A 56388-nucleotide genomic window follows, 5' to 3' on the forward strand; every position below is an offset into this window, starting at 1 on the left:
CGGTATGGAGTGATCAAGGCATGCAGCACTACCGACAGGATCGGCAAAGCGTGTTACGGGAAGACACACGCAGCGACGACTCCGCGATTCCACAATCCTGAACTGGACGGTATAGTCCACCGCGTGAATCCGGCCTACCTCCCCGTTGCCCTCGACGCGCGCGATGAGCGCGTGTTCGACGCCGTGCGCGAACTGCTGGCCCAACAGGGCATGCAGATGAGCATGGACGCGGTGGCCCAGCACGCCGGCTGCTCCAAGCAGACCCTGTATTCGCGCTACGGCAGCAAGCAGGAACTGCTGCGCCGGGTGATGCAGCGTCATGTCGGCCACGCCACCGGCGCCATGGTTCGTGCACTCCGCAGTGACGACCTGCGTGCCAGCCTGCTCCAGTTCGCCATCGACTTCCTGGAGCATTTCAACCAGCCGCACGTAGGACAGGCCTGTCGGCTGATCGCCGCCGACGCATCCCAGTTTCCCGAAGAGGCGCGTACGCTGTACCGGCATGGTGCCGGCGCGCTGACGCTTCATCTTGCTGAATGGATTGAAACCGTTTGCAGAAGTGGTCAGCTCCGGCATGACGACCCGCACTTCATGGCCGAACTGCTGCTGAGCATGATCGCCGGTCAGGATTTCGACAAACAGCGCTTCCATACCCCCCATCGTGATGACGCGCAGCTGCGTCGGCGCTGGGCAGAGTTCTCCGTCGACAGCTTCCTGCGCGCCTTTGCGCCACAGCCGTCGCCGGCCCCGTCTACAAACCAACCCCGGAGTTCCTCCTGATGACCGCCCCACTCCGCACCCTTGCCTTGACGTGCGCCGTTGCTGTCGCGCTGGCTGCCTGCAAGAAGCCGGAACAGCAGACGCCCCCGCCGCCGGAGGTGGGCGTGATCGACGCCAAGCCGCAGACCTTGCCGCTGCAACGTGAGCTGGTCGGCCGCCTGTCGCCGTTCCGCAGCGCCGACGTGCGCGCGCGCGTGCCGGGCGTGCTGCTCAAGCGCGTCTACCAGGAAGGCTCCCAGGTCAAGCAGGGCCAGACCCTGTTCCTGATCGACCCCGCCCCGTTGCGCGCCTCGCTCAATGCCTCCGAGGCGCAGCTGGCCTCGGCCCGCGCGACCTACGCGAACGCCAAGGTCGCCGCCGACCGCGCTCGCTCGCTGGCGCCGCAGCAGTTCGTGTCCAAGTCCGACCTGGACAACGCCGAATCGGCCGAACGCACCGCGCTGGCCGCGGTCAAGCAGGCCGAAGCCGCGGTGACCTCTTCGCGCATCAGCCTGGGCTACACCGAAGTGACCGCGCCGATCAGTGGCGTGGCCAACAAGCAGCAGGTGACCGAAGGTGCGCTGGTCGGCCAGGGCGATGTGACCCTGCTGACCACCGTCGACCAGCTCGACCCGCTGTATGTGAACTTCTCGCTGAGCGTGGATGAGCTGACCCAGCTGCGTGCGCAGCAGGCCAAGGGTGCGCTGGCGCTGTCCGGCGACGGCAAGGCCACGGTCAACGTCAAGCTGGCCGACGGCAGCACCTACAGCGAACCGGGCACGCTGGACTTCTCTTCGACCACGGTCGACCCGGCCACCGGCGCGGTGTCGCTGCGTGCGCTGCTGCCGAACCCGCAGCAGATCCTGCTGCCGGGTGCCTTCGTCAGCTTCCAGGCCAACCTGGGCGAGCGCAACAACGCCTACCTGGTGCCGCAGCAGGCCCTGCTGCGTGACACCACCGGCGGCTACGTGATGGTGGTCGGTGCCGACGGCAAGGTCGTGCGCAAGAACGTGAAGACCGATGGCGCGCAGAACGGCAACTGGCTGGTCAGCGACGGCCTGGCTGCCGGTGACAAGGTGATCGTGGCCGGCGTGCAGAAGGTCAAGGAAGGTGCACCGGCGGTGGCCAAGCCGTGGACCCCGGGGCAGGACGCCAACGGCAAGCCTGCCGCAGGCGGCGCCGCTCCGGCGGGCGCGGCGCCGGCCGCAGCCAAGGCACCGGCCGATGCGGCCAAGCCCGAGCAGGCCGATGCGGCCAAGCCGGCCGCCACCGATTCGAACAAGCAGTAACGGGAACCTTCCGTCATGCCTAAATTTTTCATCGAACATCCAGTCTTCGCCTGGGTGGTTGCGATCCTGATCTCGCTCAGCGGCGTGATCGCGATCCTCAACCTCGGCGTCGAGTCCTATCCCAACATCGCCCCGCCGCAGGTGACCGTCTCGGCCACTTACCCGGGCGCCAGCGCGGATACCACCGAAAAATCGGTCACCCAGGTGATCGAGCAGCAGCTGACCGGTATCGATCACCTGCTGTACTTCAGCTCCTCGTCCGCATCGAACGGCCGTGCCTCGATCACCCTCACCTTCGAGACCGGTACCGATCCGGACATCGCCCAGGTGCAGGTGCAGAACAAGGTGTCGCTGGCCACGCCACGCCTGCCTTCGGAAGTGACCCAGCAGGGCGTGGTGGTGGCCAAGGCCAACGCCGGCTTCCTGATGGTCATCGCACTGCAGTCCGATACGCCGACCATCAACCGTGATGCGCTGAACGACATCGTCGGTTCGCGCGTGCTCGACCAGGTCTCGCGTATTCCGGGCGTCGGCAGCACCCAGCAGTTCGGTTCCGAGTACGCCATGAACATCTGGCTCAACCCGGAAAAGATGCAGGGCTACGGCCTGTCGGCCAGCCAGGTGCTGGCTGCGGTGCGCGCGCAGAACGTGCAGTTCGCTGCCGGTGCGCTGGGTTCGGACCCGTCGCCGGAAGGCCAGCACTTCACCGCGACCGTCTCGGCCGAGGGCCGCTTCAGCTCGCCGCAGGAGTTCGAGGACATCATCCTGCGGGCCAATCCTGACGGCTCGCGCGTCCTGCTGAAGGACATCGCCCGCGTTGCCTTCGGCGCCAACAACTACGGCTTCGATACCCAGTACAACGGCAAGCCGACCGGTGCCTTCGCGATCCAGCTGCTGCCGGGCGCCAACGCCCTGAACGTGGCCGATGCGGTGCGCGCCAAGATGGACGAGCTGCAGCCCAGCTTCCCATCCGGCGTGACCTGGTTCTCGCCGTACGACAGCACCACCTTCGTCAAGATCTCGATCCAGGAAGTGGTCAAGACCCTGTTCGAAGCGGTGTTGCTGGTGTTCCTGGTGATGCTGATCTTCCTGCAGAACTTCCGCGCCACGCTGATCCCGACCCTGGTCATCCCGGTGGCCCTGCTCGGTACCTTCCTGGGCATGTGGATGATCGGTTTCACGATCAATCAGCTGACCCTGTTCGCGATGGTGCTGGCGATCGGCATCGTGGTCGATGACGCGATCGTGGTGATCGAGAACGTCGAGCGCATCATGACCGAGGAAGGCCTGGCGCCGAAGCCGGCCACGCAGAAGGCGATGACCCAGATCACCGGCGCGGTGGTGGCGATCACCGTCGTGCTGGCCGCGGTGTTCATCCCGTCCGCCCTGCAGGGCGGAGCCGCCGGCGAGATCTACAAGCAGTTCGCGCTGACCATCGCCATCTCGATGGCGTTCTCGGCGTTCCTGGCGCTGGGCTTCACCCCGGCGTTGTGCGCGACGTTCCTCAAGCCGACGCACAACGACAACCCGAACATCATCTACCGCACCTTCAACAAGTACTACGACAAGATCAGCCACACCTATGTGGGCCACATCACTTCGGCGGTGCGCCACGCGCCGCGCTGGATGATCCTGTTCGTGGTCCTGACCGCACTGTGCGGTTTCCTGTTCACCCGCATGCCGGGCAGCTTCCTGCCCGAAGAAGACCAGGGCTATGCACTGGCGATCGTGCAGCTGCCGCCGGGTTCGACCAAGGGCCAGACCAACGAAGTGTTCGCGCAGATGCGTGGCGTGCTGGAAAAGCAGGATGGCTATGAAGGCATGCTGCAGGTGGCCGGCTTCAGCTTCGTCGGTTCCGGCGAGAACGTGGGCATGGGCTTCATCCGCCTGAAGCCGTGGGAGGAACGCAAGTTCACCGCGCCGGAGTTCATCCAGAACATGAACGGCGCGTTCTACGGCATCAAGGAAGCGCAGATCTTCGTGGTCAACCTGCCCACCGTGCAGGGTCTGGGCCAGTTCGGCGGCTTCGACATGTGGCTCCAGGACCGCAGCGGTGCCGGCTACGAGCAGCTGACCCAGGCGCGCAACATCCTGCTCGGCCAGGCCGCGCAGAAGCCGGACCATCTGGTCGGCGTGCGCCCGAACGGCCTGGAAAACGCCCCGCAGCTGCAGCTGCATGTCGACCGCGTGCAGGCGCAGTCGATGGGCATGTCGGTGTCGGACGTGTACAGCACCATCCAGCTGATGCTGGCCCCGGTGTACGTCAACGACTTCTTCTACGAAGGCCGCATCAAGCGCGTGACCATGCAGGCCGATGGCCCGTACCGCACCGGCCAGGAGTCGCTGAAGAGCTTCTACAGCCCGTCCAGCCTGGTCAAGAACGCCGATGGCACCAACTCGATGATCCCGCTCAACACGGTGGTCAAGTCCGAGTGGGTCTCGGCACCGCCGTCGCTGAGCCGCTACAACGGCTACTCGGCGATCAACATCGTCGGCTCGCAGGCCCCGGGTACCAGCTCGGGTGAGGCAATGCAGACCATGGAGGCGATCGTCGCCGACGACCTGCCGGCCGGCTTCGGCTATGACTGGTCGGGCATGTCCTACCAGGAAATCCTGGCCGGCAATGCCGCAACCCTGCTGCTGGTGCTGTCCATCGTGGTGGTGTTCCTGTGCCTGGCCGCGCTGTATGAAAGCTGGTCGATTCCGGTGGCGGTGCTGCTGGTGGTTCCGCTTGGCGTGCTGGGTGCATTGGGCCTGTCGATGCTGCGTGGCCTGCCCAACGACCTGTTCTTCAAGATCGGCCTGATCACCGTGATCGGCCTGGCCGCGAAGAATGCGATCCTGATCGTCGAGTTCGCGGTGGAGCAACGTGCCGCAGGCAAGAACCTGCGCGATGCCACCATCGAGGCCGCTCGCCTGCGCTTCCGCCCGATCCTGATGACCTCGTTCGCGTTCATCATGGGCGTGATCCCGATGGCGATCTCCAGCGGTGCCGGCGCCAACTCCCGCCACGCCATCGGCACCGGCGTGATCGGCGGCATGCTGTTCGCCACCCTGCTCGGCCTGCTGATGATCCCGGTGTTCTTCGTGGTCGTGCGCCGCATGCTGGGCGACAAGCTGGATGAACCCTCCAAGGAGTTCATGGAACGCCAGCGCGATGCGGAAACCGCCCACCGTCCGGATCGTTGATCCGATGGTGAGCTGAAATGAAAAGGCCCCGGAGCGATCCGGGGCCTTTTTCTTTGCTGCTTTTGAATCCATGCCAACCAAGGTTGGCATCTACCAAAGCAGCGGCATGCCCGGTAGCCGCCAACCTTGGTTGGCGCTCTCCAAGGCGACGTGTCAGCGCAGCAGCGCGATCACGGCGCACACCGCCACGAGAACCAGCGCGGCCCATTGCATGGGCACGAAGAAGAAATGATGGGGTGCGGCCTCACCCTGATGCCGCGGCGCACGGTTGAGCCACAGGCCCAGCAGCACGTTCACTGCCGCACCGATGCCACCACCCAGCAGCACCTGCTGCAGCGGGATGTTGCCCTTGGGGCCGTCTTGCGGGAAGAAGTACGCCAGCAACAGGATGCCTGCGATCGGCGTCACCAGCGTCATGAAGCCCCAGCCGCGGTAGATCATGCGGTATCTCCAGAAAAACGATCCGCATTGGAGCAGCATGAATCCTGGCAGGCAAGAGGCGGGCACGCCATCTGGACACAACGCCATCCACGCATGGCGTGGATCTACTGCCGCGCCGCCATTGCAGCGGCGCGGCACGGGAAAATCAGCGCAGCCCGGTCTCGTTACGGGCGATCACCAGGCGCTGGATCTCCGAGGTGCCTTCGTAGATCTCGGTGATCTTGGCATCACGGAAGTAGCGCTCCAGCGGCATTTCCTTGGAGTAGCCCATGCCGCCGTGGATCTGCACGGCCTGGTGGGTGATCCACATCGCCGCTTCCGAAGCGGTCAGCTTGGCAATGGCCGCTTCATTGCTGAAGCGCTTGCCTTGCCCCTTCACCCACGCCGCGCGCAGGGTCAGCAGCAGCGCTGCGTCCAGCTTGCACTTCATGTCGGCGATCTTGGCCTGGGTCATCTGGAAGGTGCCGATTGCGGCGCCGAATGCCTTGCGCTCCTTCACATACTCGATCGTCGCTTCATAGGCGGCGCGGGCGATGCCGATGGCCTGCGAAGCAATGCCGATGCGGCCTGCGTCGAGCACGCCCATGGCGATCTTGAAGCCCTCGCCTTCCTGGCCCAGCACGTCTTCGGCCTGTGCCACGTAATCGTTGAACTCGATCTCGCAGGTGGCCGATGCGCGGATGCCCAGCTTCGGCTCGGTCTTGCCGCGGCCGAAGCCCGCCTTGTCAGTGTCGATCATGAACGCGGTGATGCCACGCGCGCCTTTGTCCGGCTCGCTCATCGCAAACAACACGATGTACTTGGCCACCGGGCCGGAGGTGATCCAGCTCTTCTTGCCGTTGATGACGAAGGAACCATCGGCCTGCTTGACCGCGCGGCAGCGCATGGCGGTGGCGTCAGACCCGGACTGCGGCTCGGTCAACGCGAATGCGCCAATGGCTTCACCCTCGGCGATGGCGCGTACGTACTTCTGCTTCTGCGCTTCATTGCCGTGGGTCAGGATGCCGTTGCAGAACAGCGAATTGTTGACCGACATGATGGTCGAATGCGCAGCATCACCGGCGGCGACCTCCACCATCGCCAGCACGTACGCAATCGGGTCCATGCCCGCGCCGCCATACTCGGCCGGCACTTCGATGCCCATCAGGCCGTTCTCGCCCAGCAGGCGGATGTTGTCCAACGGGAATTCGCCGGTGCGGTCATGGTACTCCGCGCTGGGGGCGATCTTCTCCTGCGCGATGCGCCGCGCCACGTCCTGCAGCATCAACTGCTCTTCAGTAAAGCTGAAATCCACAACACCCTCCCGGGTACATGATGTTATGGGCCGCACACGGCGCGCCCAGGTGGCCAGATTGTAACGGGGCCGAGGGCTTCCGTACGCCAGCGACTTGACCGCGACAGGCAACCTCAGCGAATATATCTCTATATCGCGATAGGTAGATATTTATGGATCTGGAAGACTGGTCGACACGCCTGAAGGTGTTCGCCGATGCCACCCGCGTGCGCCTGCTGGCGCTGCTGGAGCAGGAGGAGCTGACCGTGGCCGAACTGTCGGCGATCACCCGGCTGGCGCAGCCGCGCGTGTCCACCCACTTGGCGCGCCTGAAGGAAGCTGGCTTGGTCCGCGACCGCCGTGCCGGCGTGTCGGCCTACTACCGCTTCGATGAGGCCCAGCTGGACCCGGCGCAGCGCGCATTGTGGCATGCCTTGAGCAACGGAAGCGACGACCCGCTGCTGCGCCAGGATGCTGAACGGGTTGCCGCCGTGCTGGCCCACCGTGCTTCCGACCAGAACTGGGCCGACAGCGTGGCCGGCGACATGGAGCGCCACTACTCTCCGGGTCGTACCTGGGAAGCGCTTGCACGCACCGCGCTGCCGCTGCTGGAAACCGGTGACGTGCTCGATATCGCCTCCGGTGACGGCGTGCTGGCCGAACTGGTGGCCCCGCATGCCAAGCGCTACATCTGCATCGACACCAGTGCGCGTGTGGTTGCCGCCGCCAGCGAGCGCCTGCGCCGCCTGCCCAACGTGGAAGTGCGCGAAGGCGACATGCACGCCCTGCCGTTCAAGGACCGCAGTTTCGACCTGGTGGTGCTGATGCACGCGCTGACCTATGCCAGCAAGCCGGCGCAGGCGGTAACCGAAGCCGCGCGCGTGCTGCGCCCCGGTGGCCGCCTGCTGCTGTGCAGCCTGGCCCGGCACGAACACAAGGCCGCGGTGGAGGCCTACGGCCACGTCAACCTCGGTTTCAGCGACAAGGAACTGCGCAAGTTCGTCGACAAGGCCGGCCTGCAGGTGTCGAGCCTGGAGACCGTCACCCGCGAGAAGCGCCCGCCGCACTTCGAAGTGATTTCGCTGATCGCCAACAAGCCCTGAGCCCGAGACCGCCATGCCCGCCCTGCCCTGGTTGCATCCCGATCGTGCCAATGCCCTGCTCGATGCCCTGCGCGAGCGGATCCTGATCATCGACGGCGCGATGGGCACGATGATCCAGCGCCATGGGCTACAGGAGGACGACTATCGAGGCGAGCGCTTCGCCGGTGGCTTCGACCACGCCCATGGCCCCGGCTGCGACCACGCAGTGCCGGAAGGCCACGACCTGAAGGGCAACAACGATCTGCTGCTGCTGACCCGGCCGCAGATCATCGCCGACATCCACACCGCGTACCTGGACGCTGGCGCGGACCTGGTCGAAACCAACACCTTCAACGCCACCTCGGTCAGCCAGGCCGACTACCACCTCGAACACCTCGTGTACGAATTGAACAAAGCTGGGGCGGCAGTCGCACGCGCCTGCTGCGATGCCGTGGCCGCGACCACGCCGGGCAAGCCGCGCTTTGTCATCGGCGTGCTCGGCCCGACCAGCCGCACGGCCTCGATCAGCCCCGACGTGAATGATCCGGGCTTCCGCAACACCAGCTTCGACGAGCTCCGCGGCACCTACCGCGAGGCCATCGACGGCCTGATCGACGGTGGTGCAGATACCATCATGGTCGAGACCATCTTCGACACGCTCAATGCCAAGGCCGCCCTGTATGCCGTGGAGGAAGCTTTCGATGCACGTGGTGCGCGGCTGCCGGTGATGATCTCCGGCACCATCACCGATGCATCGGGACGCACCCTGTCCGGGCAGACCGCCGAGGCCTTCCATGCCTCATTGGCGCATGCGCGGCCGTTGTCGATCGGCCTGAACTGCGCGCTGGGCGCCGATGCGATGCGCCCGCATGTGGAAACCCTGTCGCAGGTGTCGGACTGCCATGTCAGTGCGCATCCCAATGCAGGCCTGCCCAACGCGTTCGGCGAGTACGACGAAACACCTGAAGAAATGGCCACGACCCTGCGCGGCTTCGCCGAGGATGGGCTGTTGAACCTGGTCGGCGGCTGCTGCGGCTCCACGCCCGATCACATCCGTGCCATCGCGCAGGCGGTAGCCGGGCTGCCGCCGCGCGTCCTGCCCGGCGCGCAGGAACAAGCTGCATGAACGTCGCCGCCACCGTCCCCCATTTTCCGCCCTATTGCTGTTGAGCCGCCGCCAACCATGACGCCTGTCCGCCCTACCCGCCTGTCCGGCCTGGAACCTCTGGTCATCACCCCGGACCTGCTGTTCATCAACGTCGGTGAGCGCACCAACGTCACCGGCAGTGCGCAGTTCCGCAAGCTGATCAAGGAAGGTCGCTACGAAGAGGCGGTGGACGTGGCCCGCCAGCAGGTGGCCAGCGGCGCGCAGATCCTCGACGTCAACATGGACGAGGGCCTGATCGATTCGGAAGCGGCGATGACCCGCTACCTCAACCTGATCATGTCCGAGCCGGACATCGCGCGCATTCCGGTGATGGTCGACTCGTCGAAGTGGAGCGTGATCGAGGCCGGCCTGAAGTGCCTGCAGGGCAAGAGCGTGGTCAACTCGATCTCGCTGAAGGAAGGCGAAGCGCTGTTCCGCGAGCATGCGCGCAAGGTGCTGCGCTATGGCGCGGCCGCAGTGGTGATGGCCTTCGACGAGGCCGGCCAGGCCGATACCTGCGCGCGCAAGGTCGAGATCTGCACCCGCGCCTACCGCCTGCTGGTCGACGAGATCGGTTTCCCGCCGCAGGACATCATCTTCGACCCGAACATCTTCGCTGTCGCCACCGGCATCGAAGAGCACGACAACTATGCGGTGGACTTCATCGAAGCTACCCGCATCATCAAACAGACCCTTCCGCACTGCCATGTATCCGGCGGCGTTTCCAACGTCTCGTTCTCGTTCCGTGGCAACGAGACCGTGCGCCAGGCGATCCACTCGGTGTTCCTGTACCACGCCATCGCTGCCGGCATGGACATGGGCATCGTCAACGCCGGCGCCATGCCGATCTACGACGAGCTGGAGCCGGAGCTGCGCGAACGCGTCGAGGATGTGATCCTCAATCGCCGCAGCGACGCCACCGAGCGACTGCTGGAGATTGCCGAGCGCTACAAGGGCAAGAAGGGTGCGGCGAAGACCGAGGACCTGGCCTGGCGCGAGAAGCCGGTCGCGCAGCGCCTGGCACATGCGCTGGTGCACGGCCTGGACGCCTGGGTCGAAGAAGACACCGAGCTGGCACGGCAGGCATCGAGCCGCCCGCTGGACGTGATCGAAGGTCCGTTGATGGATGGCATGAACGTAGTCGGCGATCTGTTCGGCGCCGGCAAGATGTTCCTGCCGCAGGTGGTCAAGTCCGCGCGGGTGATGAAGAAGGCGGTGGCCTACCTGCTGCCTTACATCGAAGCTGAAAAGGCGCGCAGCGGCGATACCGCCAAGAGCAACGGCCGCATCATCATGGCCACGGTGAAGGGCGATGTGCACGACATCGGCAAGAACATCGTGGGCGTGGTCCTGGCCTGCAACAACTTCGAGGTGGTGGATCTGGGGGTGATGGTGCCGGCGCAGAAGATCCTCGACGCCGCGCGCGAGCACAATGCCGATCTGATCGGCCTGTCCGGGCTGATCACTCCGTCGCTGGAGGAGATGAGCCACGTCGCCCGCGAGATGCAGCGCCAGGGCTTCGATCTGCCGCTGCTGATCGGCGGCGCCACCACGTCGCGCGCGCATACCGCGCTGAAGATCGACCCGCACTATCACGCGCCCACGGTATGGGTGAAGGACGCCTCACGAGCGGTTGGCGTTGCCCAGTCGTTGATCTCACGCGACCTGCGCGCGGCCTTCGTCGCGGCCAACGAAGCCGACTATGCCGAGATCCGCACACGTCACCGCAACCGTGGTGATGCCAAGCGACTGGTTTCGCTGGAACACGCTCGTGGGCAGAAGTTCCAGGGCGGCTGGGACAGCTATGTACCGCCGGCTCCGAACCAGCCCGGCCTGCATGTGTTCGACGATTACCCGCTGGCCGAACTGGTGCCCTACATCGACTGGACACCTTTCTTCCAGGCCTGGGAACTGGCCGGCAAGTATCCCGCCATCCTCACCGACGAAATCGTCGGCGCGCAGGCCAGCGATCTGTACAAGGATGCCCGAGTGATGCTCGACCGCATCGTGGGCGAGAAGTGGCTCACCGCCAAGGCCGTGTTCGGCCTGTGGCCGGCCAACAGCGTCGGCGACGACGTGCGCGTACAACACCCGCAAGGCGAGACCACCCTGCACTTCCTGCGCCAGCAGGTGGACAAGCCCGCCGAGCGCCCGGACTTCTGCCTCGCCGATTTCATCGCACCGGCCGACAGTGGCCGCCAGGACTGGATCGGTGCATTCGCTGTCACCGCCGGCATCGGCATCGATGCGCACGTGGCCCGGTTCGAGGCCGACCACGACGACTACAACGCGATCCTGCTGAAGGCCCTCGCCGATCGCTTCGCCGAAGCGCTGGCCGAGCGCCTGCACCAGCGCGTGCGTACCGATTTCTGGGGCTACGACCATGCCGAGACACTGGACAACGAGGCGCTGATCGACGAGCAGTACAGCGGCATCCGCCCGGCTCCCGGCTACCCGGCCTGCCCGGAGCACAGCGAGAAGCGCCGGCTGTTCGACCTGCTGCAGGCAGAAGCCAACGCCGGCATGGAGCTGACCGAAAGCTTCGCGATGCTGCCGACCGCGGCGGTGTCGGGCTATTACTTCAGCCATCCGCAGAGCCAGTACTTCGTGGTCGGGCGCCTCGGCCGCGAGCAGGTGGGCGATTACGCTCGGCGCAAGGGCGTGGATCGCGCCCAGGCCGAACGCTGGCTGGCCTCCAACCTCGACTACGATCCGGAATGATCCGGTAGCACCGGGCCATACCCGGCGTCATCTCCTGTCCCCCGGGCATGGCCCGGCGCTACCGTTCATTATTCTGCGATGACCGTTCCCGTTGCCCGCCTCTCCAGCTTCTACCTGTTCTACTACGCGGCGCTCGGTGCGTTCACTCCGTACTGGAGCCTGTTCCTGACGGCGCGCGGCATGAGCGTCACCGCCATCAGCGTGATGATGGGCCTGTGGTATGCCACCCGCGTGGTCGCCCCCAGCATGTGGACCACCCTGGCCGCAGCCTCACCACGACCGATCCGCCTGCTGCGGCTGGGGTGCGTGCTGGCGCTGATCAGTTTCACCGCCTTCCTGCTGCCGCTGCCACAGCCATGGATGTACCCGGCGATGGTCGTGTTCTGCTTCTTCTACAACGCGGTGATGCCGCAGTTTGAGTCGATCACCCTCACTCACCTCGGCAGCGACAGCCATCGCTACGGCCTGATCCGGGTCTGGGGCTCGCTCGGCTTCATCGCCATCGTGACCCTGTTCGGCTGGTTGATCGAGGGCGGTGGCAGCGGCAACCGCGCCGCGCTGCTGCCGTGGCTGATGCTGCCGTTGTTTGTGTTGATGGTGGCCTCGGCCTTCAGCAACCACTATGCACGTGACATCAGCAAGGCCGACGGCGATGCCACTGGCTTCTGGCAGATCGTGCGCCGGCCACCAGTGCTCGCGTTCTTCCTGGCCGCGTTCATGGAGCAGCTGTCGTTCGGCCCGTACTACACGTTCTTCTCGGTCTACATGGACCACCACGGCTATCGCACCTCCACCCTCGGCCTGCTGTGGACCATCGGCGTGGTGTTCGAGGTAGGCGTGTTCTTCACCATCGGCCGCTTCTTCCGCCGCTACGACGCCAGCTGGATGCTGCTGATCGCGCTGGTCAGCTCCTGCCTGCGCTGGGCGGCGACCGCGTTGTTCCCGCAGAACCTGCCGGTGATGCTGGTCGCGCAGAGCGCCCATGCGCTCGGCTTTGCTGCCTTCTTCGCGGCAGCGATGCAGATGCTGGCAACCTATTTCCCCGGCCGCCTCAATGGCCATGGCCAGGGCCTGCTGTACGGATTCTCGTCCGGTGTCGGCGGCGTGCTGGGCGCGCTCATCGCCGGCCAGCTGTGGAAGATCGACGATGGCCGCACTGCATTCCTGGCCGGCAGTGCTTTCGCCCTGATCGGTGCCCTGCTGTGCTTCTTCGCATTGAGCCTGCCGCTGATCCGCGCGAGACGGCGGCGTCGCGCGCACTGACCATGCGCCAGGTCAGCGCTGCTGCAGAGCCTGCTGCAACGAAGGCAGCAACACACGGTTGCCGTGAGCGCTGAGATGATCACCATCGAAGAACAACGGTCGACCATCGCGCTGTGCTGGACATAGCACGTCATCGCACAGCACCGGCATCGGGTCCCACAGCACTCCACCCGGCAGGCCATCGACCACTTGCCGCAGGCTGCCCAGCATCGGCGCACGCAGCGTTTCCATCGCCTCGCGCGTGCTGTCCAAGCCATTGCGGCAGATCTCGTTGCGCGCATTGAAACGATCCGAACAGCGATACGGCGGCGCCGGCAACACCGGCTTGGGCGCCTCCAGCACTATACGTACACCGCGCTCGGCCAGCGGCTTCCACTGGGTGATCGCCTCTGCCACTTCTGCCTCACGTCCTGCAGCGGCTTCCGGGGTCAGCTCGCCTGCCAGCTGCGCCTGCGCATCGAACAACACGAACTGATCGGACAAGCGCGGTATCCGCAGCGACACCAGCACCACGGCATCACCTGGCTGCGCTCGCTGCGTGACGTCAGCGAGCATCGCTGCGTCGAAATCACTGCAACCGGCACCCGCGCCGCGCCACTTCTGCAGGCTCACCTGCGGGCATCCACCTCGCCCATAGAGGACGACCTCCGAGCCGGCCTCAAGCGCCAGCCGCTGCAGCAGCTCGATGTAAGCCATCGCATGCGAATCACCGGCAACAAAGACCCGCTTTGGCGCGCCGGCCGACAGCGGCCGTTCGCAGGCGCCACGGGCATAGGTCCGCATGCTGCCACCTGCGAAGCGTTGCTTGTCCGTCACCAATGCACAATGAGGATAGTCGCCTGACACGCTCTTGCCGTTGGGATACCAGTCGGCCGGATGCCGGCTGACCGTGCTCAGTGATATCCGCGATGCCTGCAGGTAGAGCAGCGTCTGGGTGCCGGCCGCGACCATCAGAATGGCCGCGCCTGCCAGCACCCAACGACCTGGGCGCACGCGTTGCGCCAATGTGCCGCGGAACGGTTGTTCCACCCAGCGCCACGACAACCATGACAGCAGCAACACCAGCGCCATCGCCGTGGTCATCTGCAAGGGGGTCTGCAGGCCTACGGTCCAGCGCATCAGCACGAATACCGGCCAGTGCCACAGATACAGTGAGTACGACAGCAGGCCGATGTAGCGCATCGGCTTGCTGGCCAGCAGGCGTGCCACCCAGGACCGCGGATGATGATGCAGCGCCCACAGCAGGCCTGCAGCAGCGAAGGTCGGCAGCAGGCCGTCAGGCCACGGCGAACGTCCGGCCCGTGCGGTCCACAACGCCCAACACAGCAGGGCAAGCGCCACCATCGCAAGCAGCGAGAACACGGGGGCGGCGCGCTTCAGTGCAGCCGTCGTCACTGGATCCTGTGGCTGGCGAACATGCAGCACCTGGAACAACAGTACACCAACACCCAACTGCCACAGCCGCGTACTGGTGGCGTAGAACGCCCACGATGGAGGTGTCTCGCGCAGGCCCAGCACCGCCGCATGCAGCAGCGACGCCACGCTGACCACGGCAAACAAGCCCAGGCTCATCCAACGCCCGCGCGCGCCGCGTGCCCAGGCGAGGAACAGCAGCGGGAACAGCAGGTAGAACTGCTCTTCCACGCCCAGCGACCAGGTATGGGTGTAGGGATTGAATTCGGCCTTGGGCGCGAAATAATCGTTGCCGATCAGCGCCAGTACCCAGTTGCTGAAGCCGAAGAACGCCATCAGCCCGGTCTTGTCACTGGCCTCGCTGAGCCAGGACTCGGGAATGAACAGCACGCTGGCAACGGCGGTCAGCAGCAGGCAGCTGATCAGCGCAGGTGCGATGCGGCGGATACGGCGCGAATAGAAGCGCAGCATCGATTGCCACAGCGACAACGGTGGCAGCCGGTGCACCGACGCGCTGACCACGAAACCGGAGATGACGAAGAACACATCTACGCCAGTAAACCCGCCCGGCAACCAGGCCGGGTCCAGGTGGAACACGATGACGGCCAGCACGGCAATCGCGCGCAGACCGTCAATGTGCGGCACGTAGCCACGGCTTGGTTCAGCGGTCATCCCTTTCCCCACAACCGCGGAGGCAGCGCCAGCCGCGGTGGTTGCGTCCTTACCAGACCAGGTCGTCCGGCACCTGGAACTGCGGGTCGGCGTATGGATCTTCCTCGGCCGGCGCGTTCGGATCGACCTTCAGGGCCACCGACGCGGCAAACACTGCCTCGGACTGCGCCAGCACTTCGGCGGTGACCAGCAGGTAGCGGCCATTGAGCTGGACCACGCCCAGTTCACCCGCATTGAGCGCAGTCAGCTGTTCGGCGGTCACGTAGATGCGCTTGATCTTGCCGCCATACGGGAAGTGGCGGGCAATGTCGGCATCTTCGGCATTCAGGCCCTTGTCCTTCAGCAGCTCTTCCAGCTTGGCCTTCGCCTCGCGGCGCACGCGCGCTTCTTCCTGCTTCAGGCGCTCTGCCTGGATCCGTTCTTCCTTTTCCTTCTGCGCACGGATGGCGTAGGCCTTGGCCAGATCCATCTCTTCGGCACTGCGCGGCTTGCGCTGGCCCTGCTGCCCCTGGCCCTGGCCACGCGCCTGGCCGCCGGGCTTGCCGGCTCCAGCGTGGTGACCATGGCCACGGCGCTCGCCGGGCTTGTGCTCGCCCTTGACTGCGCCCTGCGGCTTTCCATTGCCATTGCCACCCTTGCCCTGCGGGCGGCCATCACGGCGGGGGCCATCATTCTTGCGCTCGGGCTTGGGCGCCGGCTTGAAGCCCAGGCCCATCAGCTGGTCGCGGAGGGTATCGCTCATAGAGTTCGGATCAGTAGTGCGGCGGCGGCGGTTCGCTCGCCGGATCGGAAGAATTCAGTGCGTTGCGGACCTTGCCCAGATCTTCCAGCAGCACGCGCAGCACGTCGGCGTTGCGCATGCCCTGCATGCTGGCATCAGCCAGCGCATCGCTCAGTTCGGCAAGCGCCTGTTCCTGGAAGGACACGCGCATTTCAAGCTCGACCAGGCGCGCTTCCAGCGCCTGCTCACGTTCGCTCGGCAGCTCAGACATGCAGCGAACGCCCCCGGCCGATACCGTAGTACGCCAGGCCTGCGGCTTCCACCTCGGCCGGCTCGTACAGATTGCGGCCATCGAACACCGCCGCGTCCTTCAGCTGCTCGCGCAGCTTCTGGAAATCGGGGCTGCGGAACTGCTTCCATTCGGTCACCACGACCAGTGCGTCGGCACCTTGCAGCGCTTCATCAGCGCTGTTGCAGAACACCAGGTCGTCGCGCTCGCCGAAGATGCGCTGCGATTCATGCATCGCTTCCGGGTCATATGCACGCACCGTCGCGCCACCTTCCCACAGCTGCGCCAGCAGGCGACGGCTGGAGGCTTCGCGCATGTCGTCGGTGTTCGGCTTGAAGGCCAGGCCCCACACGGCAAACGTCTTGCCGCGCACGCCTTCGTCCTCGCCCTTGTCATAGTGGCGCTGGATGAGGGCGAACAGATGGCCCTTCTGTGCATCGTTGACCGCTTCCACCGCGTTCAGCAGCTTCGGCTCGAGGCCGTACTGCTGCGCGGTGCGGGCCAGCGCCTGCACATCCTTGGGGAAGCACGAGCCGCCATAGCCGGCGCCCGGATAGATGAAATGCCAACCGATGCGCGGGTCCGAACCGATGCCCTGGCGGACCTGCTCGACATCTGCACCGACACGCTCGGCGATGTTGGCGATTTCGTTCATGAACGAAATCTTGGTCGCCAGCATCGCGTTGGCCGCGTACTTGGTCAGTTCGGCCGAACGTACGTCCATTTCCACCACGCGGTCGTGGTTGCGGTTGAACGGCGCATACAGACGGCGCATGACCGCCACCGATTCTTCGCTGGTCGCACCGATGATGATGCGGTCCGGGCGCATGCAGTCGGCAACCGCATCGCCTTCCTTCAGGAACTCCGGGTTGGACACCACGTCGAAGGCGATGTCCGCATTGCGCGCAGCCAACTCTTCGGCAATGGCCGCGCGCACCTTGTCGGCGGTGCCGACCGGCACCGTCGACTTGTTGACCACCACGGTCGGCACACTCATGTGCCGGCCGATGGTGCGGGCCACGGCCAGCACGTACTGCAGATCGGCGCTGCCATCCTCGTCCGGTGGCGTGCCTACGGCGATGAAAACGACCTGGCCATGGTCGATGGCGGCCGCGGCATCGGTGGTGAATGCCAGCCGCAAGGCGGCATGGTTGGCCTTCACCATGGGCTCCAGGCCCGGCTCGTAGATCGGGATGATGCCCTGGTTGAGGCCATCCACCTTGGCCTGGTCGATATCGACGCAGACCACCTGATGACCCACATCGGCCAGGCAGGTACCGGTTACCAGTCCAACGTAGCCGGTACCAAAAATCGCAACGCGCATATCCGTATTCGCTCCTGGATGACTTACGGCAGGACGCCCAGCAGCTCGACGTCGAAGGTCAGAGTTGCGTTCGGGCCGATCGGGCCACCCGGGGTGCCGTTTTCGCCATAGGCCAGGTTGCCCGGGATCCAGAAGCGGTACTTCGAGCCGACCGGCATCAGCGCGACGCCCTCGGTCCAGCCCTTGATCACCTGGTCCAGACCGAACTCGGCCGGCTGGCGGCCGTAGGAACTGTCGAACACGGTACCGTTGAGCAGCTTGCCTTCGTAGTTCACGCGCACCTTGCTGCTCGGCAGCGGGCGCTCGCCGCTACCCGGGCGGATCACCTGGTACTGCAGGCCCGAGGCGGTGGTCACCACGCCCGGCTGGGTCTTGTTCTTGGACATGAACGCATTGCCTTCCTCGCGGTTGGTCTGCGCGGCGGCGGCGGCCTTGGCCTGCATTTCGGCCTGCTTGGCACCCATGAACGACTGGATGGTGGCGGTCGCGTCAGCTTCCGTCATCTTCGGCTGGCCCTTGCTCAGGCCGGTGCTGATCGCGTCAAACAGCGAGGCGACGTCGATGTCGTCCTTCAGCTGCGCCAGCGACGGACCGACCGAATAGGAACCGATCATCTGCGACACCTTGACGCGGTCAACCTTCGCCGGCTGCGAGCCCGGCGCCATGCCCGGCACCTGCTGGCCGCTGCGGGCCATCACCACCTGGCGCAGTGCGGCATCGGTGGCCTTGGCCTGTTCCTGGGTGATCTGGGGCTGCAGGCCTTCGAAGGAGCGCTCCACGGCGGTGCGCAGGGCAGCTACGTCAATCTCATCGGCAATCGGAGTGAACGACTTGGCCACGTCCAGGCCGATGGCGTAGCCGAGCTTCTGCTTGGGGGAATTCAAGGTTGCGGTCTCCTTGGCGGCTGCGGGGGCAGCCGGTTGTTGCGACAGAGCGACACCCGAAGTGCCCATTGCCAGAATCAGAACCGACGCCGCGGCGCCGCGCATTCCCATCTTCATTCGCTGCATTCCTGAAAGTGTCCGGGCGCCGACGTCGGCGCGAAAAGAGTCATTGTCGCACGCATGCCGTCGATGTCGAGGCATACATGCCGGATATCAATGCGTGGCGGTAGCGGCCAGCGCCTTGTCGATGGCGGCGGTGAGCTGTACATCATCCGGCGTCACCTTGCTGGCGAACTGGGCGATGACCTTGCCATCGCGGCCGACCAGATATTTGTGGAAGTTCCAGGCCGGGGCTACGCCGGTGGCTGCGGCAAGGCGCTGATAAAGCGGCGTTGCCTGCTCCCCCACCACATGCACCTTCTCGAACATCGGGAACTTGACGCCGTAGGTCAGGGTGCAGAAATCCTGGATCTGCTTCTCGTCGCCCGGCTCCTGGCCCTTGAAATCATTGGACGGGAAGCCAAGCACCGCGAAGCCACGCCCCGCATAGCGCTTCTGCAGCGCTTCCAGCCCTTCGTACTGCGGGGTATAGCCGCACTTGCTGGCGGTGTTGACCACCAGCAGCACCTGTCCGTGGTAGCGCTGCTGCAGGTTGACCTGCTGCTTGCCGGCCAGCGGCCGGTAATCCAGGTCGAGCAGATCGCCGGCAAGGGCACTGCCGGAACCAGCAGCGCCGGCCACCATCAGGACCAGCAGGGACAGGCCGCGCAGGCGGCGCGGGGAAACAGTCGGCAGGGGCATCAGGAGCGGTCCGCGGTAGCCATTCAACAGGGGCCCGGCCAGCACCGGCCGGGAATCGGCCGAACTATAGCACCGGGCTCCGGCGCCCCTGATGGCACAGGCCCACCCGGGCTTTGCGCGGCGTGGCGAATGCGCTGCCCGGGCGCGATAGACGGCGCAGTGATGACATAGCATGGACATCACTGAATGGAAGGCGGATGTGGACTGCCCCCTGCGACAGTTTTATTTCTCTTTTAAATCAATTGAATAAAGGGATATTTCAGCAATCTGACCACCCCTGCCATCAGTTGGGGACGGTAGGGGGTTGCACGTAGGCGTGCCGGTGTTATAGTTGCATACAACACCAGTCACCTGAGACAGGGGGAAGCCATGAACGTCCGGATACGTCGCAACCTCACCGCACCCGCGGCCGCTGCCGTTTCGACCCTGATCGTGCTGGCCTGGCTGGCCGCGCCAACCTCCCCCGCCTCAACCGACAGTGCGCAGGACGCGACCGCTTCACCGGCAGGCAATGCTGCCCCCTCCCCCTCCCCCCCGCGTCGGCTGCACAGCTCCCTGTCCATGCCGTACTTCTCGTTCGCCCAGCCGCTGACCCCACGGAGCTGAATATGAGCGACATCCAGTGGAGCGACGGTGCTCCTATCTACCGTCAGTTGAAGGAGCGCGTGATCGCCATGATGCTCGACGGAATCCTCAAGCCGGGCGATGCCCTGCCTTCGGTGCGCCAGGTGGCCGCCGACTACCAGCTCAACCCCATCACCGTTTCGCGCGCTTACCAGGAACTGGCCGACGAAGGCTTGGTCGAAAAGCGCCGCGGGCTGGGCATGTTCATGACCGAACAGGCGGCCACGCAGCTGCGCAGCAGCGAACGCGAACGCTTTCTCAATGAAGAATGGCCAGCGGTCCTGGAGCGCATCCAGCGCCTGGGCCTGAGCCTCGACGAATTGCTGCCCCAGGGGAAATTCTGATGAATGCCAGTCCCACTACTGCTGCACCCGGCGATGCCGTCATCACCGCCAAAGGCCTGCGCAAGGCCTACAAGACCACCGTCGCCCTCGACAACGCCAGCTTCAGCATTCCGAGCGGGCGCATCATCGGCCTGATCGGTCCCAACGGCGCCGGCAAGACCACCGCCCTGAAGGCCATCCTCGGCCTGACCTCGGTGGAAGGCGAGCTGAGCGTGCTCGGCCGCGATCCGCGGCTGCACCGCGATGAACTGATGAACGACATCTGCTTCATCGCCGACGTGGCCGTGCTGCCGCGCTGGCTGAAGGTCCGCGAGGCGATCGATTTCGTCGCCGGCGTCCATCCGCGCTTTGACCGCGCCCGCTGTGAGCGCTTCCTGGCCAACACCAAGCTGCAGCCGAAGCAGCGCGTGCGCGAGCTGTCCAAGGGCATGATCGTGCAGCTGCACCTGGCGCTGGTGATGGCCATCGATGCCCGTATCCTGGTGCTGGACGAGCCCACCCTGGGCCTGGACATCCTGTACCGCAAGGAGTTCTACCAGCGCCTGCTGGAAGACTACTTCGACGAGCAGAAGACCATCATCGTCACCACCCACCAGGTGGAAGAGATCGAACACATCCTCAGCGACGTGATGTTCATCCGTGACGGCCGCATCGTGCTTGATGCGGAAATGGACGAAGTCGGGCGGCGCTACACCGAGCTGCTGGTCAACGCCGACCAGCTGGACACCGCGCGCGCCCTGAAGCCGATCGACGAACGCAGCCTGACGTTCGGCAAGACCGTGATGCTGTTCGATGGCGTGCCGCGCTCCCAGCTTTCCACCCTTGGCGAGACCCGCAGCCCGGGCCTGGCCGACCTGTTCGTCGCCATCATGAAGGGGACCTACGCATGAATGCCGTCAACCACCCCGTCAGCCCACTGGGTACGCTGCGCTGGCTGCTCAAGCGCGAGTACTGGGAAAACCGCGGCGGATTCCTGTATGCCCCGCTGATCGCCGGCCTGATTTCGCTGGTGATGAGTACAGTGGGCATCGCCTTCGGCCTGTTCGCGCTGAACCGTGCGGCGCGTAACGGCGCGCTGCATGTCGATGGCGAAAGCGTGAACGTCAACGGCCTGGACCTGGCACTGCTGACCCGCAACATCGACAGCAAGGACCTCACCGACCTCGGCAACGGCCTCGACCTGACCCTGGTGCTCAGCTCGGCATGGCCGTTCCTGGTGCTGGCCTTCGTGGTGTTCTTCTACTGCCTGGGCGCCCTGTACGACGACCGCCGCGACCGCAGCATCCTGTTCTGGAAGTCCTTGCCGCTGTCGGACACGCAGACCGTGTTGTCCAAGGTGATCAGTGCACTGGTGGTGGCACCGCTGATCGCGGTGATCGCCGGCATCATCACCATGTTCGGCTTCATGCTGATCATCAGCATCGTGGCCCTGATGCATGGTGGCAGCCCGATGACCCTGATCTGGGGTCCGGCCAGCCCGCTGACCCTGGCCGCCGGCCACCTGTCCTGGATTCCGGTCTATGCCCTGTGGGCATTGCCTACCGCCGGCTGGCTGCTGCTGTGCTCGGCCTGGGCCAAGAGCAAGCCGTTCCTGTGGGCGGTGATGCTGCCGCTGTTTGCCGGCGTCATCGTCAGCACCACCAAGATCATGCCGCTGTTCGGCCTGAGCACCGGCTGGTTCTGGCAGAACATCGTCGGCCGCCTGCTGCTGGGCGGCGTGCCGGGCATGGACCTGGTGTACCGCCTCAGCGCCGGTTCGCGCCGTGACCTGGATTCGGTGGTCAGCCTGATGTCCCCGGCTTCGCAGTTGAAGTCACTGGCGATGCCGGAACTGTGGATCGGGGCCGCCGTCGGTGCGTTCTTCATCTTCCTCGCCATCCGCCTGCGCAAGCGCGCCGGCGAGATCTGATTCCATCCACCCGGAGGCACCACCCATGCGTTCCCTGATCGCCTGTACCGCGTTGTTGCTGTTGCCGCTGTCGGCCCTTGCGACCGATGCACAGAACTGCAAGTTCACTGCTGCCCGCACATTGAAGCTGGACGTGGCCGGTGCCAAGGCGGTGGTGTTCGAGGTCAACCAGCACGACCTGAAGGTCGTTGCCAGCGCCGGTGGTGGCCAGCTCGACGGCCGCGCCTGTGCCTCCAACCAGGAATGGCTGGACCAGCTGGTGTTGGACCAGCGCAAGGTGGGCGACAAGTTGGTGGTCAGCCTGCGTCGCGAGGGCCGCATCAGCAGCATCAGCCTGGGCAACAGCTACGCCTGGCTGGATATCCGCGGCAGCGTGCCGGACAACCTGCCGCTGCAGGTCAAGGTCGGCTCGGGCGACGCCAGCGTTGAAAACGCGCAGTCGTTGAGCGTGGACGTTGGTTCCGGTGACGCCGCCGCCCGCGGCACCCGGGGCAGCATCCATGCCACGGTGGGTTCGGGCGACCTCGACATCGACGGTGGCAGCTCGCTGAACCTGCTGTCGCTTGGCTCGGGCGACGTTACGGCGCGCAACATCGGCGGCGATGCCATTACCGGCACGGTCGGCTCCGGTGACCTGAAGATCACCGACGTGCGTGGCAACGCGCGGCTGGACACCGTCGGCTCGGGCGACATCGAGTTCAAGCGCGTGCAGGGCAATGTCGAGGTGGGCGTGGTCGGCTCCGGCGGCGTCGACCTCACCGACATCGGCGGCAATGTGCACGTCCGCAGCCATGGCTCGGGCGACATCCAGGTCGATGGCGTGCGCGGCAGCCTGACCGTCGACCACAGCGGCAGCGGTGACGTCGGCCACCGCAATGTCAGCGGCAAGGTCACCCTGCCGCGCAACAAGTAACTTCCAGCCAACCGATCCCAGGGGAATACCATGAACCTGTTGCGCCTGCTGCCTGCCACCCTGTTGTGCCTGCCGCTGATCGCCTGTGGCGGCACATCTTCCTCGCCTGACAAGACCGTCGGCAAGAGTGTTGCCGAGGCCACCAGCGGCGTCGGCGAGACCGTCAAGGACGCCATGAACGATGCCCGCAAGGACATCGCCCAGGGCAACATCAAGATCTCCGCCGACAAGCAGCCGCGCGCGGAAATCACCCCGGACGGCCGCCTGCTGATCGCGGGCAAGGACGTCGCCGCCAATGACGCGCAGCGCCGCCAGTTGCTGGAGTACCGCGGCCACGTGGTCGCCATCGCGATGGACGGCATGGACGTCGGCCTGGCCGGTGCCAAGCTTGGTGCCAGTGCCGCCGGCGAGGCGCTGAAGGGCATTTTCAGCGGTGACAGCGAAGGCGTCGAGAAGCGCATCAACGCCGAAGCCGCCAAGATCGAGACCCAGGCCAAGCGCATCTGCGACCGCCTGCCCGCGATGCTGGCCAGCCAGCAGGCGCTGGCGCGCGAACTGCCGGCATTCAAGCCCTACGCGACGATGGACCAGAGCGACGTGGACGACTGCGGCAAGGACACCGGCAAGGGCCACACCGTCAATCTCTGACTGCGGCAAATGAGCGCACCCGGCCGGCAGCGCGCAAGCGTTGCCGGCCGACGCTGCCTGCGCGGGCTTACAATGGCGGCCCCGGATGCACCCGATCAAACCGCCATGAAGAAACTGTTCCTGCTGCTGGCCGCCCTGCTCTGCCTGGGCCTGGTTGGCTGTGACAAGGATTACCGCAACCACCGCGCCGAGCGCGGCAAGCCCAAGATTTCCGTGAGCGAAGGCATGGTCACCGTGCGTCGCCCACCCGCGCCGAACATCATCATCCTCGCCGATGGCACGATGAAGATGGACGAAATCCAGATTCCGCTGGACGACGCGCAGAAGCAGATGCTGCAGACCATGTTCGGCAAACTGCAGGTACTGCGCCAGAACACTCTGGTGGCGGCCCCGGCCGATCCCAACATGCAGCCAGTGAAGATCCAGCCGCCCGAAGGCATGGAAGTGATTCCGTCCGATCTGATCCAGCGTATCCCCGAGTTCAAGGACTACACCGACACCTTCGGCAACATCGTCGCCGACCGTCGCTGAAAAAAACGCCGCCCGAGGGCGGCGTTTCTCATTGACCCGGTAGCGCCGGTAGATCAACCGCCCGCGCCACCACCACCGGCCTGGATGCCACCGGCAGTCAGCGCGGTCGGATCCAGCAGGCGGCGCAGTTCGGCTTCGGCCAGGCCGCTGTCTTCCAGCGCCACGTCCAGCACCGGGCGCTGTTCCTTGTAGGCGCGCTTGGCGATCGCCGCAGCCTTCTCATAGCCGATGATCGGGTTCAGTGCGGTGACCAGGATCGGATTGCGTGCCAGCGCCTCGGCCACGCGGTCCTCGCGTACCTTCAGTCCGGCAATCGCGCTGTCGGCCAGCAGGGTGGACACATTGGCCAGCAGGCCGATGCCATCGAGCAGGTTCACCGCGATCAGCGGCAGGGTGACATTGAGCTGGAAGTTGCCGGTCTGGCCGGCCACGGTAATTGCAGTGTGGTGGCCGATCACCTGTGCACAGGCCATCACCGTCGCTTCCGGAATGACCGGATTGACCTTGCCCGGCATGATCGAGCTGCCCGGCTGCAGCGCCGGCAGTTCAATCTCGCCCAACCCGGCCAGCGGACCGGCGTTCATCCAGCGCAGGTCATTGGCGATCTTGATCAGTGCCACCGCCAGCGCATTGAGCTGGCCGGACAGCTCCACTGCATCGTCCTGCGCGGCCAGGCCTTCAAACTTGTTCTCGGCGCTGTCGAACTTGAAGCCCGTCTGCTGCTTCAGCGCCTTGGCCACCTGCGCGCCGAAACGCGGGTCGGCGTTGATACCGGTGCCGATGGCGGTGCCACCCAGCGGCAGCCGGCGCACGCGCTTGAGACTGTCTTCGATGCGCTCCTGGGCCGAGGCCAGCTGCGCCGACCATGCACCGAATTCCTGCTCGAAGGTGAGCGGCATCGCATCCATCAGGTGGGTACGGCCGGTCTTGACCACCTTGCGCAGGCTGCGGCCCTTCTTGTCCAGGGTCTTGCGCAGGTGTACCAGCGCCGGCAGCAGCTGCTCGTGCGTCGCAAGCACCGCCGACACGCGCAGTGCGGTCGGGATCACGTCGTTGGAGCTCTGCCCCTGGTTGACGTGGTCATTGGGGTGCACGGCGGTCTTGCCCGCCTTGCCGGCACGGTTGGCCAGGGTGGCAATGACCTCATTGGCATTCATGTTCGACGACGTGCCCGAGCCGGTCTGGTAGACGTCGATCGGGAAATGCGCGTCCCAGTTGCCGGCGGCCACTTCGGCGGCAGCGGACTGGATGGCCTTGGCCACGTTCTTCGGCAGATGGCCCAGCTCTGCGTTGACGCCCGCGGCGGCGCCCTTGACCAGGCCCAGCGCGCGGATGAAACCGCGCGGCATGCGCTGACCCGACACCGGGAAATTCTGCACGGCACGCTGGGTCTGTGCGCCCCACAGGGCGTCCGCAGGCACCTGCAGCTCGCCCATGCTGTCGTGTTCGATTCTGAAACCCTTGCTTGCAGCTTTGCTCATTGCATCAACTCCGCACTACTTCAGTTGGGGAAAGGGAAGCGGCGGCTGGCAGGGTGTCGCTTCCCGGGCTGGCGGCTGCGCCAACGATACTCCCTTGACGGTGACACGGGATGACGGGGACGGGCCAGATCGTTTCATCCGCAGGGCCGTTGTGTGTGCGCAAGGGTAGTGCCGGCCGCTGGCCGGCAATCCTTGGAAGCGTGGACCGGGCGTGGTTGCCGGCCAGCGGCCGGCATTACCTGACCGGCACGTCGTAGAATATGGCCCCCGCCGCTCGTCCCAGCCCTGCCGACATGTCCGATTCCGCCCTGCTCGCCCTGTCCCCGCTTGATGGCCGCTATGCCGGCAAGGTCGACGCCCTGCGCCCGATCTTCTCCGAGTACGGCCTGATCAAGGCCCGCATCACGGTCGAGGTGGAATGGCTGCTGGCCCTGGCCGCCGAGCCGGGCATCGTCGAACTGGCGCCGTTCTCCGACGCCGCCATCGCACGCCTGCGCGCCCTGGCCAGCAGCTTCAGCCCGGCCCAGGCCGCGCGGGTGAAGGAGATCGAGCGCACCACCAACCATGACGTCAAGGCGGTGGAGTACTTCATCAAGGAACAGCTGAAGGACGACGCCGAACTGGCCCCAGCCCTCGAATTCGTGCATTTCGCCTGCACCAGCGAAGACATCAACAACCTCAGCTACGGCCTGATGCTGGAACAGGCGCGCCGCGAGGTGCTGCTGCCGACCCTGGACGGCATCGCCAGCACCCTGCGCAGCCTGGCCCACGCCCAGGCCGGCCAGCCGATGCTGTCGCGCACCCACGGCCAGACCGCCTCGCCGACCACCCTGGGCAAGGAACTGGCCAACGTGGTCGCCCGCCTGGAGCGCCAGCGCAAGCAGATCGCCGCCGTCGAGCTGACCGGCAAGATCAACGGCGCGGTGGGCAACTACAACGCCCACATCGCCAGCTACCCGGACGTGGACTGGCCGACCTTTGCCGAGCGCTTCGTGACCGGCCTGGGCCTGGTGTTCAACCCGTACACCACGCAGATCGAGCCGCACGACAACATCGCCGAGATCGGCGACGCCGCACGCCGCGCCAACATCATCCTGATCGACCTGGCCCGTGACATCTGGGGCTACGTTTCGCTGGGCTACTTCAAGCAGCGCCTGAAGGAAGGCGAAGTCGGCTCGTCGACGATGCCGCACAAGGTCAACCCGATCGATTTCGAGAATGCGGAAGGCAACTTCGGCATCGCCAACGCGCTGTTCGAGCACTTCAGCGCGAAGCTGCCGATCAGCCGCTGGCAGCGTGACCTGACCGATTCCACGGTGTTGCGTGCGCTGGGTACCGCGTTCGGCCACAGCCAGGTGGCACTGGATTCGCTGGCCAAGGGCCTGGGCAAGCTGGAAGTGAACCCGCAGCGCCTGGATGCCGATCTGGATGCGGCCTGGGAAGTGCTGGCCGAAGCTGTGCAGACGGTGATGCGCCGTCATGGCCTGCCGAACCCGTACGAGCAGCTGAAGGCGCTGACCCGCGGTCAGGGCATCACCGCCGAGTCGATGCGTGCGTTCGTGCAGGGGCTGGAGCTGCCGGCGGATGCGAAGCAGCGCCTGCTGGAGATGACCCCGGGCAGCTACACCGGTCTGGCCGAGTCGCTGGCGAAGAAGATTTAAGGGTTTTCCTTGCGGCGGCGGCCGCGTGCGCTGCCTGCGGCAGGCAACAGCAACGGCAACAGCAACGTCAAAAGCTGCTCTGGGTTTTTGCCGTGTTTGGCGGGGCGGGTTGGGTTCGCGGGGGACGCCGTGAACCCGTCCCTGGGGGCTTGGCCGCGGCATCCATGCCGCGGACACCCCCGCGAACCCAACCCGTCCCACCTCTGACAGATTCCCGGTGACGGATCGAAGAGCGTTGGGTTGTCGGGACGGAATTTTGAAAGAGGGACGCGGCTTCGCCGCGTCCCTCTTTCGTTTGTCCGATGGGGTCAGATCCCTTTTCCATCGGAAAAGGGATCTGACCCCACGAGCGCAGGAGGGCGCCATCGAGCTTACAGGGACGTACTTGCAGCGTCCCCTGCATGGCCCACCCGCCCGGCCAAGCGCGGCTTTTGCTTGTGAACCTGACCGCCACGAGGGGCTCAGCCGTTGGCCGGACACCCCGCGACAAACCCGCGCACGTGCGCAATCCCGGCGAACGTCGGACAATGGAGGCCTTGGCGGCCCGCCGCGCCGCCCCTCCCGCTTTCCGCTGCAAGGATTCCCCCATGGCCGCCCGCAAGTCCTCCGCCCCCCTGATCGAAGTCACCGCCCGCCCCGGCCAGCCGCTGGGCATGGCGCCGGCCACCTTCCTGCGCGACTTCTGGCAGAAACGCCCGCTGCTGATCCGCAACGCCTTCCCGGATTTCCAGACCCCGGTGCAGCCGGAAGACCTGGCCGGGCTGGCCTGCGAAGAAGGCGTGCTGGCCCGCCTGATCGAGCATGACAAGACCCAGGACGGCTGGCGCGTGCGTACCGGCCCGTTCCAGGAAGAGATCTTCCCCACCCTGCCCGACCGCGACTGGACCCTGCTGGTGCAGGACGTGGACAAGTGGGACAAGGACGTGCGCGCGCTGATCGAACACTTCAGCTTCCTGCCGCGCTGGCGCATGGATGATGTGATGATCAGCTTTGCCGCCACCGGTGGCTCGGTTGGTGCCCACGTCGACCAGTACGACGTATTCCTGCTGCAGGCCCAGGGCCACCGTCGCTGGCAGATCGATGCCAGTGAATCGATCAAGGGCAAGCAGCCGCCGCTGGGCTTCCGCCCCGACGTGGAGCTGAAGCTGCTGAAGGTGTTCAAGCCGACCCACGATTGGGTGCTGGCGCCGGGCGACATGCTGTACCTGCCGCCGAACGTGCCGCACCATGGCGTCGCCGAAGACCCCTGCCTGACCTTCTCGTTCGGCATGCGCGCGCCGTCCTCGGCCGAGCTGATCAGCGACTACCTCGACACCCTGATCGCCGATGCCGACGAGAACATCCGTTACCAGGATGCCGATCTGAAGGTGCCGGCCGACCCGAACGAAATCGATACCGTGGCGATGGCACGGGTGATCACCGCGCTCAACGCCATCCGCATGAACGACCCGGACAAGCTGGGCGACTGGTTCGGCCGCTTCATCACCACCTACCGTGCCGCCGGCGAAGTGATGCCCCACCAGGCTGCTCCGGCCCCGGAGGAAGTGGTCGAGGCGCTGGCCTCCGGACTGCTGCTGCAGCGCCACCCGTGGGCCCGCCTGGCCTGGCGGCGGGCCAAGCGTGGCGCCAGCCTGTATGTCAGCGGCCAGGACTTCGCGCTGCCGGTCAAGGACGCCCAGCGCCTTGCCGGTGCCGAACAGCTGGATGCCACCGCTTACCGCGGCCTGTCCGACAAGGGCCGCGCTGCGGTCCAGCAGCTGCTGGTCGGCGGTGTGTTCCAGCTGATCGACCCGAACGAGATGTATGAGGCCGAAGACGAGGAAGACGGTGAGGATGCCGTGGTGCTCGGCGAAGTCGTCGAAGGCCGTGACCGCGTGGATGTGATCGACGCCGACGCGGTGTCCGACGATGTCCACTCCGTGACCGTGCACGACGACGGCATCGAGGTCATCGTCAACTTTGAGGACGACGAGGAAGACGACAGCGACGACGGCCGCGGCTGAGCCATGACCGTGATCCGGGTCCAGCAGGTCAGCCACGCTGATGCCCATGCCGCTCTCCACGACGTGCGCCAGCGCGTGTTCGTGCAGGAACAGGGCATCGCCGCCGAACTGGAGCGCGACGCGCTGGACCCGGTCAGCGCCCATGTGCTGGCGCTGGATGGCGACGGGCAGCCGGTCGGCACCGGCCGACTGGCCCCGGACGGCCGCATCGGCCGTATGGCGGTACTGGCCAGCCATCGCAGCCACGGGGTGGGCGAGGCTCTGCTGGAGGCGCTGGTCGAGGCCGGGCGGCGGCTCGGCCTGGCCGAGCTGCACCTGCACGCCCAGCTGCCCGCCCGCGATTTCTATGCGCGCCAGGGCTTCCTGCCCGAGGGCGAGGTGTTCGAGGAGGCCGGCATCGGCCACCAGCAGATGCGCCGCCGGCTGAGTGCCGCCAGCGCCATCGACAGCCGCGCCGAGGCGCTGGCCATCACCACCGCCATCGTCCATCGCGCCCGCCGGCAGCTGTGGCTGCACAGCCGCCAGCTGGATCCGGGCCTGCTGGATGCGCCGCCGGTGCAGGCGGCCCTGCGTCGCTTCGTCACCGCCCGCCACGACAAGCAGCTGCGGGTGATCGTGCACGATGCGGCCGCGATCGCCTCGGCCGGCGCGCCGCTGCTGGCGCTGGCCCAGCGCCTGCCAAGCGTGATCCAGTTCCGCGAGGTCACCGACCCGGTCGACCGTGCGCTGGCCTCGGCCTGCCTGCTCAACGATGCCGGCGACTTCTACTTTCGTCTGATCGGGCACCAGCTCGACGGCGAGGCCGGCATCGCGCTACCGGCACGTTCGCAGCCGTTCGAGCAGCAATTGCAGCGCGTCTGGGACCGTTCGCGCGATTGCAGCGAACTACGCGCGCTCGGCATCTGAGCCGGCGCAGCTGATCCAACCTGTCTGGAAGCGGCACCGGGGGACGCGCGATGCCCTTGGTGGTGCCCCTTCGTGTCCGGTTGGGGGTACAATTTGGCTGTTTGAACGCGCCCGTGCATGGCTATTCATCTTCGTGCCGGGTCCTTCTGAAGCCATACCCCACAAAGCGAATCAGCACCCTCCATCGTGGACAATCAACTGAAGCAGTTTGCGCAATCTTCGCAACTCGCCGGCGGCAACGCCTCCTATGTCGAGGACCTGTACGAGCAGTACCTGGTCTCCCCGGATAGTGTCGATCCCAAATGGAAAACCTACTTCGACGGCTTCAAGGGCCGCGAAGCAGGTGACATTCCCCACTCGGCTGTCATCTCCCACATCGCGGACGCGGCCAAGGATGCGCTGAAAGCTGGCACCGGTACCGGTGCAGGCGACGAGCGTGAGCGCAATGTCGGTCGCCTGATCACCGCCTACCGTTCGCGCGGTCACCTGGACGCCCGCCTGGATCCGCTGGGCCTGGCTGCTCCGGTCAACACCCCGGACCTGGGCCTGCCCTTCCACAACCTGTCCGATGCCGACCTCAACAGCGAGTTCAGCACCGGCGGCGTGGGTGGCCAGCCGCGCATGAAGCTGCGTGACCTGCTGGCGCGCCTGAAGGCGACCTACACCGGTTCGATCGGTGCGGAGTTCATGCACATCTCCGAGGTCGAGCAGCGCCAGTGGATCTACAAGAAGCTGGAACTGGCCGGTGGCAACTACCAGCTGGACGCTGACACCCAGCGCCGCACGCTGGAGCGCCTGACGGCCGCCGAAGGCCTCGAGCGCTACCTTCACACCAAGTACGTCGGCCAGAAGCGCTTCTCGCTGGAAGGCGGCGACTCGCTGATCCCGATGATGGACACCATCATCCGCAGCGCCGGCAAGGATGGCGTCAAGGACGTGGTGATCGGCATGGCCCACCGCGGCCGCCTGAACGTGCTGGTCAACACCCTCGGCAAGAACCCGCGCAAGCTGTTCGACGAATTCGAAGGCAAGTTCGAGCACGACGAGCACGCCTCGGCCGGCGACGTGAAGTACCACATGGGCTTCTCGGCCGACGTGGCCACCGACGGTGGCCCGGTGCACCTGGCGCTGGCGTTCAACCCGTCGCACCTGGAAATCGCCGATCCGGTCGTTGCCGGTTCCGTGCGTTCGCGCCAGGAGCGCCGCAAGGACACCGCGCGCAAGCAGGTGATGCCCATCCTGATTCACGGCGACGCAGCCTTCTCCGGCCAGGGCGTGGTCATGGAACTGTTCCAGATGTCGCAGGCCCGCGGCTTCGCCGTCGGCGGCACCGTGCACATCGTGGTCAACAACCAGGTCGGCTTCACCACCTCCAACCCGCTGGATACGCGCTCCACGCGCTATGCCACCGACGTGGCGAAGATGATCGCCGCCCCGGTGCTGCACGTGAACGGCGATGATCCGGAAGCGGTGGTGTTCGCCGCGCAGCTGGCCTTCGAGTTCCGCCAGAAGTTCGCCAAGGACGTGGTCATCGACCTGATGTGCTACCGCCGTTGGGGCCACAACGAGGCCGACGAGCCGGCGATCACCCAGCCGCTGATGTACCAGGTGATCCGCAAGCACGCCACCACCCGCGAGATGTACGCCGAACAGCTGGAAAAGGCAGGCGTGATCGCCGCCGGCGCAGGCAAGGCGATGGTCGATGCGTACCGCGAGAAGCTGGATGCCGGTGAAGTGACCACCGAACTGGCCAAAGTCGAGAAGACCCCGCCGAGCAGCCCGCTGTTCGTCGATTGGCCGAAGCTGCTGGAAGGCAAGCTGTCCGATCCGATCTCGACCAAGGTCGAGAAGAACAAGCTGGTCGAACTGGCCAAGCTGATCAACACCGTGCCGGAAGAAGTGCAGCTGCACTCGCGCGTGTCCAAGGTCTACGACGACCGCCGCAAGATGGCCGCTGGCGAGATCCCGGGCGACTGGGGCTTTGCCGAGAACCTGGCCTACGCCACCCTGCTGGACGAAGGCAATGCACTGCGCCTGGTCGGCCAGGACGTCGGCCGCGGTACGTTCACCCACCGCCACGCGATCCTGCACGACCAGAAGACCGACAACTACTACCTGCCGCTGCGGCAGCTGGTGGATTCGCCGGAGAAGGCCACCATCATCGATTCGCTGCTCAGCGAAGAAGCGGTGATGGCCTACGAATACGGCTTCTCGACCACCGATCCGAACACCCTGTGCATCTGGGAAGGCCAGTTCGGCGACTTCGCCAACGGCGCCCAGGTGGTGATCGACCAGTTCATCGCCGCCGGTGAAGCCAAGTGGGGCCGCATTTCCGGCCTGACCCTGCTGCTGCCGCATGGCTATGAAGGGCAAGGCCCGGAACACAGCTCGGCGCGCCTGGAGCGCTTCCTGCAGCTGTGCGCGCTGGAGAACATGCTGGTGGTGGTGCCGTCGACCCCGGCGCAGGCCTTCCACATGCTGCGTCGCCAGCAGCACCTGACCACCCGCAAGCCGCTGGTGGTGATGTCGCCCAAGTCGCTGCTGCGCCACAAGCTGGCCGTGTCGACCCTGGACGAGCTGGCCAATGGCGAGTTCCAGCACCTGATCGGCGATGCCAATGCCGATGCCAAGAAGGTCAAGCGCGTGGTGCTGTGCTCGGGCAAGGTCTACTACGACCTGCTGGAAGACCAGACCAAGCGTGGCCAGGACGACGTGGCGATCATCCGCGTGGAGCAGCTGTATCCGTTCCCGCGTGCGCTGCTGGCTGCCGAACTGAAGAAGTACGGCAAGGCCACCGACGTGGTGTGGACGCAGGAAGAACCGCAGAACCAGGGTGCGTGGTACCAGATCCGCCACCACCTGCAGTTCTGCCTGGCCGATGGCCAGAACCTGCACTACGCCGGTCGCGCACGTTCGGCTTCGCCGGCTGCCGGTCACATGGCTGACCACGTCCGCGAACAGCAGCAGCTGGTCGCCGATGCACTGGTCAACCCGTTCAACGACTCGTTCGCTGAATAACTCTCCCCCTATTTAGAAGACAAACCAGGAAGCTCCCGCATGGCCACCGAAGTCAAAGCCCCGGTACTGCCCGAATCCGTCGCCGACGGCACCATCGCCACCTGGCACAAGAAGGTGGGCGACGCCGTCAAGCGCGACGAAAACCTGCTTGACCTGGAAACCGACAAGGTCGTCCTGGAAGTGCCGTCGCCGGTCGATGGTGTGATCAAGGAAATCAAGTTCGCCGAAGGCGCGACCGTGACCTCCAGCCAGGTCGTGGCGATCATCGAAGAAGGCGCCGTGGCCGCTGCTCCGGCGCCGGCCGCTGAAGCCGCTCCGGCTGCTGCCGCCGCTCCGGCCGCTGCTGCTCCGGCTGCCGCCGCTGCTCCGGCCCCGGCTGCCAAGTCGGCCGCCGACGCGCTGCCGCCGGGCGCCCGCTTCACTGCCATCACTGAAGGCGTGAATCCGGCCGACGTCGATGGCACCGGCCGTCGCGGCGCGGTTACCAAGGAAGACATCGTCAACTTCGCCCGCAACGGCGGCGCCGGCAAGGCCGGTGGCGCACGTCCGGAAGAACGCGTGCCGATGACCCGCATCCGCAAGCGCATCGCCGAGCGCCTGATGGAGTCGAAGAACTCCACCGCCATGCTGACCACCTTCAACGAAGTCGACCTGTCCAAGGTGTCGGCGGCGCGCAAGGAACTGCAGGACGAGTTCGTCAAGGCACACGGCATCAAGCTCGGCTTCATGAGCTTCTTCGTGAAGGCCGCCGCCAACGCGCTGCAGCGTTTCCCGCTGGTCAATGCCTCCATCGACGGCGACGACATCATCTACCACGGCTACTCGGACATCTCGATCGCCGTGTCGACCGAGAAGGGCCTGGTCACGCCGGTGCTGCGCAATGTCGAGCGCATGTCGTTCGCCGACATCGAACGCACCATCGCCGACTACGCCAAGAAGGCCCGTGACGGCAAGCTGAGCCTGGAAGAACTGCAGGGCGGCACCTTCACCGTGACCAACGGCGGCACCTTCGGTTCGCTGCTGTCGACCCCGATCATCAACCCGCCGCAGAGCGCCATCCTGGGCATGCATGCCATCAAGGAGCGTCCGATCGCCCAGAACGGCCAGGTCGTGATCGCGCCGATGATGTACCTGGCGATGTCCTACGATCACCGCATCATCGACGGCAAGGACTCGGTGCAGTTCCTGGTGGACATCAAGAACCAGCTGGAAAACCCGGGCCGCATGCTGTTCGGCCTGTAAGAAACCTCCCGCCCCTCCGCGCCTGCGCGGAGGGGTTCTGGTAATGCATCAAGGAATAATTCAATGGCTGAACAATTCGACGTCGTCGTCATCGGTGCCGGCCCGGCCGGTTACCACGCTGCCATCCGCGCCGCACAGCTGGGCCTGAAGACCGCCTGCATCGACGCAGCGCTGGGCAAGGACGGCAAGCCGGCCCTGGGCGGCACCTGCCTGCGCGTGGGCTGCATCCCGTCCAAGGCGCTGCTGGATTCCTCGCGCCAGTTCTGGAACATGGGCCACATCTTTGGCGACCACGGCATCAGCTTCAAGGATGCCAAGATGGACGTCGAAGCGATGGTTGGCCGCAAGGACAAGATCGTCAAGCAGTTCACCGGCGGCATCGCCATGCTGTTCAAGGCCAACAAGGTCGCCACCTACTACGGCTTCGGTGAACTGCAGCCGGGCAACGTGGTCAAGGTGAAGCAGCACGACGGCTCGGAAGTCGAGCTGAAGGGCACCAACGTCATCATCGCCGCCGGTTCGGATTCGATCGAACTGCCGTTCGCCAAGTTCGACGGCGATACCATCGTCGACAACGTCGGCGGCCTGGACTTCACCGAAGTGCCGAACCGCCTGGCCGTAATCGGCGCCGGCGTGATCGGCCTGGAACTGGGCAGCGTGTGGAAGCGCCTGGGCGCTGAAGTCACCATCCTCGAAGCACTGCCGGAGTTCCTGGCCGTGGCCGACGCCGAAGTGGCCAAGACCGCTGCCAAGGAATTCAAGAAGCAGGGCCTGGACATCCGCCTCGGTGCCAAGGTCTCCAAGACCGAGATCACCGGCAAGGGCAAGAAGAAGGAAGTCGTTGTCACCTACACCGACAGCGAAGGCGAAAAGACCCTGACCGTGGACAAGCTGCTGGTGGCCGTCGGCCGTCGCGCCGCCACCAAGGGCCTGCTGGCCGAAGGCACCGGCGTCAAGGTAAACGAGCGTGGCCAGATCGAAGTCGATGCGCATTGCCACACCGGCGTCAACGGCGTGTGGGCAGTGGGTGACTGCGTGCGCGGCCCGATGCTGGCGCACAAGGGCTTCGAGGAAGGCATCGCGGTGGCTGAGCTGATCGCCGGCCTGCCGGGCCACGTCAACTTCGACACCATCCCGTGGGTCATCTACACCGAGCCGGAACTGGCATGGGTCGGCAAGACCGAAGCCCAGCTGAAGGCCGAAGGCATTCCGTACAAGGCCGGCAGCTTCCCGTTCGCCGCCAACGGCCGTGCCGTGGCGATGATCGAGCCGGCAGGTTTCGTGAAGATCCTGGCCCATGCCGAAACCGATCGCATCCTCGGCATGCACCTGGTCGGCGCCAACGTCTCCGAGCTGGTGCACGAAGGCGTGCTGACCATGGAGTTCAGCGGCTCGGCCGATGACCTGGCCCGCATCTGCCACGCCCACCCGTCGCTGTCGGAAGTGATCCACGACGCAGCGATGGCGGTCAGCAAGCGCGCCATCCACAAGGCGAACTGATCCATCGGGCAGTGCCGGCCGCTGGCCGGCATCGCCGGATGCTGAAAACCCCGCCTCGGCGGGGTTTTTTGTTACACGATGACTCCAGAACAAGGACGGGGCCCATTGGCACCCGGCGCGCGGCAGACGAGCGGGTCACCCCTGCCCTCACGCGGGCGTCGACCTCCAGTGCGGTAGGCTCTGCCTGAGGTCGCGTTGCATCGCCAAGCCACGGATGCGCGACAGGTGGTGCTCCCGCACCTGCTCGTGGGGCTGTTCAGACATTGGAGATCTCCATGGAGAACGAACGAATCGAGACTCGGGGCGAAGATGGCCGCAGGGTGTTGGTATTCAAGTTCTGGCCTCACTTCGACGCAACGATTCTTCCCGGCACAAACCTGGTGGAAGGCCTGCCAAGGTATGCGCTGGCAAACGGCAATTCCGTAACCTTCGACGGCGTGGATTTCGAGATCGCCGCTACCGGCGAAGAGCTGGTCCGGTCGTTGGCCATCCAGCGGCCACCATCGGGCTGATTCGTTCGCCGTGTGGCCCGGCAGCATCTGCCAATCTGCAGCGGATCAGTGAACGGCCGGCCGCGCAGACCGGGCCGCATGCCCAGACTGCCTGACCACAGCGTGGCCCTGCATCAACGCTGCGGCGGTGTGCGTTCCCGGTCCGTAGTGTCCGACTTCGGCGGATCGTCACAGATCCGGTGCTGGGCCACGGTTTCACCCGCCTTCCATTCCTTCACCACCCGGCAGTGCTCCTTGGGTTTGACCGCCTTGGCCGCCGCAGCATCCGCCTCATCGGCAGCGGCGGTCTGCTGACGTTCCAGCCACACCGAGGGCGGCACTGGAGGTGCGGCCAGTACCGGGGCCGCCAACAGGGCCAGACCGACCAGCAGCACTGTCCTCATGCGGCCACCGGACCGCCACCGAGCAGGCGCGCCGGCAGCATGAACAGCGCGCGCAGGAACGCGAACAGCGCCGAGAAGGTGATGCCGACCAGGCGGAACGGCAGACTCAGCAGCCAGACGAACGGCCAAGCGATCAGGGCGAGGATCGCCAGCGGCCAGCACAGCACGAACAGCAGGCACCACACACCGAGCGCGAACAGAGTCTTCATCACGGTCTCCTTGTGGCGGCACCTTGCCGCCTGCGGACACCTTGGCGCCCTGCTCTGGCCGCGTGCAAACGGTTTGCGACGAAACCCGGGCTGGGGGCGATGAAAGCGGTGGTGGGGAAACCGGAGATTCATGAGGTTGCCGGCCAGCGGCCGGCACTACCGAACGGAATCACACTGGCACTGCACCCGGGCGGCCATGGGCCACCTGGAAACGCACAGCTGTGCGTACCGCCGCATCCGCGCGCAGCACGCTGTCGGCGAAGCGCAGTTCGGCGTCCACGGTCTGCCGGTTCAGCTGCAGCTTCCACCAGCCACGGCGGTCCCCGTCGAAATAGCGGATATGCGGGTTCTGCGGTATCGACGGCCCGTAATACGGTCCATACGGTGTGTCGTCGCCGCCACTGCTGATCGCCGGGGCGATGAATTCGGTGGCGACGACCGGCGCACTGGCCGCGTCGAAATCCAGCTTCAGGTCGTTGACGAAGGTGGAATGCCAGTCGCCGCCAAGCACGATGGCATTGCCCTGCCCGCCTGCCTGCATCGCCTGCAGCAGCCGGTTGCGTGCGGCGGGATAGCCATCCCAGGCGTCGTTCCAGAAGCGCTCGCGCGGGGTGCCAGCGTCCAGCCGCAGCTGTGCCATCAGCAGCTGCTGCACCACCACGTTCCAGCGCATGCCCTGCGCGGCGGCCATCGACTGCGCGAACCACGCTTCCTGGCCCGTGCCAAGCATGCTCATGCGCGGGTCCAGTGCAGCGTCACAGCGCGGCGACTCGCCCACGCCACAGGGATTGGCCGGGCGGAACTGGCGGCAATCGAGCAGGGTCAGCTGTGCCAGATCGCCATAGCGCAGCCGCCGATGTACGCGCAGGCCGCCATTGCCCGCAGGCATGCTGCGCATCGGCAGGTGCTCGTAGAACGCGCGATAGGCGGCCGCACGACGCACGATGAAGTCTTCGGTCGATACCCCGGGCTTCTCCGGATGGATGCCGGAATAATCGTTCTGTACCTCGTGGTCATCCCAGATCACCGCGAACGCATGCGCGGCGTGCGCAGCCTGCAGATCCGGATCAAGCTTGTACAACGCGTACTGGTCGCGGTAGCGCTCCAGGCTGACCGTCTCGCCACTGAAACGCTCGGCGTCCAGCGTGCGGCCGCGCGCGTTCTGCAGCGGGCTGTACTCGTACAGGTAGTCACCGGCATGCAGCACCAGGTCGAGATCGCTCTGGGCGATATCGCGCAGCACCGGATAGTAGCCGCTGTTCCAGGCCTGGCAGGTGCACAGGGCCAGCCGCAGCTGCTGCAATGGCGTGTCCAGCGGCGGCGCGGTGCGGAAGTGGCCGACCGCGCTTTCCTCGTTGCCGTCGCAGGCAAAGCGGTAGTAGTAGTCGCGGCCCGGGCGCAGGCCGTTGACCTCCACGTGCACCGAATGGGCCAGCTCGGGCACTGCCGCGGCAACGCCCCGCTGCACCAGCCGGCGCATGCCCGGGTCTTCGGCCACGAACCAGCGCACCGGCACCGCCCGCGATGGCATGCCACCACCGTTGAGCGGGTCCGGGGCCAGCCGCGTCCACAGCACCGCGCCCTGCGGATCCGGATCGCCGGCGGCGACGCCCAGGGTGAACGGATCGCGTCCCAGCCGCGGCCGAGGGCCGGCCGTGGCCAGCCCCGGCATCGCCGCCAGCGCGATCGCCGCCCCCGTGCCCTGCCACGCCATGCGCAGCAGGCGACGGCGGCTTTCCGGATCGACAGGCCCGCGCATCAGAAATGCACGGTGGCGGTGGCCATCACCTGCCGCGGCGCGCCGACCTGCATGGTCGCCAGGCTGCGGGTCGGGTCAGCGGCGTAGGTGCCATTGGTGTTGATCGAGGACAGATAACGCTTGTCGGTCAGGTTGGTCAGGTTCAGCGCCACGGTCAGGTTCTGCGCCGGGCCCAGCTTGCCGAAGTCATAGGCCACCGAAGCGTTCACCAGCCAGTAGCTCGGCACCGACACGTCATTGGTGTAGGTCACGTAGCGCTTGCCGACGTGGTTGGCGGCCAGGCGCATGTCCCACGGGCCCGGGGTCCAGGCCAGGGTGCTGGCGAACATCCATTCCGGGGTATCGACGGTCTTCTTGCCACGGGTCGGCACCACGCCGTTGTTCACGTAGTCGTTATCGTAGGTGCTGTCATTCCAGGACAGCGCGTTGGACCAGGTGAGGTCCTGCGTCGGCTTCAGCTGCAGGGTCGCCTCGGCACCGCGGCTGGTCACCGAACCGACGTTGGAGAACAGTGCCGGGCAACCGAGGATGCCCACGCACTGCGCGATGGCCAGCAGACGGTTGTCGAACTTGACGTCGTACACCGCCACCGAGGCTTCATAGCCGCGGCCGTAGCCACGCCAACCCAGCTCGATCGTGCGCGACTGTTCCGGCTTCAGGTTCTTCGCGCTGCTGTCGAATGCCGCCTGCGGCACGTTGAACGGACTGCCGACACCCAGTGCATAGGCGGTGATGTTCTTGGCGAACGAGCCGAAGATCTCATTGCCTTCGTTGAGCTTGAAGTTGAAGCCGGCCTGCGGCAGCAGCCCCTTCTTCGAGGTCAGGCTGCTGTTGTTGGCGTAGCTGCCCAGTGGCGTGCGCACACTGGTACGTGTGTGCGGCGACTTCGCACCGATGTCGATGGTCAGGCGATCATCGAACAGGCGGAAGCGGTCCTGCACGTAGAACTGGCGGGTGATGGTGGTGTAGCGCTGGTGCCACACGCGCTGGTCCGGGTTGCGCAGGAAGAAGTCGTCGGTGATCGGGCCGTCGATGTAGTAGAAGTTGCGCTGCACGCTGTGGCCGTTGTCCTCGTACCAGAGGCCAGCCTCCAGTTCGTGGCCACCGACGTTCCAGGTGAACGCCGAGGTCACGCCGGTGCGATCGATCGCATACTCGGTGGTGCGGATCGAGATTGGAATCTCGCGGCTGGTGCCCGGGTTGGACGGATTGGACGGGCTGAACCAGTGGCCCTGGCCACGGTTGCTGTGGTTGTAGACATTGACCTTCAACCGCATCGACTCGTTCAGGCCGAAATCGCCGGCAATGCTGGACAGGTCATCGTTGCGCAGGCCGTGGCCGGAGTAGTACGCATCCCATGGGCTGTTGACGCCGCCGCTGAATTTGCCGCGTGCGGCGGCGACCGCGCGATCCCAGTCCGGCGCGTAGTTGTCCCAGTCCCAGCCGAGGCGGTCGATCATCTCCAGCGACAGATCCTGGTAGTCGGCCTCGACGCGGCGCGACGCATTGAACAGCGCGGTGATCCTGCTGTCCACGCCGAAGTTGTACGTGGCCTTGCCGTTGAACTGCTTCAGCTCCTGCGAGCCCTTGCCCTTCCACTTGTCGCCTTCGGAATAGACGCCTGACAGGTAGGCAGCAAAGCCTTGATGGTCGCCGGTATCCAGCCGCGCATAGCTGCGGCGCGCACTGTCGCTGCCGAAGCTCTGTGCCAGCACCACCCCGTACTCGGTGGACGGATCGATCGAATAGAACTGGAACACGCCGCCGAGGTTGCTGGTGGACGGCGTGCCCAGCGCACCGATGCCGGTGGAGACCTCGGCACCGCCCAGGTTCTCGCTGATCACCGCGCGGCTGATATGCAGGCCGTTGCTGTTGCCGTAGGCCATGTTGCCCAGCGGGATGCCATCGAGGGTGTAGCCGAGGCGGTTCTGGTTGAAGCCGCGCAGGCTGATGGTGGTCGACCATTCGTAGGCGCCGGTGGCATCGGCCGACTCGAAATGCACGCCCGGCTTGGTTGCCAGCAGCTTCAGCGGGTTGGCACCGGGCGGCAACACCTTCATGTCTTCGGCAGTGACGCGCTGAACCTGGCGTGCTTCGCCGCGGCCGATCACCGAGACCGAATCGAGGGTGGTGGCCGACTGCGCGTCGGCGGCGGGGGCGGTTTCAGCGGCGGCCAGAGACGGGAGCGAAGCACAGACCAGCAGGGCCAGCAGATTGCGGCGGAGCGGAGCGTGGGACGGCATGGAGGCGGATTCCTTGGGCACGCTGGACGCCGAAGGGCGGCGTCGAAGGGCAGCAGCGGCGGAATCGTAGAAGCGTCGCGTTACATGTCATTTACACGCCACATACGGAACGTTGATGTTCCGAATGGTGCTGGGGCCGGCCTGTATCCGTGCCCCAGCGAACGTCCGTTACTCGAACGAACCGACCGAATCGTGGGCCAGGTTGTCGAAACGGGTGTACTCGCCGAAGAACTTCAGCTTGCACGAGCCGGTCGGGCCACCACGGTGCTTGCCGATGATGATCTCGGCCAGGCCCTTGTCCGGCGAATTTTCCTTGTTGTAGTAATCGTCGCGGTAGATGAACACGATCATGTCCGCGTCCTGCTCGATAGCGCCCGATTCGCGAAGGTCGGCCATCACCGGGCGCTTGTCGGTACGCGTTTCCAGCGAGCGGTTGAGCTGGGACAACGCGATCACCGGTACGTGCAGCTCCTTGGCCAGGCCCTTCAGCGAACGCGAGATTTCCGAGATTTCGGTCGCGCGGTTCTCGCTGTTGCCCGGCACGCTCATCAGCTGCAGGTAGTCGATCACGATCAGTCCCAGATCGTGTTCGCGCTTGAGGCGGCGGCACTTGGAACGCAGCACTTCCGGCGACACGCCCGGCGTGTCATCGATGAAGATCTTGGTTTCCTTCAGCATCTTGATCGCGCTGGTGACGCGGCTCCAGTCTTCGTCTTCCAGCTGGCCGGTACGCAGGCGCTGCGCGTTGATGCGGCCGTTGGAGGAAATCAGGCGCATCGCCAGCTGCGAGGCCGACATTTCCATCGAGAACACGGCCACGCCCTTCTTCGACTTGATCGCCGCATACTCGGCGATGTTCAGCGCGAAGGTGGTCTTGCCCATGGCCGGGCGCGCAGCGAGGATGATCAGGTCGGTCGGCTGCAGGCCGGCGGTCATCGCGTCGAAGTCGTTGTAACCGGTCGGCAGGCCGGTGATGTTGCCGCCGTTCTCGAAGCGGTTGCGCAGTTCCTCGAAGGCATCCTTCAGTGCGCCAGGCATGGCCACGAAGTCGGTACGGCCCCGCGCACCCTGCTCGGCGATGGCGAACACGCTCTTTTCCGCCGAGGCCAGCAGCTCACTGCTGTCGCGACCTTCGGGCTGGAAGCCATCGTTGACGATGTCGGTGCCGACCTGGATCAGCTGCCGCAGCACCGCCTTGTCACGCACGATTTCGGCGTAGGCCACGATGTTGGCCGCCGACGGCGTGGTGCTGGCCAGCTCGATCAGATAGGCACCATCGCCGACCAGTTCCAGCTTGCCCTGCGATTCGAACCACTCACCCAGGGTCACCGCATCGAACGGACGTTCACGTTCGGACAGCTCGCGGATCGCACGGTAGATCATCTGGTGGTCGCGGCGATAGAAATCGACCTCGGTCAGCTGGTCGTTGACCCGGTCATAGGCCTCCGGCGCCAGCATCAGCCCACCCAGCACCGCCTGCTCGGCTTCCACCGAATGCGGCGGCACACGCAACTGATCGATGCGCGACTCGTCGCGATCACGATCAAAGCCATCACCGCGCTCTCTGCGGTTGGAACGGAAGCCGGAACGGGCGGACATGCTGCGGTGTTTCCTACGAAAGTGGCCAGACGAGTGTAGGCATGCACCGACCCCGGCGGCCATGGACAAACTTGTGGATAAGCCGTGGAAAAACGGGGGATATCCGCCGGTGCCTGGCCAGACTGGCATGGGGGCGTCGCACTGCCTGCGATGAACGCCGTTGCGGCGCCCAAGCCGTGCATTATCGCAGATCCACGCCCCGGGGTCGGATCCCGTGCAACATGCGGGCTCCGGCCCGCCCAGCTGGACGTGGGGTCGGATCCCTCTGCAAAGCAGAGGGCTCTGACCCCCTCGGTCTCAATCGCCCTTGGTGTGCACCGCGATCAGCGTCAGAAAGCGGTCCACGTAGCCCTGCAGGAATTTCTGCGTGCCCTCGTTGTGGATCGTGCCGTCGGCATCGATCAGGCCTTCCTTGAAATGGATGAACGCCTCGGGCTGGCCGAGCACGTGCATGTCCAGGAACGCCAGGCTGTTGCGCAGGTGCTGCTGGGCCACAGCGGTACCGATCTGGCCGATGGACGCGCCGATCACCGCCGCCGGCTTGCCAGCAAATGCGCTGTCACCATACGGGCGGGAGCCGATGTCGATGGCGTTCTTCAACACGCCCGGGACCGAGCGGTTGTATTCAGGGGTCACGAACAGCACTGCCGTGGCGGCGCGCACCTGGTCTTTCAGGCGCGTGCCCTGCGCCGGGTAATGCGCATCAAAATCCTGGTCGTACAGAGGCAGATCGCCGATCTGCACGTACTGGAAGCGCGCGCGGTCGCCGGCGATCTTCTCCAGCGCATGGGCCAGCTTGCGGTTGCAGGAATCCTTGCGCAGGCTGCCAACGAACACGGCGATGGTGGGGACGGACATCGGGACAGACTCCTCACGGTGCGGGAGGCCCAGCCTAGTCGCCGGGCCCGTGCAGGCCGGTGAAGATCAGCTGCCGGTGACGTTCGCGCGCACCTGCCGCCAATGCGCCTGCCACGCCTGGAACATCAGCACGTTCCACAGGTGGGTATGCCACTTGCGCTGGCCCCCGAGGAACTGCTGCCACAGGGGCTGCACGGCCACCGCCGACAGCACGCCCTCGCGCTCCAGCCGCGCCGGCTGCAACAGATCCTCTGCCCACGGCCGCAGGTCGCCCTTCAACCAGTCGCTGACCGGTGCGCCGAAGCCGCGCTTGGGTCGATGCACCATCGACTGTGGCACGTAACGGCCCAGCACGCGCTTGAGCAGCACCTTGCTGGTGGTTTCACTGCGCTTGAAGCCCAGCGGCAATGACCAGGCGAACTCGGCCACACGCCAGTCCAGCAGCGGCGCGCGCGCCTCCAGGCTGACCGCCATCGAGGTGCGGTCGACCTTGCACAGCAGATCGTCTGGAAGGTAGGTCACATAATCGGCCAGCATCATCGCGTCGGCCGGGGTGCCGGCGCCATGCAGCGGGTCGGCCAGATCGTAGAAACTGCCTGCCGCCTGCGCACCCGGTACTGCAGCGGCCGGGTCACGCCAGCGCGAAATACGGTTGCGGTACACATCGCCAATGCCACGCGCGCCGGACTCGGCCAGCAGCGCGGCCAGGCCGCCGGTACGCGAGGCCTCGCCCTGCTGCTGCGCGCGTGCGCCCATCCAGCGCCGCAGCGGGCCCGGCACACGGCCCAGCATCTGCCAGTTGCGCAGCGCACGCACGTAGCGGGTGTAGCCGAAGAACAATTCGTCGCCACCATCACCGGACAACGCCACGGTCACGCCCTGACGTGCCAACCGGGCGACCAGCGCGGTCGGCACCTGCGAAGCATCAGCGAAGGGTTCATCGAACATCGACGGCAGCTGCGGCACCACCGCCAGTGCATCGGCGCCACTGACGTAGAGTTCGGTGTGGTCGCAGCCCAGATGCGCAGCCAGCTCCCTGGCCAACGGCGCCTCGTCGTGGCCGGAGCCGGTGAAGCCGATGCTGAAGCTGTGCACCGGCTGCCCGCTCTGTGCCTGCATGAGTGCTGCCACCAGCGAGGAATCGGTGCCGCCGGACAGGAACACGCCCACTGGCACATCGGCCACCATGCGCAGCGCAACTGCATCGCGCAGCAGCGCGTCCAGCTGTTCCTCGGCCTCTTCGATGCGGCCCTGGAACGGAGCGGCAAGCGCTGCCTGCATGCGTGCACGCGCATCCCAGAATGGGCGCTGCGCCTGCTCCGGGCGATGCGCGGCCGCACCGGCGGCCACGGTGGCCGCATCCAGGCGCAGCACGCGGCCCGGCATCAGCTTGTAGCAGCGCTGGTGGATGCTGTGCGGCGCCGGGATGTAGTCCAGCCGCAACAGCAGGGTCAGTGCGTCGCGGTCGATGTCGTTGTCGAAGGCCGGGTGCTGCCACAGCGCCTTCAACTCGGAACCGAACACCAGCGTGTCACCGGCCCAACCGTAGTACAGCGGCTTCTTGCCGACACGGTCGCGGGCCAGCCACAAGCACTGCTCCTGGCGGTCCCACAGGGCGATGGCAAACATGCCGTTACAGCGCTGCAGGGTGTCTTCCATGCCCCATTGCAGGATCGCTGCCAGCAGCACCTCGGTATCGGAATGGCCGCGGAACTGGTGCCCCAGCGGTTCCAGCTCGGCGCGCAGCGCGGCGAAGTTGTAGACCTCGCCGTTGTAGGCCATCACATAGCGACCATCGGCCGAGGCCATCGGCTGATGGCCCAGCGGGGACAGGTCGAGGATGCTCAGGCGGCGGTGCGCCAGCGCGATGCCGGCCCCGGCATCGACCCAGCAGCCACCATCATCCGGCCCGCGGTGGTGCAGCGCCTCGCCCATGGCCAGGACCTGCGCCTGCAGCACCTCGGCCGACGCCACCGGCGCCGGCAACAACATTCCCGCCAATCCACACATGCATCAGGGTTCCTGCGCCAGTTCAAGGGCGGCGCCAATCACTGCATTGTCGCTTGGAAGCCCGAACATTGCTGCCCCCGCCAGCGGCGTATAGGTATCGGCACCGCAGACCCGGCGCAGCGGCAGGTGGCCGAAGCCGGCCTCGACCAGTGCGGTGACCACGCCCTCGCCCACCCCGCCGCTGTGGCGGCCCTCGTCCAGCACCAGCACGCGCCGGGCGCTGGCGGCCTGTGCGGCGATGAAGCCGGCATCCAGCGGCACCAGCCAGCGCAGGTCGACCACCCGCACCTGCCAACCCAGCTGCTGCTCGATTGCCCGTGCCGCACGCAGCGCCATCGGCACGCCGTTGCCATAGGTGTAGACCACCAGGTCGCCGGCGTCCGGCGCGTAGACCCGGCCCTCGCCCGGCACCAGCGCCTGGCCAGGCGCGGGGTAGTCGAACAGCCACTGGCCATCGCCCGGTTCGTGCAGATCCTTGCTCATGTACAGCGCGATCGGCTCCAGGAATACCGCCACCCGGCCATCCACCCGCGCCAGCGCTGCCAGCGTACGCAGCATCATCACCGCATCGTCGCCACGCGAGGGGCAGCCGACCACCAGGCCAGGGATGTCGCGCAGCGCGGTGATCGAATTGTCGTTGTGGAAGTGGCCGCCGAAGCCCTTCTGGTAGCCCAGCCCGGCCACCCGCACCAGCATGGGGTTGCGGTACTGGTCATTGGAGAAGAACTGCAGCGAACAGGCTTCACCACGCAGCTGGTCGATGGCGTTGTGCAGGTACGCCAGGTACTGGATTTCCGGAATCGGCAGCATGCCCATGTTGGCCAGGCCCTGCGCCATGCCCAGGATCATGGTTTCGTCCAGCAGGGTGTTGAACACCCGGCGTGGGCCGAAGCGGCGCAGCAGATCCTTGGTGACGGTGTAGACACCGCCCTTCTGCGCGACGTCCTCGCCGAACAACAGGCTCTGCGGATACTTCGCCAGCAGTTCCTGCAGGCCGTGGTTGATCTGTATGGCGAGGTGCCGTGGCGGTTGCCGTTCCGGCAGGGCGTCGGCACCGCCATACAGCGCCTCGCGCGCGTCGGCGGGCGGCGCCCGCTCGGCTTCAGCCTGCACCGTTACTGGCGTGTACGGCGCCAGCGGCGCCATCACTTCTTGCAATGACTGCAGCCGGGGTCGCCCCTCAACCTCTGCAGCAGCGGCCATGCAGCGCGCGCGCATCGTCTCGTAGGCAACCTCGATCGCCGCCGCATCCATCCAGCCTGATTCCAGTGCGATCTGCGCCGAGCGCAGCAAGGGATCCTGCGCCTCGGCCGCACACAGCTCCGGCAACGCGCGCCATTCCACTTCGAAGTCGGTACCGGCATGACCCATCAGGCGCGTGGTGCGCAGGTGCAGGAAGGTAGGCCGCCGCGTGCGCCGGCAGTGCTCCACTGCGGCCTGCACCTGGGCGTGGCCAACCGCCAGATCCAGGCCATCGGCGAAGAAATAGTCCAACCCCGGCTGACGGCTGAAACGCTCGGCGATCCACCCTTCGGGCGTCTTTACCGAGATGCCCAGGCCGTTGTCCTCGCAGACGAACAGGATTGGTACCGGCAGTTTCTGGTAGGCAGACCACATTGCGGTATTGAACGCGGTCTGCGCGGTGGCATGGTTGGACGAGGCATCGCCGAACGAGCACAGCACGATGCTGTCGGTGGGAATCGGCAGCGCCTGCCCCAGCCGCTTGCCACTCTCGATGGCCAGCGCGGTACCCAGCGCCTTCGGCAGGTGCGAAGCAATCGTCGAGGTCTGCGGCAGCACCCACAACGGCTTGCTGCCCCACACCTTGTGGCGCCCCCCGCTGGCCGGATCATCGACACTGGCAGCGAACGACAGCGCAGCGTCGCGCACCGGGTCGATGCCCGGAACTTGGCGCGAACGCTCGGCCATGAACGCGCCGGAGCGGTAGTGCAGGAACGCTGGATCGGTATGCCGGCAGGCCCGCGCCAGCAGCGCATTGCCCTCGTGACCGGAAGAGCCGATGGTGTAGAAGACCTTGTTCTGCACGCGCAGCACGCGCGCCATCAGGTCCAGCTGGCGACTGGCCAGCTGCGAATCGAACAGGTCGTCGAAGGCAGCGGCGGTAAGCGTGGTGCCCGGCAGGATCGGCGCGTCCGGGGCCGGTCGCTGGCGTGGGGTCCCGCGCCAGCCCCGCACTGCATCGAGGAAATTGACATCGCACACTTCGGCGCGGTTGAGCACGCGCATGCGTGCGGGAATCGGATCTGGAACCACAGCGAACATCGAACACCCTCCGTGTCGTTGTTGCATTCCGCCGGGCACGGCCCGGCGCTACCCCGTGGGGGTCACCTTGGTGAGAGTCACGCGGCCTCGAAGCGCGCACGGACCTCGGCGGTCACTGCCGGCATCGGCAGGAAGCGCGGTTGCGCGCGCACGCGCTGCAGCCAGCCGCGCACCTCCGGGAAGAGATCCAGCGCAATGCCACCCTCGCCCGCCACATCGGTGTAGGCGAACAGGGCGATGTCGGCAATGCCGTATCCGCTGCCGGTGAACCACTGCGCCTGCCGCAGGTGCTGCTCCATCACCGCCAACGCGTTGGCGGCGCGCTCGTGCAGGCGCGGCAGTTCAGCGCGCCGCGGTGAATCCGGTGCGGTCCAGCCACGGATGAAGCGCGCCACTGCCACGCAGGGCTCGTGCGTGTACTGCTCGAAGAACATCCAGCTCAACGCCTGCGCACGCTCCCAGCCGTCGCTGGGCAGGTACGGCGTGCCTTCGGCCAGCCAGAACAGGATCGCATTGGATTCAGTCAGCACGCGACCGTCGTCGCGGACGATCAGCGGCACCTTGGCATTCGGATTCAGCGCGAGGAATTCAGCGGTGTGGGTCTGGCCATGGGCGCTGTCCACTTCCACCCAGCGGTAACGGCTGCCGAGCTGCTCCAGCAGCAGGCGGACCTTGTGGCAGTTACCCGAGACCGACATGCCATGCACCGTCAGCGGGATGCGCTCTTCCAGCATTGCCTGCTCCATCGAATCCGGCCGGCGGCCGGCTGCGGGCAGTCTGGCAAGCGCACCGGTGAATGCCAAGCGCGGGTGCAGCATGGCACCCTTGTAGCGCCGGCCGCTGGCCGGCAATCGCACGAATCCTGCCAAGAGGTTGCCGGCCAGCGGCCGGCACTACCGGGCAACGCTCAGCGTGCGCGCTGCCGCCACTGATCGCGCGACTGCCCCCAGATCTGCATCGGCTTGTCGTTGTACGGCGGCGGCAGCTCGCCCATGCGCAGCAGCGTGCTGCCCAGCTTGCGCGCGACCACGCGGGAGTTCTCGTTGTCCTCTGCGATGGTGTGGACCACCTCATCCCAACCCAGCGTGTCGAACGCCCAGTCGATCGCGGCGGTGGCAGCTTCCGGGGCATAGCCCTTGCCCCAGCTGGCACGACGGATGCTCCAGCCGACCTCGGTGCCCGGCCAGTCCTGCGGCTGCCACGGTCCCATCCGGCCGACCCACTCGCCGCTGGACTTTTCGATCACGCTGAACATCGAGAAACCAAACAGCTGCCAGGCCCCCGCCAGGCTGCAGAAGCCCCGCCACGCGACCGAGGGCGGCTGCACACCTCCGAGCGTGCGCATCACCTCTTCGTCGGCGCAGAAGGCCAGGTACTGCTCATAGTCGTCACGCTGCGGTGGACGCAGGATCAGGCGCTCGGTTTCCAGGCGCAGGTCGAAGATGCTCATGCCGATTCCATATCGCAGTGATGGGAAGGCCCATGATGGTAGACCCACATCCGGCGCGGATGAACATCGGCGTCCCCAACGAAACGGGCCGGCATGTGCCGGCCCGTCAGGTACTGCGTGGTGCGGATGGATTACTGGCGGGTCGCGGCGGTAGCGCCGGCAGCCGCGGTCTGCGTGACCAGCTGGCCATCGACCACCGGCAGGCGATCGCTGGCCGGCTTGTTGTCCATACGCACGGTCTTCTCTGCACCGTCGTAGCGGTAGGTCACGTTATAGCCCTTGACCACATCGCTGGTGCCCATGGCGATGCGGTTGCCCGGCTTGCTGCCCATGCGCATGGTGCCGGTGGTGCCGTCTTCATTGCGGTAGGTCACGTTGTAGCCGGTGACACGGCTCGACTCGGAGGTGGCCGTTTCGGTGTGGCACTGGCGCTCGGTGCGGTTGACCACGCGGCCACCCACATGGCGCTTGTCGACCTGGTTGCCGATGAAGCCACCGGCCACGGCGCCGGCAGCGGTCGCGGCCTTCTTGCCATTGCCGCCGCCCACCTGGTTGCCCAGCAGGCCACCGACCACGGCACCGACCACGGTGCCACCGACGTTGCCGTCACGCTCGGGCAGGCGTTCCTGCACCACCACGTCCTGACACACCTCATGCGGGGTCTGGGTAGTGGACGTCTCGCGTACCGGATCGGTGCCGATCACGGTGGCATAGGCCTTCTGCTTCTCGGTGATCGGATCGACCTTCAGCACATCGGCATATTCCAGGCCACGCGGCGCACTGGCGTCCACTGCGTCGCCACGTGCGCCATCGTCGGTGGCATTGCCATCGACCAGGCGCGATTCACTCGGGTTTCCGGCGCTGAGCTGCTCAGGCGACTTGTCGCCACTCTTCATGAAGGCGGCGGTTGCGATACCACCGACCAGCAGCGCGCCCGCTGCGACCAGGACAGTTGTAGTTGTGCTTTTCATGACCTGCTCCTTGCGGACCGTCCGCAACGTTCTCAGGCCAGATTGCAGCATGCGGTGCCTGAACGGAATCTCCACATTTCCTGCTCACTGCCGTAACCCATTCAGCATCTGGAAATGCTGGGCCCGTGGTAGCGTTTGCACATTCCCCAGGAGGACCTCCGCCATGGCCAACCCGATGCTGCTGCCGGTCCTGCAATGGGCGCGCCGGCTGCGCTACCCCACCCTGTTCAAGCTGACCGCAGGCCTGTTCGCGCTGACCCTGTTCATCCCCGACCCGATTCCGTTCGTCGACGAACTGGTGCTGGGCTTTGGCACCCTGCTGCTGGCCAACTGGAAGAGCCGGAGCGCGACCACGCCACCGCCCCTGGAGCAGCGTTGAACCTGCTGGTCGACAGCCACTGCCACCTGGACGCCAGCGAGTTCGACCGCGACCGCGCCGCCGTGGTCGAGCGCGCACAGGCAGCTGGCGTGCACCAGCAGGTGGTGCCGGCGGTGACCGCGGCCAGCTGGCCGAAGCTGCGCGAGGTCTGCCGGCTGGCCCCGGGGCTGTATCCGGCCTACGGCCTGCATCCGATGTTCCTGGCCGAGCACCGCCCCGGGCACCTGTCCGAGCTGCGCGAGTGGATCGAGCGCGAACGCCCCTGCGCGATCGGCGAATGCGGCCTGGATTTCTTTGTCGAAGGCCTGGATGCAGAGACGCAGCAGGCGTACTTCATCGGCCAGCTGGAACTTGCCCGTGAGTTCGAGCTGCCGGTGATCGTGCATGCGCGGCGCGCGGTGGATGCGGTGATCGCCGCGATCCGTCGCATCGGCGGCCTGCGCGGCGTAGTGCACAGCTTCTCCGGCAGCCCCGAACAGGCCGCACAACTGCACAGGCATGGATTCCTGCTGGGCCTGGGCGGACCGCTGACCTACGAGCGCGCGCAGCGACTGCAGCGACTGGTGCGGGAGATGCCGCTGGAACAACTGCTGCTGGAGACCGACGCCCCGGACCAGCCCGACGCCGGCATCCGCGGCCTGCGCAACGAACCCGCACGACTGGCAATCATCGCCCGCCATGTGGCGGCGTTGCGCGGAATCGAGCTGGATGCGCTGGCGCAGGCCACGACGGAAAATGCGCGGCGGTTGTTCAACCTGCCCACGATGTAACGGTAGGTGCCGACCTTGGTCGGCACGCTGTAACGACCGCGGTGGACCCTACGCCGGGCATGGCCCGGCGCTACCGATCACGCGTCAGCGTGATCCTCGACCACTTCAGCCTTCACCTTCTTCGGCTCCAGCAGCATCTCCAACGCCTTGCCGACAGCGGCGAAGGCGAACGCGCCGGTGATATGGGTGGCTGCGCCCAGGCCGGCACCGCAATCGAGCTTCAGTGCCGCATCGGCCCCCAGGTTCGGGCGGAGGCCGCAGACACTGCCGTCGGCCTGCGGGTACTTCACGTTCTCCAGCGAGTACACCGCCGGCACGCCGAAGTAGCGCTTGGCATTCTTCGGGAAGTTGAACTCGCTGCGCAGCTTCTTGCGGATCAGCGCCAGCATGGCGTCGTGCTCGGTGCGCGAGACGTCGCGGATGCGCACCAGGGTCGGATCAGTACGGCCACCGGCGGCACCGACAGTCAACAGCGGCAGCTTGCGGCGGCGGCACCAGGCGATCGTCTCGACCTTGACCCGGAAGCTGTCGCAGGCATCGATCACCAGATCGAAACCACGGTCCAGCAGTTCGGCCATGTTGGACACGGTCAGGAACGCCTGCACCGCATCGACCTCGATCTCCGGATTGATCGCGCGGCAGCGTTCGGCCATCGCCTCGGCCTTGTTGCGCCCATAGTTGCCTTCCATCGCCGGCAGCTGCCGGTTGGTGTTGGACACGCAGATGTCATCGGCATCGATCAGGGTCAGGTGGCCGACCGCCGAACGTGCCAACGCCTCCACCACCCACGAGCCGACCCCGCCCATCCCCACCACTGCCACGCGGCTGCCCTGCAGGCGCTCGAGCGCGCCCACGCCATACAGACGTTCGATGCCGGCAAAGCGTTGTTTGACCTGTTCGTTCATCGGGCTATTTTAACGTGCAGGCGCCGGTACCTACAGCGCGCTGGCATCGAACCCACCGTTGCACGCCCGGAGAGCCCGCCATGAACGCCAGCCCGTCCCACCGCCGCCCGTCCACTGCCTATCGCTACCTGTTCGTGCTGTGCCTGGGCCTGCTGATCGGGCTGATTGCCACGGTGATGGTGGGACGTGCCCTGCAGGCCCGCCGTGACCCGTTCCCGGACAGCCTCATGCAGGTGATGCAACGGCAGTCGCAGATGTTGCAGCAGGCCCAGCAGCAGAACCGCTGCAGCCTTGTCGACAGCGTTCCGCGGCTGCAGGCCATCCGCCTGTTGTCCAACGATCTGGACCTGGCCTTTCCCGGGCTGAAGGACAGTGCGCAGTTCCAGCAGCATGCCAGCCAATTGCGCGGCAACCTCAACAGCGCGCTGGCTGCGCCGCCCAGCGACTGCACCACCTTGGCCAAAGTGGTGGAAACACTGCAGGCGGACTGCCGTGCCTGCCACCAGGACTACCGCTGACACGCATTCATCCTGCAGCCGGCCAGGGCACGCATGGTTGGCGCGTTGTTCACGTTCGAAAGGAGAGGATTCGTCCACCCTGCTGCATGACGCAGTACCACCCAACGCACCCGCCTTCACGGCCAGGAGACGCCCCATGAAGATCCAGCTCATCGCTGCCAGCGCCATCGCAACTCTCGCCCTGGCCGGCTGTGCCACCCCCGGCGGCTACGGTGGCGGTGGTTACAACAACGGCTACAATAATGGCGGCTACGGCAACAATGGTGGTTACAACCAGGGCCGCTGCGCCGACTGCGGCATCGTCACCCGCATCAACACCGTGCAGTCCGGCCGCACCGCGCCCAGCGCCACCGGCGCGATCCTCGGCGGCATCGTCGGCGCCGTGGCCGGCCACGAGATCTCCGACCACACCGGCGGCAGCCGCGGCAACAAGAACATCGCTGCCGCTGCAGGCGCGGTCGGTGGCGCCCTGGCCGGCAACCAGATCCAGAAGAACGTGACCAGCGATACCTACGACATCAGCGTGCGCATGGACGATGGCCGCACTATTGTGGTCAACCAGCGCGACCTCGGCGGCATCCGCGAAAACACCTACGTGCGCGTGGTCAATGGGCGGGTCGTTCTGCGCTGACCTGCGGCGGGCCGACAGCAAAGAAAAAGGCCCGCTTGCGCGGGCCTTTTTCATGCCGGAGTGCGGCAGGTATTACGCCGGCTGGACCTTGTCAGCCTGCAGGCCCTTCTGGCCCTGCACGACTTCGAAGGTAACGGCCTGGCCTTCCTTGAGGCTCTTGAAGCCCTGGGTCTCGATGGCACGGAAGTGCACGAACACGTCCTCGCCATTCTGCCGGCTGATGAAGCCGAAGCCCTTCGCATCATTGAACCACTTTACGGTACCGGTCTCGCGATCAGCCATCTCACTAACTCCCTTTGACTCTCTCTTGTTGTTGGAAACGCCTGGTGGGCGGCTGACAAGCAAGGGGGAAGCGAGGTGCATCGATGCAGCGGATCGGAAAGATCTTGCTTCATCAGGCCACGATCCACGGTGACCTTGCCAAGCTCAGCGACTGCAACTTAACCCGCCCAAAACGAAAAAGCAACTGGCAAAATCTTTCACTGTCAACCCCAAAACGGCGACCATACGGGACAGCATGGGACTCTCATTCATCTTATATCTGCTAGCGGTCATTTTTGTCCTCGTCGGCATCGCCGGGATCATCCTTCCGGCCCTCCCCGGGATCCCGCTGGTCTTCATCGGACTGCTGCTGGCGGCCTGGGCCGACGGCTTCGCGCACGTCGGCTGGCCCACGCTCGTCGCACTGGGCGTACTGACCGTGCTGTCGCTGCTGGCCGACGTGCTGGCCACTGTGGTCGGCGCGCAGCGGGTGGGCGCCAGCCGCAAGGCGTTGTGGGGCACCTTCGTCGGCAGCATCGTCGGCCTGTTCTTCATGCCGATCGGCCTGTTCGCCGGGCCGTTGATCGGCGCCCTGCTGGGCGAGTACTGGCACACCCGCGAACTGGGCCGCTCAACCAAGGTCGGGCTGGCCACCTGGCTCGGCATCCTGCTCGGCCTGGCACTGAAACTGGCCGTGGTGATCGCGATGCTGGGCCTGTTCGCCTTCGCCTGGTTCCTGTGACACCTCCGTCTTCACGCCCTGCGCACGTCTTGGCCGTGCATAAACAGTGGGGGCTGGCCGTGATCCGTTGCAGCCGCCACACTGTGCGATCCCCGTATTCACCGAAGGGCCTGCTGGAATGACCCTCCCCCCGCTGCTTCCCCGCCTTGCGCCGTTGGCGCTGGCCCTGGCCAGTGCTCCGCTGGCCGCGCAGGAATTCGTTCCCGGCACCGATACCTCGCCGGCGGCTTGCGCCGCCATTACCACCGACGCTGCGCGTCTGGCCTGTTATGACCGCCTGTTCGCGCACACCCCGCAGGCCACGGCCGCTGCCGACGCCGCTGCCGAGGCGGCCGCGCAGGCCCGTCGCGAAGAGCGCCAGACCGCACGCGTAAGCCAGGGCGAAGAGAAGCTGCGCGAGCGGGTCGGCGACCTGTTCCGCCCCTCTGCGCCGGACAGCGCGCTGGCCAATGCCGGCCGAGGTTCGCTGCTGGACAGCCGCTGGGAACTGGCCGAAGACTCCAAGCTGGGGCCGTTCCAGCTGCGTGCGTACAAGCCGGTGTACCTGCTGCCCGCGTTCTGGACAAGCGACCGCAACACCACGCCGCATTCGCCAAACCCGGCCAACACGGTCACCACGCCGCAGGTACTGGACAGTGCCGAGCTGAAGTTCCAGATCAGCTTCAAGACCAAGATCGCCGAGAACCTGTTCGGCGACAACGGCGACATCTGGGCCGGCTACACCCAGAGTTCGCGTTGGCAGGCCTACAACGGCGAGGATTCGCGCCCGTTCCGCGAAACCAATTACGAGCCGGAAGTGATGATGGTGTTCCGCAACGGTTACTCGATCGGTGGCTGGCGTGGGCGCATGACCGGCATCGCGCTGAACCACCAGTCCAACGGTCGTGCCGACCCGCTGTCGCGCAGCTGGAACCGGGTGATGCTCAACATCGGCCTGGACCGCGAGAACTGGGCGCTGGTGCTGCGGCCGTGGTACCGCATTCCCGAGACCCGCAGCGACGACAACAACCCGGACATCGAGGACTACATGGGCCGCGGCGACGCGACCCTGACCTGGAACCGCAACGGCCATGAAGTCTCGCTGATGGCGCGCCATTCGCTGCGCACCGGCAGCCGTTCGCACGGCGCCCTGCAGCTGGATTACGGCTTCCCGATCAGCAATCTGCTGCGCGGCCATGTGCAGGTCTTCGATGGCTATGGCGAGAGCCTGATCGACTACAACCACAAGGCCACCTACGTGGGCGTGGGCGTGTCCCTGCTGGAGTGGTTCTGATGGTCGTGACGATCTGGCACAACCCGGCCTGCAGCAATTCGCGCGGCGCACTGAAGCTGATCCGCGATGCCGGCTTCGAGCCGGAAGTGATCGAGTACCTGGGCGACCCACCTGACGTGGCCACGCTGCGTCAGGTGCTGGCCGAATCCGGATTGAGCGCGCGTGACCTGGTGCGCAGCAAGGAAGCGCAGTTCGCCGAACTCGGTCTGCAAGATGCTGACGATGCCAGCCTGCTGGCGGCGATGGCCGAGCACCCGCGGCTGATCAACCGCCCCGTGGTGCGCACGCCCAAGGGCACCCGGCTGTGCCGCCCACCGGAAACGGTGCTGGAAGTCCTGTAACCCACCCCGCTTTGGTGGAGCCGAGCCATGCTCGGCTGCGGTTCGCGTGCTACCCATGAATGCAGCCGAGCATGGCTCGGCTCTACAGAACGGACTACAGCCAGTCGGTGATGCCTTCGCGGCGGTACACCTCGGCGAACGCCGGGCGTGCCTTCATCGCCGTGGCATGCGCCTTGAGCGGCGGCCAGGTGTCGCTGGGCTTCGGCATGTTGCGCGACCAGCGCATCAGCATCACCAGCATGC

The 56388-nt window shown here is 65.9% G+C and carries 51 protein-coding genes (1 of these 51 cut by a window edge); 28 read left to right on the forward strand and 23 right to left on the reverse strand.

The genetic code is table 11. From position 1 onward, the window contains the following. Positions 1-123: 123 nt before the first annotated feature. From AC07M7_RS05585 to AC07M7_RS05595, 3 genes are read left to right on the forward strand one after another with little or no spacing between them, the layout of a single operon-like run. Positions 124-780: a TetR/AcrR family transcriptional regulator gene (locus tag AC07M7_RS05585; RefSeq protein ID WP_046982640.1), complete on the forward strand. Its 657-nt coding sequence runs from the start codon at positions 124-126 to the stop codon at positions 778-780. Beyond that, entirely contained in the window at positions 780-2048 is a 1269-nt protein-coding gene (locus AC07M7_RS05590) for an efflux RND transporter periplasmic adaptor subunit (protein WP_046982641.1), read from the forward strand. Before AC07M7_RS05585 ends, AC07M7_RS05590 begins: the two co-directional genes overlap by 1 nt. Positions 2049-2063: 15 nt before the next feature. Beyond that, complete coding sequence (locus AC07M7_RS05595; protein ID WP_046982642.1) at positions 2064-5237, forward strand: multidrug efflux RND transporter permease subunit; 3174 nt, start codon at positions 2064-2066, stop codon at positions 5235-5237. Between the two features lie 153 nt (positions 5238-5390). Here AC07M7_RS05595 and AC07M7_RS05600 read toward each other — a convergent pair whose 3' ends face one another. Both AC07M7_RS05600 and AC07M7_RS05605 read right to left on the reverse strand, forming a co-directional pair. Further along, positions 5391-5678 carry a hypothetical protein gene (locus tag AC07M7_RS05600; RefSeq protein WP_495206921.1) on the reverse strand — a complete coding sequence of 96 codons (288 nt, stop codon included), beginning with the start codon at positions 5676-5678 and terminating at the stop codon, positions 5391-5393. Between the two features lie 145 nt (positions 5679-5823). Continuing rightward, a complete protein-coding gene (locus tag AC07M7_RS05605; protein ID WP_495206922.1) occupies positions 5824-6972 on the reverse strand; it encodes an acyl-CoA dehydrogenase family protein in 1149 nt (382 codons plus the stop codon). 152 nt (positions 6973-7124) lie between these two features. Between AC07M7_RS05605 and AC07M7_RS05610 the strand changes: the two genes are divergently transcribed. The 4 genes from AC07M7_RS05610 to AC07M7_RS05625 all read left to right on the forward strand — a co-directional run bounded on the left by AC07M7_RS05610 (position 7125) and on the right by AC07M7_RS05625 (position 13164). Continuing rightward, positions 7125-8054: an ArsR/SmtB family transcription factor gene (locus tag AC07M7_RS05610; RefSeq protein ID WP_006376775.1), complete on the forward strand. Its 930-nt coding sequence runs from the start codon at positions 7125-7127 to the stop codon at positions 8052-8054. A 13-nt stretch (positions 8055-8067) separates the two neighbouring features. Continuing rightward, on the forward strand, positions 8068-9159 hold the full coding sequence (locus AC07M7_RS05615; RefSeq protein ID WP_495206923.1) for a homocysteine S-methyltransferase family protein: 1092 nt from the start codon (positions 8068-8070) through the stop codon (positions 9157-9159). Positions 9160-9216: 57 nt separating this feature from the next. Continuing rightward, on the forward strand, positions 9217-11901 hold the full coding sequence (gene metH, locus AC07M7_RS05620; RefSeq protein ID WP_495206924.1) for a methionine synthase: 2685 nt from the start codon (positions 9217-9219) through the stop codon (positions 11899-11901). A 78-nt stretch (positions 11902-11979) separates the two neighbouring features. Next, positions 11980-13164, forward strand: coding sequence for an MFS transporter (locus AC07M7_RS05625; RefSeq protein WP_253079010.1), 1185 nt, complete (start codon positions 11980-11982; stop codon positions 13162-13164). Positions 13165-13176: 12 nt separating this feature from the next. Here AC07M7_RS05625 and AC07M7_RS05630 read toward each other — a convergent pair whose 3' ends face one another. The 6 genes from AC07M7_RS05630 to AC07M7_RS05655 form a co-directional block, all read right to left on the reverse strand. Beyond that, on the reverse strand, positions 13177-15249 hold the full coding sequence (locus tag AC07M7_RS05630) for an acyltransferase family protein (protein ID WP_495206925.1): 2073 nt from the start codon (positions 15247-15249) through the stop codon (positions 13177-13179). Between the two features lie 49 nt (positions 15250-15298). Further along, positions 15299-15991, reverse strand: a complete 693-nt coding sequence (locus tag AC07M7_RS05635; RefSeq protein ID WP_495206926.1) for a DUF2058 domain-containing protein — start codon at positions 15989-15991, stop codon at positions 15299-15301. A 10-nt stretch (positions 15992-16001) separates the two neighbouring features. Then, positions 16002-16241 (reverse strand): SlyX family protein, encoded by a 240-nt coding sequence (locus tag AC07M7_RS05640; RefSeq protein ID WP_495206927.1) that lies wholly within the window; start codon positions 16239-16241, stop codon positions 16002-16004. Continuing rightward, entirely contained in the window at positions 16234-17583 is a 1350-nt protein-coding gene (locus AC07M7_RS05645) for a UDP-glucose dehydrogenase family protein (RefSeq protein WP_046982651.1), read from the reverse strand. Before AC07M7_RS05645 ends, AC07M7_RS05640 begins: the two co-directional genes overlap by 8 nt. A gap of 23 nt (positions 17584-17606) precedes the next feature. After that, the gene (locus AC07M7_RS05650; RefSeq protein WP_046982652.1) at positions 17607-18584 is read right to left on the reverse strand and encodes an FKBP-type peptidyl-prolyl cis-trans isomerase; all 978 of its coding nucleotides are present in this window, start codon (positions 18582-18584) and stop codon (positions 17607-17609) included. A gap of 96 nt (positions 18585-18680) precedes the next feature. Continuing rightward, entirely contained in the window at positions 18681-19268 is a 588-nt protein-coding gene (locus AC07M7_RS05655) for a glutathione peroxidase (RefSeq protein ID WP_430765869.1), read from the reverse strand. 369 nt (positions 19269-19637) lie between these two features. On the opposite strand from AC07M7_RS05655, the gene AC07M7_RS05660 reads away from it, so the two are divergent. From AC07M7_RS05660 to AC07M7_RS05690, 7 genes are all read left to right on the forward strand, one after another. Further along, positions 19638-19874: a hypothetical protein gene (locus tag AC07M7_RS05660; protein WP_100434969.1), complete on the forward strand. Its 237-nt coding sequence runs from the start codon at positions 19638-19640 to the stop codon at positions 19872-19874. A gap of 2 nt (positions 19875-19876) precedes the next feature. Next, positions 19877-20236 (forward strand): GntR family transcriptional regulator, encoded by a 360-nt coding sequence (locus AC07M7_RS05665; RefSeq protein ID WP_012511573.1) that lies wholly within the window; start codon positions 19877-19879, stop codon positions 20234-20236. Continuing rightward, positions 20236-21126: an ABC transporter ATP-binding protein gene (locus tag AC07M7_RS05670; RefSeq protein ID WP_136640066.1), complete on the forward strand. Its 891-nt coding sequence runs from the start codon at positions 20236-20238 to the stop codon at positions 21124-21126. Before AC07M7_RS05665 ends, AC07M7_RS05670 begins: the two co-directional genes overlap by 1 nt. After that, positions 21123-22145, forward strand: a complete 1023-nt coding sequence (locus AC07M7_RS05675) for an ABC-2 transporter permease (protein WP_046987454.1) — start codon at positions 21123-21125, stop codon at positions 22143-22145. Before AC07M7_RS05670 ends, AC07M7_RS05675 begins: the two co-directional genes overlap by 4 nt. A 25-nt stretch (positions 22146-22170) precedes the next feature. Beyond that, a complete protein-coding gene (locus tag AC07M7_RS05680) occupies positions 22171-23058 on the forward strand; it encodes a DUF4097 family beta strand repeat-containing protein (RefSeq protein ID WP_495206928.1) in 888 nt (295 codons plus the stop codon). Positions 23059-23088: 30 nt separating this feature from the next. After that, on the forward strand, positions 23089-23706 hold the full coding sequence (locus AC07M7_RS05685) for a YggN family protein (RefSeq protein WP_495206929.1): 618 nt from the start codon (positions 23089-23091) through the stop codon (positions 23704-23706). A gap of 105 nt (positions 23707-23811) precedes the next feature. After that, the gene (locus AC07M7_RS05690) at positions 23812-24237 is read left to right on the forward strand and encodes a hypothetical protein (RefSeq protein ID WP_041864559.1); all 426 of its coding nucleotides are present in this window, start codon (positions 23812-23814) and stop codon (positions 24235-24237) included. A gap of 53 nt (positions 24238-24290) precedes the next feature. Here AC07M7_RS05690 and AC07M7_RS05695 read toward each other — a convergent pair whose 3' ends face one another. Next, positions 24291-25718: a class II fumarate hydratase gene (locus AC07M7_RS05695; protein ID WP_295381067.1), complete on the reverse strand. Its 1428-nt coding sequence runs from the start codon at positions 25716-25718 to the stop codon at positions 24291-24293. A 293-nt stretch (positions 25719-26011) separates the two neighbouring features. Between AC07M7_RS05695 and purB the strand changes: the two genes are divergently transcribed. From purB to AC07M7_RS05730, 7 genes are all read left to right on the forward strand, one after another. Beyond that, positions 26012-27379: an adenylosuccinate lyase gene (gene purB / locus AC07M7_RS05700; RefSeq protein ID WP_295381064.1), complete on the forward strand. Its 1368-nt coding sequence runs from the start codon at positions 26012-26014 to the stop codon at positions 27377-27379. Between the two features lie 587 nt (positions 27380-27966). Then, a complete protein-coding gene (locus AC07M7_RS05705; RefSeq protein WP_495206930.1) occupies positions 27967-29382 on the forward strand; it encodes a ribosomal protein uL16 3-hydroxylase in 1416 nt (471 codons plus the stop codon). Between the two features lie 9 nt (positions 29383-29391). Beyond that, positions 29392-30288 (forward strand): GNAT family N-acetyltransferase, encoded by an 897-nt coding sequence (locus AC07M7_RS05710; protein ID WP_136639879.1) that lies wholly within the window; start codon positions 29392-29394, stop codon positions 30286-30288. 186 nt (positions 30289-30474) lie between these two features. Further along, positions 30475-33306: a 2-oxoglutarate dehydrogenase E1 component gene (locus AC07M7_RS05715; protein ID WP_495206931.1), complete on the forward strand. Its 2832-nt coding sequence runs from the start codon at positions 30475-30477 to the stop codon at positions 33304-33306. Between the two features lie 39 nt (positions 33307-33345). Further along, positions 33346-34548: a dihydrolipoyllysine-residue succinyltransferase gene (gene sucB, locus AC07M7_RS05720; protein ID WP_012511581.1), complete on the forward strand. Its 1203-nt coding sequence runs from the start codon at positions 33346-33348 to the stop codon at positions 34546-34548. Between the two features lie 63 nt (positions 34549-34611). Then, entirely contained in the window at positions 34612-36048 is a 1437-nt protein-coding gene (gene lpdA, locus AC07M7_RS05725) for a dihydrolipoyl dehydrogenase (RefSeq protein ID WP_136639877.1), read from the forward strand. Positions 36049-36323: 275 nt separating this feature from the next. Continuing rightward, positions 36324-36560, forward strand: a complete 237-nt coding sequence (locus AC07M7_RS05730) for a hypothetical protein (RefSeq protein ID WP_430765876.1) — start codon at positions 36324-36326, stop codon at positions 36558-36560. A gap of 113 nt (positions 36561-36673) precedes the next feature. Here the strand turns inward: AC07M7_RS05730 and AC07M7_RS05735 are convergent, their stop codons facing one another. The 11 genes from AC07M7_RS05735 to AC07M7_RS05785 all read right to left on the reverse strand — a co-directional run bounded on the left by AC07M7_RS05735 (position 36674) and on the right by AC07M7_RS05785 (position 50325). Further along, a complete protein-coding gene (locus tag AC07M7_RS05735) occupies positions 36674-36943 on the reverse strand; it encodes a hypothetical protein (RefSeq protein WP_430765877.1) in 270 nt (89 codons plus the stop codon). Then, the gene (locus AC07M7_RS05740; protein WP_005410275.1) at positions 36940-37152 is read right to left on the reverse strand and encodes a hypothetical protein; all 213 of its coding nucleotides are present in this window, start codon (positions 37150-37152) and stop codon (positions 36940-36942) included. Before AC07M7_RS05740 ends, AC07M7_RS05735 begins: the two co-directional genes overlap by 4 nt. A 169-nt stretch (positions 37153-37321) precedes the next feature. Continuing rightward, entirely contained in the window at positions 37322-38911 is a 1590-nt protein-coding gene (locus AC07M7_RS05745; RefSeq protein WP_495206932.1) for an alkaline phosphatase D family protein, read from the reverse strand. Further along, positions 38911-41154 carry a TonB-dependent receptor family protein gene (locus AC07M7_RS05750; protein WP_495206933.1) on the reverse strand — a complete coding sequence of 748 codons (2244 nt, stop codon included), beginning with the start codon at positions 41152-41154 and terminating at the stop codon, positions 38911-38913. Before AC07M7_RS05750 ends, AC07M7_RS05745 begins: the two co-directional genes overlap by 1 nt. 168 nt (positions 41155-41322) lie before the next feature. Further along, entirely contained in the window at positions 41323-42753 is a 1431-nt protein-coding gene (locus tag AC07M7_RS05755) for a replicative DNA helicase (RefSeq protein ID WP_046984333.1), read from the reverse strand. A 297-nt stretch (positions 42754-43050) separates the two neighbouring features. Then, positions 43051-43611 (reverse strand): NADPH-dependent FMN reductase, encoded by a 561-nt coding sequence (locus AC07M7_RS05760; protein WP_046984334.1) that lies wholly within the window; start codon positions 43609-43611, stop codon positions 43051-43053. A 66-nt stretch (positions 43612-43677) separates the two neighbouring features. Continuing rightward, positions 43678-45621 carry an asparagine synthase (glutamine-hydrolyzing) gene (gene asnB / locus AC07M7_RS05765; RefSeq protein ID WP_495206934.1) on the reverse strand — a complete coding sequence of 648 codons (1944 nt, stop codon included), beginning with the start codon at positions 45619-45621 and terminating at the stop codon, positions 43678-43680. Between the two features lie 3 nt (positions 45622-45624). Next, positions 45625-47904 (reverse strand): thiamine pyrophosphate-dependent enzyme, encoded by a 2280-nt coding sequence (locus tag AC07M7_RS05770; RefSeq protein WP_495206935.1) that lies wholly within the window; start codon positions 47902-47904, stop codon positions 45625-45627. 77 nt (positions 47905-47981) lie between these two features. Further along, positions 47982-48638, reverse strand: a complete 657-nt coding sequence (locus AC07M7_RS05775; RefSeq protein ID WP_046984383.1) for a glutathione S-transferase family protein — start codon at positions 48636-48638, stop codon at positions 47982-47984. Positions 48639-48811: 173 nt separating this feature from the next. Beyond that, on the reverse strand, positions 48812-49354 hold the full coding sequence (locus AC07M7_RS05780; RefSeq protein WP_482997805.1) for a GNAT family N-acetyltransferase: 543 nt from the start codon (positions 49352-49354) through the stop codon (positions 48812-48814). Positions 49355-49485: 131 nt separating this feature from the next. Continuing rightward, a complete protein-coding gene (locus AC07M7_RS05785) occupies positions 49486-50325 on the reverse strand; it encodes a glycine zipper 2TM domain-containing protein (RefSeq protein ID WP_317233321.1) in 840 nt (279 codons plus the stop codon). Positions 50326-50488: 163 nt separating this feature from the next. On the opposite strand from AC07M7_RS05785, the gene AC07M7_RS05790 reads away from it, so the two are divergent. Together AC07M7_RS05790 and AC07M7_RS05795 are read left to right on the forward strand one after the other, a co-directional pair. Then, on the forward strand, positions 50489-50704 hold the full coding sequence (locus AC07M7_RS05790; protein WP_099784760.1) for a DUF6116 family protein: 216 nt from the start codon (positions 50489-50491) through the stop codon (positions 50702-50704). Then, positions 50701-51474, forward strand: a complete 774-nt coding sequence (locus AC07M7_RS05795; protein ID WP_495206936.1) for a TatD family hydrolase — start codon at positions 50701-50703, stop codon at positions 51472-51474. Before AC07M7_RS05790 ends, AC07M7_RS05795 begins: the two co-directional genes overlap by 4 nt. Positions 51475-51551: 77 nt before the next feature. On the opposite strand, the gene AC07M7_RS05800 is transcribed toward AC07M7_RS05795, so the two are convergent. Continuing rightward, positions 51552-52379, reverse strand: coding sequence for a tRNA threonylcarbamoyladenosine dehydratase (locus AC07M7_RS05800; protein WP_046984341.1), 828 nt, complete (start codon positions 52377-52379; stop codon positions 51552-51554). A gap of 80 nt (positions 52380-52459) precedes the next feature. Between AC07M7_RS05800 and AC07M7_RS05805 the strand changes: the two genes are divergently transcribed. After that, a complete protein-coding gene (locus AC07M7_RS05805) occupies positions 52460-52897 on the forward strand; it encodes a hypothetical protein (RefSeq protein ID WP_482997803.1) in 438 nt (145 codons plus the stop codon). Positions 52898-53033: 136 nt separating this feature from the next. Continuing rightward, a complete protein-coding gene (locus tag AC07M7_RS05810; RefSeq protein ID WP_495206937.1) occupies positions 53034-53528 on the forward strand; it encodes a glycine zipper 2TM domain-containing protein in 495 nt (164 codons plus the stop codon). Positions 53529-53600: 72 nt separating this feature from the next. Here AC07M7_RS05810 and AC07M7_RS05815 read toward each other — a convergent pair whose 3' ends face one another. Next, positions 53601-53810, reverse strand: a complete 210-nt coding sequence (locus AC07M7_RS05815; protein ID WP_046984344.1) for a cold-shock protein — start codon at positions 53808-53810, stop codon at positions 53601-53603. Positions 53811-54045: 235 nt separating this feature from the next. Here AC07M7_RS05815 and AC07M7_RS05820 point away from each other — a divergent pair, with 235 nt between their 5' ends. From AC07M7_RS05820 to arsC, 3 genes are all read left to right on the forward strand, one after another. Then, entirely contained in the window at positions 54046-54531 is a 486-nt protein-coding gene (locus tag AC07M7_RS05820; RefSeq protein ID WP_010486801.1) for a DUF456 domain-containing protein, read from the forward strand. A gap of 118 nt (positions 54532-54649) precedes the next feature. Next, positions 54650-55804, forward strand: coding sequence for a phospholipase A (locus AC07M7_RS05825; RefSeq protein ID WP_495206938.1), 1155 nt, complete (start codon positions 54650-54652; stop codon positions 55802-55804). Then, on the forward strand, positions 55804-56145 hold the full coding sequence (gene arsC, locus AC07M7_RS05830) for an arsenate reductase (glutaredoxin) (RefSeq protein WP_046984346.1): 342 nt from the start codon (positions 55804-55806) through the stop codon (positions 56143-56145). Before AC07M7_RS05825 ends, arsC begins: the two co-directional genes overlap by 1 nt. Before the next feature lie 94 nt (positions 56146-56239). Here the strand turns inward: arsC and AC07M7_RS05835 are convergent, their stop codons facing one another. Beyond that, a protein-coding gene (locus AC07M7_RS05835) for a glutathione S-transferase family protein (RefSeq protein WP_253078165.1) crosses the window boundary here: on the reverse strand, positions 56240-56388 show its final stretch. 487 nt of this gene lie beyond the right edge of the window; only the last 149 of its 636 coding nucleotides appear in the window; the start codon falls outside the window, past its right edge; its stop codon occupies positions 56240-56242.

Source organism: Stenotrophomonas sp. GW821-FHT09E08 (assembly GCF_059416125.1).

What these genes read in the sequence shown, in the direction of transcription:
- AC07M7_RS05775 (WP_046984383.1), bottom strand. Translation starts at nt 48,638, where the DNA reads ATGCTGGAAGAGCGCATCCCGCTGACGGTGCATGGCATGTCGGTCTCG.
- AC07M7_RS05735 (WP_430765877.1), bottom strand. Translation starts at nt 36,943, where the DNA reads ATGAGGACAGTGCTGCTGGTCGGTCTGGCCCTGTTGGCGGCCCCGGTA.
- AC07M7_RS05660 (WP_100434969.1), top strand. Translation starts at nt 19,638, where the DNA reads ATGAACGTCCGGATACGTCGCAACCTCACCGCACCCGCGGCCGCTGCC.
- asnB (WP_495206934.1), bottom strand. Translation starts at nt 45,621, where the DNA reads ATGTGTGGATTGGCGGGAATGTTGTTGCCGGCGCCGGTGGCGTCGGCC.
- AC07M7_RS05750 (WP_495206933.1), bottom strand. Translation starts at nt 41,154, where the DNA reads ATGCCGTCCCACGCTCCGCTCCGCCGCAATCTGCTGGCCCTGCTGGTC.
- AC07M7_RS05755 (WP_046984333.1), bottom strand. Translation starts at nt 42,753, where the DNA reads ATGTCCGCCCGTTCCGGCTTCCGTTCCAACCGCAGAGAGCGCGGTGAT.
- AC07M7_RS05705 (WP_495206930.1), top strand. Translation starts at nt 27,967, where the DNA reads ATGGCCGCCCGCAAGTCCTCCGCCCCCCTGATCGAAGTCACCGCCCGC.
- AC07M7_RS05650 (WP_046982652.1), bottom strand. Translation starts at nt 18,584, where the DNA reads ATGAAGATGGGAATGCGCGGCGCCGCGGCGTCGGTTCTGATTCTGGCA.
- AC07M7_RS05730 (WP_430765876.1), top strand. Translation starts at nt 36,324, where the DNA reads ATGGAGAACGAACGAATCGAGACTCGGGGCGAAGATGGCCGCAGGGTG.
- arsC (WP_046984346.1), top strand. Translation starts at nt 55,804, where the DNA reads ATGGTCGTGACGATCTGGCACAACCCGGCCTGCAGCAATTCGCGCGGC.
- AC07M7_RS05780 (WP_482997805.1), bottom strand. Translation starts at nt 49,354, where the DNA reads ATGAGCATCTTCGACCTGCGCCTGGAAACCGAGCGCCTGATCCTGCGT.
- AC07M7_RS05825 (WP_495206938.1), top strand. Translation starts at nt 54,650, where the DNA reads ATGACCCTCCCCCCGCTGCTTCCCCGCCTTGCGCCGTTGGCGCTGGCC.
- AC07M7_RS05800 (WP_046984341.1), bottom strand. Translation starts at nt 52,379, where the DNA reads ATGAACGAACAGGTCAAACAACGCTTTGCCGGCATCGAACGTCTGTAT.
- metH (WP_495206924.1), top strand. Translation starts at nt 9,217, where the DNA reads ATGACGCCTGTCCGCCCTACCCGCCTGTCCGGCCTGGAACCTCTGGTC.
- AC07M7_RS05740 (WP_005410275.1), bottom strand. Translation starts at nt 37,152, where the DNA reads ATGAAGACTCTGTTCGCGCTCGGTGTGTGGTGCCTGCTGTTCGTGCTG.
- purB (WP_295381064.1), top strand. Translation starts at nt 26,012, where the DNA reads ATGTCCGATTCCGCCCTGCTCGCCCTGTCCCCGCTTGATGGCCGCTAT.
- AC07M7_RS05640 (WP_495206927.1), bottom strand. Translation starts at nt 16,241, where the DNA reads ATGTCTGAGCTGCCGAGCGAACGTGAGCAGGCGCTGGAAGCGCGCCTG.
- AC07M7_RS05600 (WP_495206921.1), bottom strand. Translation starts at nt 5,678, where the DNA reads ATGATCTACCGCGGCTGGGGCTTCATGACGCTGGTGACGCCGATCGCA.
- AC07M7_RS05645 (WP_046982651.1), bottom strand. Translation starts at nt 17,583, where the DNA reads ATGCGCGTTGCGATTTTTGGTACCGGCTACGTTGGACTGGTAACCGGT.
- sucB (WP_012511581.1), top strand. Translation starts at nt 33,346, where the DNA reads ATGGCCACCGAAGTCAAAGCCCCGGTACTGCCCGAATCCGTCGCCGAC.
- AC07M7_RS05680 (WP_495206928.1), top strand. Translation starts at nt 22,171, where the DNA reads ATGCGTTCCCTGATCGCCTGTACCGCGTTGTTGCTGTTGCCGCTGTCG.
- AC07M7_RS05815 (WP_046984344.1), bottom strand. Translation starts at nt 53,810, where the DNA reads ATGGCTGATCGCGAGACCGGTACCGTAAAGTGGTTCAATGATGCGAAG.
- lpdA (WP_136639877.1), top strand. Translation starts at nt 34,612, where the DNA reads ATGGCTGAACAATTCGACGTCGTCGTCATCGGTGCCGGCCCGGCCGGT.
- AC07M7_RS05805 (WP_482997803.1), top strand. Translation starts at nt 52,460, where the DNA reads ATGAACGCCAGCCCGTCCCACCGCCGCCCGTCCACTGCCTATCGCTAC.
- AC07M7_RS05610 (WP_006376775.1), top strand. Translation starts at nt 7,125, where the DNA reads ATGGATCTGGAAGACTGGTCGACACGCCTGAAGGTGTTCGCCGATGCC.
- AC07M7_RS05675 (WP_046987454.1), top strand. Translation starts at nt 21,123, where the DNA reads ATGAATGCCGTCAACCACCCCGTCAGCCCACTGGGTACGCTGCGCTGG.
- AC07M7_RS05685 (WP_495206929.1), top strand. Translation starts at nt 23,089, where the DNA reads ATGAACCTGTTGCGCCTGCTGCCTGCCACCCTGTTGTGCCTGCCGCTG.
- AC07M7_RS05595 (WP_046982642.1), top strand. Translation starts at nt 2,064, where the DNA reads ATGCCTAAATTTTTCATCGAACATCCAGTCTTCGCCTGGGTGGTTGCG.
- AC07M7_RS05670 (WP_136640066.1), top strand. Translation starts at nt 20,236, where the DNA reads ATGAATGCCAGTCCCACTACTGCTGCACCCGGCGATGCCGTCATCACC.
- AC07M7_RS05690 (WP_041864559.1), top strand. Translation starts at nt 23,812, where the DNA reads ATGAAGAAACTGTTCCTGCTGCTGGCCGCCCTGCTCTGCCTGGGCCTG.
- AC07M7_RS05615 (WP_495206923.1), top strand. Translation starts at nt 8,068, where the DNA reads ATGCCCGCCCTGCCCTGGTTGCATCCCGATCGTGCCAATGCCCTGCTC.
- AC07M7_RS05790 (WP_099784760.1), top strand. Translation starts at nt 50,489, where the DNA reads ATGGCCAACCCGATGCTGCTGCCGGTCCTGCAATGGGCGCGCCGGCTG.
- AC07M7_RS05665 (WP_012511573.1), top strand. Translation starts at nt 19,877, where the DNA reads ATGAGCGACATCCAGTGGAGCGACGGTGCTCCTATCTACCGTCAGTTG.
- AC07M7_RS05820 (WP_010486801.1), top strand. Translation starts at nt 54,046, where the DNA reads ATGGGACTCTCATTCATCTTATATCTGCTAGCGGTCATTTTTGTCCTC.
- AC07M7_RS05655 (WP_430765869.1), bottom strand. Translation starts at nt 19,268, where the DNA reads ATGCCCCTGCCGACTGTTTCCCCGCGCCGCCTGCGCGGCCTGTCCCTG.
- AC07M7_RS05590 (WP_046982641.1), top strand. Translation starts at nt 780, where the DNA reads ATGACCGCCCCACTCCGCACCCTTGCCTTGACGTGCGCCGTTGCTGTC.
- AC07M7_RS05785 (WP_317233321.1), bottom strand. Translation starts at nt 50,325, where the DNA reads ATGAAAAGCACAACTACAACTGTCCTGGTCGCAGCGGGCGCGCTGCTG.
- AC07M7_RS05760 (WP_046984334.1), bottom strand. Translation starts at nt 43,611, where the DNA reads ATGTCCGTCCCCACCATCGCCGTGTTCGTTGGCAGCCTGCGCAAGGAT.
- AC07M7_RS05770 (WP_495206935.1), bottom strand. Translation starts at nt 47,904, where the DNA reads ATGTTCGCTGTGGTTCCAGATCCGATTCCCGCACGCATGCGCGTGCTC.
- AC07M7_RS05625 (WP_253079010.1), top strand. Translation starts at nt 11,980, where the DNA reads ATGACCGTTCCCGTTGCCCGCCTCTCCAGCTTCTACCTGTTCTACTAC.
- AC07M7_RS05630 (WP_495206925.1), bottom strand. Translation starts at nt 15,249, where the DNA reads ATGACCGCTGAACCAAGCCGTGGCTACGTGCCGCACATTGACGGTCTG.
- AC07M7_RS05635 (WP_495206926.1), bottom strand. Translation starts at nt 15,991, where the DNA reads ATGAGCGATACCCTCCGCGACCAGCTGATGGGCCTGGGCTTCAAGCCG.
- AC07M7_RS05810 (WP_495206937.1), top strand. Translation starts at nt 53,034, where the DNA reads ATGAAGATCCAGCTCATCGCTGCCAGCGCCATCGCAACTCTCGCCCTG.
- AC07M7_RS05745 (WP_495206932.1), bottom strand. Translation starts at nt 38,911, where the DNA reads ATGCGCGGGCCTGTCGATCCGGAAAGCCGCCGTCGCCTGCTGCGCATG.
- AC07M7_RS05695 (WP_295381067.1), bottom strand. Translation starts at nt 25,718, where the DNA reads ATGAGCAAAGCTGCAAGCAAGGGTTTCAGAATCGAACACGACAGCATG.